The organism is Streptomyces sp. CBMA291, from assembly GCF_014596525.1.
Classification (GTDB): domain Bacteria; phylum Actinomycetota; class Actinomycetes; order Streptomycetales; family Streptomycetaceae; genus Streptomyces.
In genome coordinates, this window is sequence record NZ_MSJP01000110.1 from 115,343 (window position 1) to 173,013 (window position 57,671).

Annotated in this window: 47 protein-coding genes (2 of these 47 running past the window's edge); 26 read left to right on the forward strand and 21 right to left on the reverse strand. The window is 73.0% G+C overall.

Features of this window, described 5'->3' with window-relative positions:
* Window positions 1-2,214, forward strand: the 3' portion of a protein-coding gene (locus BU197_RS27230) for a DUF11 domain-containing protein (protein ID WP_188270961.1). Its footprint begins 5,310 nt before the window's first position; 2,214 of the gene's 7,524 nt are visible here — the last part of the coding sequence; its start codon lies beyond the left edge, outside the window; it ends in the stop codon at window positions 2,212-2,214.
* 151 nt (window positions 2,215-2,365) lie between these two features.
* Here the strand turns inward: BU197_RS27230 and BU197_RS27235 are convergent, their stop codons facing one another.
* From BU197_RS27235 to BU197_RS27245, 3 genes are all read right to left on the reverse strand, one after another.
* The gene (locus BU197_RS27235) at window positions 2,366-3,664 is read right to left on the reverse strand and encodes a metal-dependent hydrolase family protein (protein ID WP_317452061.1); all 1,299 of its coding nucleotides are present in this window, start codon (window positions 3,662-3,664) and stop codon (window positions 2,366-2,368) included.
* 196 nt (window positions 3,665-3,860) lie between these two features.
* Window positions 3,861-4,946: a PP2C family protein-serine/threonine phosphatase gene (locus tag BU197_RS27240; RefSeq protein ID WP_188270962.1), complete on the reverse strand. Its 1,086-nt coding sequence runs from the start codon at window positions 4,944-4,946 to the stop codon at window positions 3,861-3,863.
* A gap of 290 nt (window positions 4,947-5,236) precedes the next feature.
* Window positions 5,237-6,064, reverse strand: coding sequence for an SDR family oxidoreductase (locus BU197_RS27245; protein WP_188270963.1), 828 nt, complete (start codon window positions 6,062-6,064; stop codon window positions 5,237-5,239).
* 138 nt (window positions 6,065-6,202) lie between these two features.
* On the opposite strand from BU197_RS27245, the gene BU197_RS27250 reads away from it, so the two are divergent.
* Window positions 6,203-6,853 carry a TetR/AcrR family transcriptional regulator gene (locus BU197_RS27250; protein WP_188270964.1) on the forward strand — a complete coding sequence of 217 codons (651 nt, stop codon included), beginning with the start codon at window positions 6,203-6,205 and terminating at the stop codon, window positions 6,851-6,853.
* Between the two features lie 347 nt (window positions 6,854-7,200).
* On the opposite strand, the gene BU197_RS27255 is transcribed toward BU197_RS27250, so the two are convergent.
* The gene (locus tag BU197_RS27255) at window positions 7,201-7,797 is read right to left on the reverse strand and encodes a TetR/AcrR family transcriptional regulator (protein WP_223182656.1); all 597 of its coding nucleotides are present in this window, start codon (window positions 7,795-7,797) and stop codon (window positions 7,201-7,203) included.
* Between the two features lie 43 nt (window positions 7,798-7,840).
* On the opposite strand from BU197_RS27255, the gene BU197_RS27260 reads away from it, so the two are divergent.
* The gene (locus BU197_RS27260; RefSeq protein WP_188270965.1) at window positions 7,841-9,091 is read left to right on the forward strand and encodes an oxygenase MpaB family protein; all 1,251 of its coding nucleotides are present in this window, start codon (window positions 7,841-7,843) and stop codon (window positions 9,089-9,091) included.
* Window positions 9,092-9,250: 159 nt separating this feature from the next.
* The gene (ncs1, locus tag BU197_RS27265) at window positions 9,251-10,921 is read left to right on the forward strand and encodes an NCS1 family nucleobase:cation symporter-1 (protein WP_223182655.1); all 1,671 of its coding nucleotides are present in this window, start codon (window positions 9,251-9,253) and stop codon (window positions 10,919-10,921) included.
* A 3-nt stretch (window positions 10,922-10,924) separates the two neighbouring features.
* On the opposite strand, the gene BU197_RS27270 is transcribed toward ncs1, so the two are convergent.
* Window positions 10,925-11,989 (reverse strand): biotin/lipoate A/B protein ligase family protein, encoded by a 1,065-nt coding sequence (locus BU197_RS27270; RefSeq protein WP_188270966.1) that lies wholly within the window; start codon window positions 11,987-11,989, stop codon window positions 10,925-10,927.
* A 329-nt stretch (window positions 11,990-12,318) separates the two neighbouring features.
* Here BU197_RS27270 and BU197_RS27275 point away from each other — a divergent pair, with 329 nt between their 5' ends.
* The 6 genes from BU197_RS27275 to BU197_RS27300 all read left to right on the forward strand — a co-directional run bounded on the left by BU197_RS27275 (window position 12,319) and on the right by BU197_RS27300 (window position 18,511).
* On the forward strand, window positions 12,319-13,155 hold the full coding sequence (locus BU197_RS27275) for an inositol monophosphatase family protein (RefSeq protein WP_188270967.1): 837 nt from the start codon (window positions 12,319-12,321) through the stop codon (window positions 13,153-13,155).
* Window positions 13,156-13,384: 229 nt separating this feature from the next.
* Window positions 13,385-14,803: a phytoene desaturase family protein gene (locus BU197_RS27280; protein ID WP_188271014.1), complete on the forward strand. Its 1,419-nt coding sequence runs from the start codon at window positions 13,385-13,387 to the stop codon at window positions 14,801-14,803.
* A gap of 4 nt (window positions 14,804-14,807) precedes the next feature.
* On the forward strand, window positions 14,808-15,428 hold the full coding sequence (locus BU197_RS27285) for an L-threonylcarbamoyladenylate synthase (RefSeq protein WP_188270968.1): 621 nt from the start codon (window positions 14,808-14,810) through the stop codon (window positions 15,426-15,428).
* Between the two features lie 91 nt (window positions 15,429-15,519).
* Entirely contained in the window at window positions 15,520-16,224 is a 705-nt protein-coding gene (locus tag BU197_RS27290; RefSeq protein WP_188270969.1) for a DUF4232 domain-containing protein, read from the forward strand.
* 178 nt (window positions 16,225-16,402) lie between these two features.
* Window positions 16,403-18,007: a DNA-3-methyladenine glycosylase 2 gene (locus BU197_RS27295; RefSeq protein ID WP_188270970.1), complete on the forward strand. Its 1,605-nt coding sequence runs from the start codon at window positions 16,403-16,405 to the stop codon at window positions 18,005-18,007.
* A 6-nt stretch (window positions 18,008-18,013) separates the two neighbouring features.
* Window positions 18,014-18,511: a methylated-DNA--[protein]-cysteine S-methyltransferase gene (locus tag BU197_RS27300; RefSeq protein WP_188270971.1), complete on the forward strand. Its 498-nt coding sequence runs from the start codon at window positions 18,014-18,016 to the stop codon at window positions 18,509-18,511.
* A gap of 122 nt (window positions 18,512-18,633) precedes the next feature.
* Here the strand turns inward: BU197_RS27300 and BU197_RS27305 are convergent, their stop codons facing one another.
* The gene (locus BU197_RS27305; protein WP_223182654.1) at window positions 18,634-20,334 is read right to left on the reverse strand and encodes a BCCT family transporter; all 1,701 of its coding nucleotides are present in this window, start codon (window positions 20,332-20,334) and stop codon (window positions 18,634-18,636) included.
* A 112-nt stretch (window positions 20,335-20,446) separates the two neighbouring features.
* Here BU197_RS27305 and BU197_RS27310 point away from each other — a divergent pair, with 112 nt between their 5' ends.
* On the forward strand, window positions 20,447-21,604 hold the full coding sequence (locus BU197_RS27310) for a glycerate kinase (RefSeq protein WP_188270972.1): 1,158 nt from the start codon (window positions 20,447-20,449) through the stop codon (window positions 21,602-21,604).
* Between the two features lie 367 nt (window positions 21,605-21,971).
* Window positions 21,972-22,634 carry a GNAT family N-acetyltransferase gene (locus BU197_RS27315; RefSeq protein ID WP_317452060.1) on the forward strand — a complete coding sequence of 221 codons (663 nt, stop codon included), beginning with the start codon at window positions 21,972-21,974 and terminating at the stop codon, window positions 22,632-22,634.
* 136 nt (window positions 22,635-22,770) lie between these two features.
* Here the strand turns inward: BU197_RS27315 and pssA are convergent, their stop codons facing one another.
* The 9 genes from pssA to BU197_RS27360 all read right to left on the reverse strand — a co-directional run bounded on the left by pssA (window position 22,771) and on the right by BU197_RS27360 (window position 33,754).
* Window positions 22,771-23,637 (reverse strand): CDP-diacylglycerol--serine O-phosphatidyltransferase, encoded by an 867-nt coding sequence (gene pssA / locus BU197_RS27320; RefSeq protein ID WP_188271017.1) that lies wholly within the window; start codon window positions 23,635-23,637, stop codon window positions 22,771-22,773.
* Window positions 23,630-24,286 (reverse strand): phosphatidylserine decarboxylase, encoded by a 657-nt coding sequence (locus BU197_RS27325; protein WP_188270973.1) that lies wholly within the window; start codon window positions 24,284-24,286, stop codon window positions 23,630-23,632. The genes pssA and BU197_RS27325 overlap by 8 nt, the downstream gene beginning before the upstream one ends.
* A gap of 169 nt (window positions 24,287-24,455) precedes the next feature.
* Complete coding sequence (locus BU197_RS27330; protein ID WP_188270974.1) at window positions 24,456-25,661, reverse strand: acyl-CoA dehydrogenase family protein; 1,206 nt, start codon at window positions 25,659-25,661, stop codon at window positions 24,456-24,458.
* Between the two features lie 3 nt (window positions 25,662-25,664).
* Entirely contained in the window at window positions 25,665-26,189 is a 525-nt protein-coding gene (locus BU197_RS27335) for a MaoC family dehydratase (RefSeq protein ID WP_188270975.1), read from the reverse strand.
* A 5-nt stretch (window positions 26,190-26,194) separates the two neighbouring features.
* Entirely contained in the window at window positions 26,195-27,169 is a 975-nt protein-coding gene (locus tag BU197_RS27340; protein WP_188270976.1) for an HpcH/HpaI aldolase/citrate lyase family protein, read from the reverse strand.
* Window positions 27,166-29,226 (reverse strand): protein meaA, encoded by a 2,061-nt coding sequence (locus BU197_RS27345; protein ID WP_188270977.1) that lies wholly within the window; start codon window positions 29,224-29,226, stop codon window positions 27,166-27,168. The genes BU197_RS27340 and BU197_RS27345 overlap by 4 nt, the downstream gene beginning before the upstream one ends.
* A 14-nt stretch (window positions 29,227-29,240) precedes the next feature.
* Entirely contained in the window at window positions 29,241-30,578 is a 1,338-nt protein-coding gene (gene ccrA / locus BU197_RS27350) for a crotonyl-CoA carboxylase/reductase (protein WP_188270978.1), read from the reverse strand.
* A 409-nt stretch (window positions 30,579-30,987) separates the two neighbouring features.
* Window positions 30,988-31,857, reverse strand: a complete 870-nt coding sequence (locus tag BU197_RS27355; RefSeq protein WP_188270979.1) for a TetR family transcriptional regulator — start codon at window positions 31,855-31,857, stop codon at window positions 30,988-30,990.
* A 115-nt stretch (window positions 31,858-31,972) separates the two neighbouring features.
* Complete coding sequence (locus BU197_RS27360) at window positions 31,973-33,754, reverse strand: 3-hydroxyacyl-CoA dehydrogenase family protein (RefSeq protein ID WP_188270980.1); 1,782 nt, start codon at window positions 33,752-33,754, stop codon at window positions 31,973-31,975.
* A gap of 486 nt (window positions 33,755-34,240) precedes the next feature.
* On the opposite strand from BU197_RS27360, the gene BU197_RS27365 reads away from it, so the two are divergent.
* The gene (locus BU197_RS27365; RefSeq protein WP_188270981.1) at window positions 34,241-34,852 is read left to right on the forward strand and encodes a HEAT repeat domain-containing protein; all 612 of its coding nucleotides are present in this window, start codon (window positions 34,241-34,243) and stop codon (window positions 34,850-34,852) included.
* Here the strand turns inward: BU197_RS27365 and BU197_RS27370 are convergent.
* Both BU197_RS27370 and BU197_RS27375 read right to left on the reverse strand, forming a co-directional pair.
* Window positions 34,840-36,474 carry an alpha/beta hydrolase gene (locus BU197_RS27370; protein WP_188270982.1) on the reverse strand — a complete coding sequence of 545 codons (1,635 nt, stop codon included), beginning with the start codon at window positions 36,472-36,474 and terminating at the stop codon, window positions 34,840-34,842. The two genes, BU197_RS27365 and BU197_RS27370, sit on opposite strands and share 13 nt — an antisense overlap.
* A 204-nt stretch (window positions 36,475-36,678) precedes the next feature.
* Window positions 36,679-37,710, reverse strand: a complete 1,032-nt coding sequence (locus BU197_RS27375) for an Rv2578c family radical SAM protein (RefSeq protein ID WP_188270983.1) — start codon at window positions 37,708-37,710, stop codon at window positions 36,679-36,681.
* 195 nt (window positions 37,711-37,905) lie between these two features.
* On the opposite strand from BU197_RS27375, the gene BU197_RS27380 reads away from it, so the two are divergent.
* Entirely contained in the window at window positions 37,906-38,349 is a 444-nt protein-coding gene (locus BU197_RS27380) for an SRPBCC family protein (protein ID WP_188270984.1), read from the forward strand.
* A 290-nt stretch (window positions 38,350-38,639) separates the two neighbouring features.
* On the forward strand, window positions 38,640-41,078 hold the full coding sequence (locus BU197_RS27385) for an MFS transporter (RefSeq protein WP_317452040.1): 2,439 nt from the start codon (window positions 38,640-38,642) through the stop codon (window positions 41,076-41,078).
* Between the two features lie 151 nt (window positions 41,079-41,229).
* On the opposite strand, the gene BU197_RS27390 is transcribed toward BU197_RS27385, so the two are convergent.
* On the reverse strand, window positions 41,230-42,471 hold the full coding sequence (locus tag BU197_RS27390; protein WP_188270986.1) for a hypothetical protein: 1,242 nt from the start codon (window positions 42,469-42,471) through the stop codon (window positions 41,230-41,232).
* Window positions 42,472-42,748: 277 nt separating this feature from the next.
* On the opposite strand from BU197_RS27390, the gene BU197_RS27395 reads away from it, so the two are divergent.
* The 7 genes from BU197_RS27395 (at window position 42,749) to BU197_RS27425 (ending at window position 49,680) form a co-directional block, all read left to right on the forward strand.
* On the forward strand, window positions 42,749-43,582 hold the full coding sequence (locus BU197_RS27395) for a M55 family metallopeptidase (protein WP_188270987.1): 834 nt from the start codon (window positions 42,749-42,751) through the stop codon (window positions 43,580-43,582).
* Complete coding sequence (locus tag BU197_RS27400) at window positions 43,575-44,909, forward strand: M20/M25/M40 family metallo-hydrolase (protein ID WP_188270988.1); 1,335 nt, start codon at window positions 43,575-43,577, stop codon at window positions 44,907-44,909. The genes BU197_RS27395 and BU197_RS27400 overlap by 8 nt, the downstream gene beginning before the upstream one ends.
* A 241-nt stretch (window positions 44,910-45,150) precedes the next feature.
* Window positions 45,151-47,160 (forward strand): prolyl oligopeptidase family serine peptidase, encoded by a 2,010-nt coding sequence (locus tag BU197_RS27405; RefSeq protein WP_188270989.1) that lies wholly within the window; start codon window positions 45,151-45,153, stop codon window positions 47,158-47,160.
* Between the two features lie 17 nt (window positions 47,161-47,177).
* Window positions 47,178-48,140: an LD-carboxypeptidase gene (locus BU197_RS27410; protein WP_188270990.1), complete on the forward strand. Its 963-nt coding sequence runs from the start codon at window positions 47,178-47,180 to the stop codon at window positions 48,138-48,140.
* Between the two features lie 166 nt (window positions 48,141-48,306).
* A complete protein-coding gene (locus tag BU197_RS27415) occupies window positions 48,307-48,558 on the forward strand; it encodes a lipopolysaccharide assembly protein LapA domain-containing protein (protein ID WP_188270991.1) in 252 nt (83 codons plus the stop codon).
* Window positions 48,555-48,905 carry a hypothetical protein gene (locus BU197_RS27420; protein ID WP_188270992.1) on the forward strand — a complete coding sequence of 117 codons (351 nt, stop codon included), beginning with the start codon at window positions 48,555-48,557 and terminating at the stop codon, window positions 48,903-48,905. Before BU197_RS27415 ends, BU197_RS27420 begins: the two co-directional genes overlap by 4 nt.
* Window positions 48,906-49,086: 181 nt before the next feature.
* Window positions 49,087-49,680, forward strand: coding sequence for a GNAT family N-acetyltransferase (locus tag BU197_RS27425; protein ID WP_188270993.1), 594 nt, complete (start codon window positions 49,087-49,089; stop codon window positions 49,678-49,680).
* 64 nt (window positions 49,681-49,744) lie between these two features.
* On the opposite strand, the gene BU197_RS27430 is transcribed toward BU197_RS27425, so the two are convergent.
* Window positions 49,745-50,077, reverse strand: coding sequence for a DUF6204 family protein (locus BU197_RS27430; protein ID WP_188270994.1), 333 nt, complete (start codon window positions 50,075-50,077; stop codon window positions 49,745-49,747).
* 177 nt (window positions 50,078-50,254) lie between these two features.
* On the opposite strand from BU197_RS27430, the gene BU197_RS27435 reads away from it, so the two are divergent.
* Window positions 50,255-52,222: a DUF5107 domain-containing protein gene (locus tag BU197_RS27435; RefSeq protein WP_188270995.1), complete on the forward strand. Its 1,968-nt coding sequence runs from the start codon at window positions 50,255-50,257 to the stop codon at window positions 52,220-52,222.
* Window positions 52,223-52,304: 82 nt separating this feature from the next.
* Here BU197_RS27435 and BU197_RS27440 read toward each other — a convergent pair whose 3' ends face one another.
* Entirely contained in the window at window positions 52,305-53,129 is an 825-nt protein-coding gene (locus tag BU197_RS27440) for a methyltransferase domain-containing protein (RefSeq protein ID WP_188270996.1), read from the reverse strand.
* A gap of 99 nt (window positions 53,130-53,228) precedes the next feature.
* Entirely contained in the window at window positions 53,229-53,927 is a 699-nt protein-coding gene (locus BU197_RS27445) for a GNAT family N-acetyltransferase (protein WP_188270997.1), read from the reverse strand.
* Between the two features lie 174 nt (window positions 53,928-54,101).
* Between BU197_RS27445 and BU197_RS27450 the strand changes: the two genes are divergently transcribed.
* The 3 genes from BU197_RS27450 to BU197_RS27460 form a co-directional block, all read left to right on the forward strand.
* The gene (locus tag BU197_RS27450) at window positions 54,102-55,337 is read left to right on the forward strand and encodes a sulfite oxidase (RefSeq protein WP_188270998.1); all 1,236 of its coding nucleotides are present in this window, start codon (window positions 54,102-54,104) and stop codon (window positions 55,335-55,337) included.
* Between the two features lie 210 nt (window positions 55,338-55,547).
* A complete protein-coding gene (locus BU197_RS27455; protein WP_188270999.1) occupies window positions 55,548-56,780 on the forward strand; it encodes an aminotransferase class I/II-fold pyridoxal phosphate-dependent enzyme in 1,233 nt (410 codons plus the stop codon).
* A gap of 344 nt (window positions 56,781-57,124) precedes the next feature.
* Window positions 57,125-57,671: the 5' portion of an MBL fold metallo-hydrolase gene (locus BU197_RS27460; RefSeq protein ID WP_188271000.1), read on the forward strand. Its footprint extends 491 nt past the window's final position; the window shows 547 of its 1,038 coding nt (coding positions 1-547); the start codon lies at window positions 57,125-57,127; its stop codon lies beyond the right edge, outside the window.

Here is a 57,671-nt window from a genome sequence, read left to right on the forward strand (position 1 = left end):
AGGGCGACCGCCGAGAACCCCACGGGCGCGGAGGTCACCTCACCTCCCGCCCACGCCACCCTCACCGTCCACGCGCCCCCCGCCTCCTCCCTCGGCCTGACGAAGTCGGTGTCTCCGGAGTCGGCGACGGTCGGTGATCAGGTCACGTACACGTATGTGGCGACGAACACGGGGGAGACGGCGTTGTCGGCTCTGACGGTCGCGGACACGGCGTTCTCGGGTACGGGGACCGCGCCGGTGATCACCTGCCCTTCGACGACCCTGGCCCCGGGGGCTTCGGTGACGTGTACGGCGACGTACGTGGTCACGGAGGCGGATGTCACGGCGGGCGAGGTCACGAACACGGCGTCGGCGACGGCGCGGAACCCTTCGGGCGCCGAGGTGACCTCGGGGTCCGCGAGCGCGGTGCTCACGACTCACGAGCCTCCGGCTTCCTCGCTGGGCCTGACGAAGTCGGTCGCGCCGAGCACGGCGACCGCCGGTGATCAGGCCACGTACACGTATGTGGCCACGAACACCGGGGAGACGGCGCTGTCCGCTCTCGCGGTCGCGGACACGGCGTTCAGCGGGACCGGGACTCCGCCGGTCGTCGGTTGCCCGTCGACGACGCTCGCTCCCGGTGCTTCGGTGACGTGCACGGCGACGTACACCGTCACCGAGGCGGACGTCACGGCGGGGCAGGTGACCAACACGGCGGCGGCGACGGCTCGGAACCCCTCCGGTGCGGAGGTGACCTCGGGGTCGGCGAGCGCGGTGTTCACCACCCATCAGCCTCCGGCTTCATCGCTCGCGCTGAAGAAGACCGTGTCTCCCGAGACGGCGACGGTCGGTGATCAGGTCACGTACACGTACGTGGTGACGAACACCGGGGATACGGCCCTGTCGGCTCTGGCGGTGAAGGACACGGCGTTCAGCGGGACCGGGACTCCGCCGTCGGTGACGTGTCCGACGACGACGCTCGCCCCGGGTGCTTCGGTGACGTGCACGGCGACGTACGTGGTCACCGAGGCGGACGTCACGGCCGGGCAGGTCACCAACACGGCGACGGCGACGGCTCAGGATCCCTCCGGTGCCGAGGTGACCTCGGGATCGGCGAGCGCGGTGTTCACCACCCACCAGCCTCCGGCTTCCTCGCTCGGTCTGACGAAGTCGGTCGCGCCGAGTACGGCGATCGCCGGTGACCAGGTCACGTACACGTATGTGGCCACGAACACCGGGGAGACGGCGCTGTCCGCTCTCGCGGTCGCGGACACCGCGTTCAGCGGGACCGGGACGCCGCCGGTCGTCGGCTGCCCGTCGACGACGCTCGCTCCCGGAGCTTCGGTGACGTGCACGGCGACCTACACCGTCACCGAGGCGGACGTCACGGCCGGGCAGGTCACCAATACGGCGGCGGCGACGGCTCAGGATCCCTCCGGTGCCGAGGTGACCTCGGGATCGGCGAGCGCGGTGTTCACCACCCACCAGCCTCCGGCTTCATCGCTCGCGCTGAAGAAGACCGTGTCCCCGGCGAAGGCCGAAGCCGGTGACCGGGTCACGTACTCCTACGTGGTGACGAACACCGGGGGTACGGCCCTGTCGGCTCTCGCGGTGAAGGACACGGCGTTCTCGGGTACGGGGGCCCCGCCGGTCGTCGACTGTCCGGCGGCGACGCTCGCCCCGGGCGCCTCGGTGACCTGCACGGCGACCTACACCGTCACCGAGGCGGACGCGCAGGCGGGGACGGTGACCAATACCGCCGTCGCCACCGCCGAGACCGCCACGGGTGACGAGGTCTCCTCGGGTCCCGCGAGTGCCGTTCTCACCGTCGGGCAGCCTCAGCCTCCGGTCGACTCGCTCAAGCTGAAGAAGACCGCCGAGGTCACCGACACCAACCACAACCACCGCAACGATCCGGGCGATGTCGTCCACTGGACCCTGACCGTCACCAACACCGGCGACAGCACCCTCCACGACATCCGGATCGACGACCCCGTCGCGGGGCCGGTCACCTGTCCGCCCGCCCCGCTCGCCCCCGGCCAGTCCATGACCTGCGCCGCCCCGCCGTACACCCTCAGGGAGGAGGACGCCGAGCGCGGCCACCTCACCAACACCGCCACCGCCACCGGCGTCAACCCCGTCGGCCGGACCATCACCTCCCCGAAGGCCCAGGTCACCATCCCCGTCCAGCACTCGCCCGGCCCCACGCCGCCGCCCTACGGGGGTGACTACTGACCGGCGGCCCCCGGCTTTGAGAGCCGATGACCAGCGGGGAGACGAACTCGCTGGTCATCGGCCTGTCCAGGGCAGGGATAGGGGCAGGGCAGGGCAGGGCAGAGGCCGGGGTCGGGGTCGGGTCTCGGGAGGCTTGCGGCGTCGGAACCGTCTACGGAATCAGGTCCGGCAGTCCCGATCCGTCGAACACCCCGGCGCGGTCGACCGCGAGGCGGCCCTCCTTGAGGACGGCGTGGATGTTGGCCGGGTCGCCGAGCGCGTCGAGGTCCGTGAGGGGGTCGATGCCGCAGACCACGAGGTCGGCCGCCTTTCCCGCCGTCAGGCTGCCCGTCACCTCGGCGACGCCGCAGAGTTCGGCGGCATCGGCGGTCCCGGCCCGGATCGCCTGGAGCGGGGTCATGCCGCCGATCCGGGCGAGCAGCCCGAGTTCCCGCAGGTTCCTCCCGTGCGGCGCGGTCAGGCCCGAGTCCGTGCCCATGGCGACGCGTACCCCGGAGGCGACCGAGCGGGCGAACGCCTCCTGGGCGACGCGGTGCCAGCGTACGGCCTTGGCGTGGACGGCCGGTGACACCCGGGCCGGGTCCGGCTCCGCCATGGTCTCCAGAAGGGTGGGCACGAGGAACTGACCGCGCTCGGCCATCTCCGCGCGCAGTTCGTCGGTCAGGGCGTACCCGTGCTCGATGCTGCGGACCCCGGCGCGGACGGCGGCGGCGATCCCCGGCTCCCCGATCGCGTGGACCGCGACCGGCAGCCCTCCGTGGGCCTCGGCCTCCTCGACGGCCGCGCGGACCATCTCGGGGCGCAGACCGAGCCACTCGGGCTGGTCGTGCGGGGAGGTGACGCCTCCGCTCGCGGCGAGCTTGACGCAGTCGGCGCCCAGGGCGATCAGGGTCCGCACCCGGGTGCGGAGGGCGTCGACGGTGTCGACGACTCCCGGCGGGCTGCCGGGGAAGGCGACGGCGGTTTCGAGCGCGTCGATCCCGGAGGGCAGCCGGAAGTCCGCGTGCCCGGCGGTCTGGCTGAGCATGCTCACCGCCACCAGGAGGCGTGGGCCCGCGATGCGCCGCTCCGCCACCGCCTGCCGGAATCCGGCGTCGATCCCCATCAGGTCGCGGGCCGTCGTCACCCCGTTGTGGAGGGTGGTGCGCAGCCGTTCGAGCACCTTCAGGGTCCGGTAGCTGGCGAGTTCCCCCAGGCCGGTCAGCGGGCTTTCCGCCGGTCCCGGCAGGGCGAAGTGCACATGGGCGTCGATGAAGCCGGGGCAGACGGTACGGCCCCCGAGGCCCACCCGGCGCGCGTCGCGCAGATCGGGATCGTCGGGAAGCCGCCGGGCCGGCCCGCACCAGCGGACGAGGGAGCCGTCGACGACCAGGACGGCGTCCGGTACCGGCGGAGCCCCCGTACCGTCGACGAGCCGGAGGTCGTGCAGGACGACGGGGGTCGGGCTCACGGGGTCCTCCGAGGTCGGATCGGGGGAGGGCGGGTCACGGGGAGTGGGTCGTGGGGGATCGTGGCACACGGCCGGGCCGGGCTTCGGGAGCCTCGGCGCCCGCCGTGGCCCGCGTCGCCGTCATGGCCGTACCGCGTCGGGACCGGCTCGGTGCCGTACGGCCGGGATCGCGGACCGTACCGCTTGGGCGACCGGCTCAGTGCCGTACGGCCAGGATCGCCGTGGTGTCGTCGGCCAGCCCCCGGACGGCGAAGCGCGCGAGGTCGGCGTGGAGGAGGGGCAGGACCCGGTCGGCGGGGCGGAACCGCCAGGAGGCGATCCGATTCTCCAGGGGGTAGAAGTTCCCGGTCGCGTCCCGGGTCTCGCTGACCCCGTCGGTGAAGAGGAGCAGCCGGTCGCCGGGGCCGAAGGGGACCTCGACGATCTCGAACACGTCGTTCTCGATCCCGGCCAGATTCACCGGGAAGGCGGGGGAGGGGATCGGTACGGCGGCGACGGTCCCGCCGTGCTGGACGAGCGGAGCCGGATGGCCGCAGCTGAGGATCCGGGCGACCGGCTCGTCCGTGGGGAGTTCGACGAGAAGCACGGTGGCGAACCGGTCGGCGGCCTCGGACTCGGGGCGCAGCTCGGCGTAGCGCCGCATGGTGGTGTCGAGGCGGCGGGCGATCTCGCCGAGGCCGTCGGCCGTGTACGCGGACTCGCGGAAGGAGCTGAGCAGGAGCGACGCGGCTTCCACCGCGCCCAGCCCCTTGCCCTGGACGTCCCCCACGATGAGCCGGACGCCGTCGTGGGCGGGGAGCGCCTTGTAGAAGTCGCCGCCCACTCGGGCTCCTTGTGCGGAGGCCTCGTACAGCAGATGGAGGTCGACATGGGCGAGCCGGGAGGGCATCGGGCGCAGCAGGGCGCGCTGGGTGGCCTCGGCGATGGCGCCGACCTGCTGGAGCTGGTGTTCGCGGCGCCGGCGCAGGCTGCTGGACCAGGCGGACACCAGGGTCACCAGGAGCAGGGAGAGGAGGGTGGTGGGGATGGCGGAGAGCCCGAAGCCCGTCCGGTCGGCGATCAGGGCGTACGCGGCCACCATGGAGAGCAGGCCGATGCCGAGGGTCGCCATCGGGCCCCAGGCGACCGCGGCGAGGGCCGGGGCGGCGAAGAGGAAGCGGTCGAAGCGGGCCTGGTCGGGGGTGGTGACGTCGAGGGCGACGGAGACGACGATGATCAGGAAGGGCAGCGTCCGGCCGATCGCGTTGACCGTCTCCGATCGCGAGAGAGTGCGCCGGGACATCTTCCTCCTGCCCTGTGCCGTTCTTCCCGGGTCGCGCGGGCGGGGCGTCGGAGCCGCCCGTGCGCGGGGAGATCCTCGTTTGTCCCAGGCAAGCGTACTCAAAACGGAATAAAACGGTGCTTGGCTGGGCGGGGGGCAGTTCCTTGTGGGTGGTCGCCCGGACCACGCCCGGGGCCTGTCGGCCGCGCCCCGGGCCTGGCTTGGTCACGCCCCGGGCCTGCGGGCCCGGGGGAGCGGGCTCGCAGGCTGAGGAAACGGGTAGGGCGTGTGGGGCGTGTGGGGCGCGTCGGTCAGTAGGTCATGGCCGTGGGCTGCGCGTCCGGTCGCATGGCCGCGTCGGTGCCGCCGTCCACGAACAGGGTCGCGCCGGTGGTGAAACGCGCCTCGGGGCGGAGGAACTGGTGGACCCAGAAGGCGATGTCGTCCGCCGTGCCGAAGGTGCCCAGCGGCATCGGCGTGGGGAAGTCGTCGGCGTCCAGGTCCTCGGTGCGGCCCGTGGAGCCGAGCATCAGCGGGGTGACCACCGCGCCCGGGGCGATCGCGTTGAGCAGTACGCCCTCCCTGGCCCACTCCGGGGTGACGGCGGTACGGCGCATCCAGCGGGCCAGCGCGAACTTCGAGGTGGCGTACGCCGAGATGGTCGGGGACTGCTCGGCCAGCTGGGCGGGGGTCGCCTTCTGGGCCTCGCGGGCGTGCTCGCGGGCGGCCGCCTCGTCGCCTGCCAGGAGCAGGTCCACCAGGGTCTGGTCGATCATCGGGACGGTGGTGGAGGAGTTGGAGCCGATCACCACCGCACGACCGGCCTCGGCGCGGGCGAGGGCCGGGCGCAGTCCGTCGAGCAGGGCCGCCGGGCCGAAGTAGTTGATCGACACGACCGCTCCGGCGTCCTTCATCGAGGGGCCGACGCCCGCGACGGCGGCCACGCCGTCCAGGACTCCACCGGACGCCTCGGTGACGGCGGCGACCGCCGCCGCGCGCCCTTCGGGGCTGCCCAGGTCGGCGATGACGTCGGCGTCACGGAGATCGACCCCGATGACGGAATGTCCGGCCTCGCGCAGGACGGCGGCGGTGGCCGCGCCCATTCCCGAGGCGGATCCGGTGACTGCGTAGGTACCCATGGTGTGGGCCTCCTGTGGTGGGGTGCGCCGGTCCGGCGCATGGTGCGGAGTAGACGGGACGACGATCCCCCTCGGCGTCCCGACATTATTCAATCACTGATTGAACGCTGAGTTATTCGTTTGTGTTCCAATATGTCCATGCCGGATGGACCTGATCCCACCCCGCCCCCGCCGTCCGACGGGCAGGGCTCGACCCGTGACCGCCTGCTCGACGCCGCCGAGCGTCTCTTCCTCCGGCGGGGCGTCGACCAGGTCTCCGTGCGCGCCGTCAACGCGGAGGCGGGACTGAACCCGGGAGCCGTGCACTATCACTTCGGTTCCAGGGAAGGTCTGGTCGGCGCCCTGCTTGAGCGTGAGCTGTTCCCGCTGTGGGAGGAGCGCCTCAAGCGCGCCACCGGTCGCCCGGACCGTGACGCCACCCCGCTTCAGCAGGTGGACGCGCTGGTCACCGCCGCCGTCGGGCCCTTCGACGAACTCGTACGGACCGACCGGGGGCGCATGCTGTGCAGGCTGCTCGCCCAGACCCTGCTGGGAGCCGACCGCCCGCTGGCCGGCTCCCAGTGGTCCGGCACCGCGCCCTTCGAGGTCGTTCTCGGCCGGGCCCTGCCCGACCTCGGCGTCCAGGAGGTCGCCGACCGCTGGCGCCTCGTCTTCACCACCCTGCTGACGATCTACGGCCGCCCGCTGGCGCCGGACACCCCCGGCGGGAGCGTGCCCGCCTTCCCCGCGACCGCCACGGTGATCGCCTTCCTCACGGCGGGACTCGCCACGGGGACGGTCGAGGGCTGAGCGGCGCGGGCCCGTGGGTGTAGGCGCCGAGGGCCCGTGGTCAGTGCGGTGGAACGGGTCGACCGCGACCATCTCGCCCCGCTCGCCGTCGGCCCCGGACGCCGTCGGCCCCACTCGCCTTCGGCCCCGGACACGTCCGCTGCCCGGCCGTCACGTTGCATGCCGACCCCGGACTCTCCGAGCCCCGATGCCTCGTCGGACGCGTCCGCGCCGCCGCGCCCCGCCACACCTCCGGACGGCGCACCGACGACACGCGGCCCTCGCGGTCCGCCAGGGGTTCGTCGCCTGAGCCGCCAAACCCACCCGGCGGAACCCGCCCGCCGAACCCACCCGGCGGAACCCGCCCGTCACTCCGTCCCCGTACGGAACACATAGGGACTCACCAGCGCCGTCAGCTCCTCGACCAGTTCCTCGCGCCGGATGGCCGGCCGGTCCAGGATCCAGCGGACGCTGAGCGCCTCCATCGCGGCGACCAGTACCCAGGCGCGGGTGGCGCCGTTCCCCGTCTCCGGAACGCGCCCCGCGAGATACGCGGACCCCAGATCGTGGATGCGGCGCCGGAGATGGTGAACATGCCGCTCGTGATAGCTCGGCGGCACTTCCTCGACCACGACGCGAAGGAGTCGCGAGTCCTGCTCAAGGGCGGAAAGCAGCGCCTCGACCGCGTTGTGCACGAGCCGCTCGGGCGGATCGGCCAGCCGGTCGGCGAGCGAGGCGGCCACCCGGTCCCCGGCCTCCGCCCAGAACCGCTCCATGAGCACGGTGAGGAGTTCTTCCTTGTTCCGGAAGTACTGGTAGAGGGAACCCGGGCTGATACCGGCCGCGTCGGCGACCCGAGTGGTCGCGAACCGCGCGTAACCATCACGCGCCAGGACCATGCGCCCCGCGTCGACGATCCTCTCGACCATCTCCCGCGACCGCTCCTGACGGGGCGTCTTACGCATACGCGAATTGTATGCGAATGATTATTCGCATTACAACGGTGCGATGACGCAGAGCAGCGAGATACGTGCCGCGGGCCCCTTCCCGAGCCGCTTCCGCGAAGCCGAGCGGCGCGGCCGCAGGATCGCCCGTCCGATCTTCCTCTTCACCGACATCGGCAAGGAGGTCGACGACACCCTCATGGAACGGCTGGGGGCGAGTCTCCTCCAGCGTGACGAACTCGGCGCGGCCCTCGCCGAGGCGATGAGCCTGCCCGTAGGGGACCCCGCCCGGGTCACCCACGCCGAGATCGGCAGGGCCCTGCACGCCGCCCCCGACCTCTCCCCCCAACTTCCGCCCAGGTTAAGGGCGTTACTCGACCATGCGACCAACGTCCCCGACTGGGTCGACTGGGACCGGATCGAACGCGGCGCCGCGGTGTTCCGCTCCCTGGGCCGCAACAGCGGCGACGTCCTCGGCCTCCTCTCCCTCGTCGGCGGCTACCGCTTCGGCGGACCGGCCGACCTGCTGGTCCGCACCGGAGGCATGGGCGGGGCGCGGACCCTGCGTCGCCTCGCCGAGACGACCAAGTGGTCGCACGCCGTCACCCGTCCCGGCGGTCTGCGGCCGGGCGCCGAGGGCTGGCGGCTCACCGTCCACGTACGGATCATGCACGCCCTGGTGAACACCCGCTTCGCGCCCGGCTGGGACAGCGCCCGCTGGGGCCTCCCCGTCAACCAGGCCGACCAGGCGGCCACGCTCGGCCTCTTCGACGCGACCGTGATCGTCGGCTGTCTGGGACTCGGCGTCCGGCTGACCCGCCGGCAGCGGGACGACTTCATGCATCTGTGGCGGTACGTCGGTCAACTGATGGGCGTCGCCCCGGAGTGGCTCACCGACGACGAGGACGTCCGGCACCGCTGGAACTACCACATCCTGCTGTCCGCCCCCGGGCAGACCCAGGCCGGCCGGGACCTCGCCCGGCTGACCATGGACGCCCAGGGCCGACTGAACCACGGCCACCCGAACCCCACCGTCGAACGCCTCCACCAACGCTACGAGTACGCACGCCAGATGAGCCTCCTCACCGCCTTCCTGGGCCTCACCGGCATGCGCGACCTGGGCCTGCGCCCCCGCGTCCCCTGGGCCCTGGCCCTCTCCCTCACCGGCAACACCCTCCGCTACCGCCTCCTCGGCACCCTCCCCGGCGCCCGCGCCCGCCTCGAAGCCCAGGGCGCCCGCGCCCAGGACCGCCACCTGGCAGCCCTGTTCCCCGACGGCCCGGCGGGGGTGGCGGGGTTGCCGGAAGTGGGGTGAGGGAGCGGGGTGGCGCGGTTGCCGGAGGCGAGGTAGGGGGGCGGGGCGCCGCGCCCCCGCGACCGCCGAGGGTTCCGTCCCCGTCCCCCACGGGTAGGAACCCGCCCCGGACCCGCCAGGGCCTCGTTCCGTCACTCCGTCGAGCGAAGGGTTCCCCGCATGGCCGACACCGTTCCCCCGGAAAGAACCGACGGACCCGCCTTCCCGGACAGACCGCCCGCCTCCTCGGACAGACCGCCCGCCTTCCCCGCCGAGCCCGCCTTCCCTGGCGGCCCCGCCTTCCCCGGCAGACCGCCCGCCTTCCCCGGCAGACCGCCCGCCTTCCCCGACCGCCCCGCCTCCCCCGGCGGGCGCGTCGAGTTCGGGCCCGGTGTGCTTCCCGCCGATTCCCGTTTCGTCAACGACGATCTGCTTCCCGTGCCCGTGGCCGGGCGGCGCTGGACCACGTACAACTTCGCCGCCCTCTGGGTCGGCATGGCCCACAACATCCCCTCCTGGATGCTCGCCTCCGGTCTCGTCGCGCTCGGCATGGACTGGCGGCAGGCGGTGCTCACCATCGCCCTCGCCAATGTCCTCGTCCTGCTGCCGATGCTGCTCACCGGGCACGCCGGGCCCAAGTACGGCATCCCCTTCCCGGTCCTCGCCCGTGCCTCCTTCGGGCTGCGCGGGGCGAACCTGCCCGCGCTCGTCCGCGCGGGTGTCGCCTGCGCCTGGTTCGGCATCCAGACCTGGATCGGCGGCCAGGGCGTCTTCATCCTGCTGGACAAGGCGTTCGGCGGCGGCTGGGCGAACGCGGAGGTGATCGGAGGCGAGCCCTGGACGCTCTGGCTCTGCTTCGTCCTCTTCTGGGGCCTCGAACTCGCCGTCATCCACCAGGGCATGGAGGCCCTGCGCCGCTTCGAGAACTGGGCCGCGCCCTTCGTCATCGTCGGCGCGCTCGTCCTGCTCGCCTGGGTCGCCGTCAAGGCGGGCGGCCTCGGGCCGTTGCTCGGCCAACCGTCCAGGCTGGGCTGGGGCGCCGACTTCTGGCCGGTCTTCTTCCCCGCCCTCATGGGGATGATCGCCTTCTGGGCGACGCTCAGCCTCAACATCCCCGACTTCACCCGCTTCGGCGCGGGCCAGCGCTCCCAGGCCCTCGGTCAGGCCCTCGGACTGCCCACCACCATGACGCTCTTCGCGCTGCTCTCGGTGCTCGTCACCTCAGGGTCGCAGGCCGTGTACGGGGCTCCCGTCTGGGACCCGGTGGCGCTCGCCGCCCGTACGGACAACGTCTTCGGGCTGGTCTTCGCCCTGGTGACCGTACTGGTCGCGACCCTGTCGGTGAACCTCGCCGCCAACGTCGTCTCCCCGGCGTACGACCTCGCCCATCTCGCCCCCCGGCTGATCGGCTTCCGCACCGGCGCGCTGATCACCGGGGTCGTCGGCGTGCTCATCATGCCGTGGAAGCTGACCGCCACCCCCGAGCTGTACATCTTCACCTGGCTCGGGCTCGTCGGCGGACTGCTCGGCACGGTGGCCGGCATCCTCATCGCCGACTACTGGCTCGTCCGCCGGACCGTCCTCGACCTGGAGGGCCTCTACCGGGCCGACGGACCCTACTGGTACCGGGGCGGCTGGAACCCGGTGGCGGTCCTCGCCTTCCTGGCCGGCGGGGTCCTCGCGGTGGGCGGCTCCCACTCGGCACCGGGCACCGGACCCTTCCCCGAGGACGGGCTCATCCCCTTCCTCAAGCCGCTCGCCGACTACGGCTGGGCCGTGGGGATGGCCGCCTCCCTGCTCCTCTACACCCTGCTCATGCGGCGCGCCCCGCACGCCCGAGGGCCCCGGTGACCACTACGGGACCCGGGCGGTCCACTCCTCGGTGGCGAACTTCGTCCGCACCAGCTCCTCGGCGCGGGCCAGTTCCTCCGCCGTGACGTCCCCGGTGGTCAGCCCGTAACGGTCGTGGAAGGAGGCGATCATGTTCTCGATCACCTGCTCCCGGGCGAGTCCGGTCTGCCGACGCAGCGGGTCCACCCGCTTCTTGGCGCTCCTGGTGCCCTTGTCGGACATCTTCTCCCGGCCGATGCGCAGCACTTCCAGCATCTTGTCGGCGTCGATGTCGTACGACATGGTCACGTGGTGCAGGACCGCCCCGGGCCCGCCGTCCGTGCCGACCACCCGCTTCTGCGCCGCGCCCGCGATCTTCCCGGCCTCGGTCGCGATGTCGTTGAGCGGCTGGTACCACGCCTTGATCCCCATGTCGCCGAGCGCGCCCAGGACCCAGTCGTCCAGATAGGCGTAACTGTCGGCGAAGGACAGGCCCGAGACCAGGGACTCCGGTACGGAGAGGGAGTAGGTGATCGTGCTCATGGGCTCCACGAACATGGCCCCGCCGCCGGAGATGCGGCGCACCACGGTCATCCCGTGCCGGGCGGCCCCCTCGGGGTCCACCTCGTTGCGCAGCGACTGGAAGCTGCCGATGACCACGGCGGGGGAGGCCCACTCCCAGACCCGGAGAGTGGGCGCCCGCCGTCCGGCGGCCACCTCGGCGGTGAGGACCTCGTCGAGCGCCATGTGCAGGGCGGGGGCCTGAGGGCCCGCGTGCACCAGCTGCCAGTCGTAGTCGCTCCACTCGGTCGCGTGGGCCAGGGCCCGCCGGACGGCGATGCCGACGCCTTCCGCGGTCAGCCCGAACATGACGGTCGACTCGGGCAGGGCCGCCGTGATCCGGGCCGCGAGACCCGTCGCGTCCGTGGCGGAGGGGGCGCCTTCCAGAGCGCCGTTGATCGCGAGGATCGCCTCGTCGGGCTCCAGGAAGAAGTCCCCGGCGACCCGTACGTTCCGCAGGACGCCGTCCTCCACGTCCAGATCCACGACGACGAGCTTGCCGCCGGGCGCCTTGTACTCACCGTGCACCGTTTCGTTCCCTTCCGGCGTGTGGCCGGGATCCGGGACCTCGCGGCCCTCGGCCCCGGACAGACCTGCGCGTTCTCTGCATCGCACTCTAGTACTCCGGCGCAGGCCGACCCGGAGCCGAGAGGCCCGTCGACGCGGGCGGACGCGGGGAGGCCGTGGACGGTGACGTGGCCCGCGCCGGGAGGCCGTGGACCGTGACGCGGAACACCGGCCCGTACGGAACCGTCCCGCCGGTAAAGGGTGAACTCGTCCCAAAGGTACTGCCCGGGGAAACGGAGGGTGACGAATGCAACGGTCCGGTTGTCAGACCTCCGTGCTTAGCTGGGGGCATGATCGATGAGTTCCCCGAGTACGTCCTGGACGTTCCCGTCGCCGAGGTCGAGGAGGCTGTCCGCGAGGCGGCCGCCGCCGAGATCATGCCGCGTTTCCGGCAGCTCGCCGCGGAGGAGATCGTCGAGAAGAACGGACCGCACGACCTGGTCACCGTCGCCGACCGGGCCGCCGAGGCCCACCTCACCACCGCCCTGACCGCGCTGCTGCCCGGCTCCGTGGTCGTCGGCGAGGAAGCGGTACACGCCGACCCCGCCGTCTACGAGGCGCTGCGCGGCGACGCCCCCGTGTGGATCGTCGACCCCGTCGACGGCACCCGGCAGTTCGTCCACGGCGACCCCGGATTCTGCACCCTCGTGGCCCTCGCCCGGCACGGCGAGCTGATCGCCTCCTGGACCTACGCCCCCGCCCTCGAAGAGTGCGCCGTCGCCGTCCGGGGCCGGGGCGCCACGCTCAACGGACAGCCGCTGCGCTCCGGTTCGCCCGCTCCCGGCGCCACCCTGGAAGTCGCCACCTCCCACCCCGACTACACCACCCCCGAACAGAAGCGGGCCCTGCTCGGCCTGGTCGCCGAGGGAGTGAGCCCCCGCCCCTGCGGCTCGGCGGGACTGGAGTACCTGGCCGTGGCGCGCGGCGCGCTCGACGCCACCGCCTTCTCCTGGGAGTACGCCTGGGACCACGCGGCCGGACTCCTCCTCGTCACCGAGGCGGGCGGCGCGCACACCACGGTCGCGGGCGAGCCGTTCCGCGTCACCGGGGGGAACGCCCTGCCGTTCACGGCCGCCCGGGACACGGCCACCGCCGAGCGGATACGAGCCCTCCTCGGGACGCTCTGAGCCGGGTCGCTCCCGGTCGGGCCCCCGGACCGGGGCGCCCTGAGCCGGGCCTCCGGACCGGGGTGCCCTGAGCCGGGCCTCCGGACCGGGGTGCCCTGAGCCGGGCCTCCGGACCGGGGTGCCCAGAGTCGGGGTGCTCCGGGCCGGGGCGCTCAGGGAAGGACGCGCCCACCGGCCTATCCTGGGAGCCATGGCCATCGGCTGACGAAGGAGCCCGAAGGTGCCGAAGGTGACGTCCATGCTCGATGCCGTCGTCGTGGGAGCGGGGCCGAACGGGCTGACCGCCGCCGTCGAACTCGCCCGCCGAGGCCACTCCGTGGCCGTCTTCGAGGCGAAGTCCACCATCGGCGGCGGTGCCAGGACCGAGGAACTCACCCTCCCCGGCTTCCGGCACGACCCCTGCTCCGCCGTGCACCCGCTCGGCATCGGCTCACCCGTCTTCCGGACGATGCCGCTGGAGCGGTACGGACTCCACTGGCTCCACCCCGAACTGCCCATGGCCCACCCCTGGGACGACGGGACCGCCGCCGTCCTCTCCCGCTCCGTCGCCGAGACCGCCGCCTCCTTCGGGCCGCGCGACGCCGGCGCGTACCGCAGACTCGTCACCCCCTACCTCGGCAAGTGGGACACCCTCGCCCGGGACTTCATGCAGCTGCCGCTCACGGCCCTGCCCCGCGACCCCGTCACCCTCGCCCGCTTCGGGCTCACCGGGCTGCCGCCCGCCACCTGGCTGATGCGCCGCTTCCACGACGAGAAGGCCCGCGCCCTCTTCGCCGGTCTCGTCGGCCATGTCATCGCCCCGCTCGACGGCTTCGCCACGGGCGCCGTCGGCCTGGTCTTCGCCCTCGCCGCCCACGCCGCCGGCTGGCCCCTGCCCCGGGGCGGCTCCCAGTCGATCTCCGACGCCCTCGCCGGATACCTCAAGGACCTCGGCGGCGCCGTGCACACCGACTTCGAGGTCAAACGGCTCGACGACCTGCCCCCGGCCCGCGCCTACGTCTTCGACACCTCGCCGAGGGCCCTCGCCAGGATCGCAGGGTTCGGCGGCCACTACGACCACTACCGCTACGGCGCCGCCGCCTTCAAGATCGATTACGCCCTGGACGGCCCCGTGCCGTGGACCTCGGCGGAAGCCCGCCGCGCCGGAACCGTCCAGATCGGCCCCACCGCCGGAGAGATCGGCACCGCCCTGCGCCAGGCATCCTCCGGCACCGCCCCCGACACCCCCTTCCTCATCACCGCGCAGCCCAGCCTCGTCGACCCCTCCCGCGCCCCCGAGGGCAAGCACGTCTTCTGGGCGTACGGGCATGTCCCCAACGGCTGGACCGGAGACCTCACCGAGGCCATCGAGCGCCAGATCGAGCGCTTCGCCCCCGGCTTCCGCGACCGCGTCCTCGCCCGCGCCACCGCCGGACCGCCCCAGCTCGCCGCCCACAACGCCAACTACATCGGCGGCGACATCGCCTGCGGCGCCGCCCGGGGACTCCAGCTCCTGCTGCGCCCCACCCTCTCCGTCCGCCCCTACGCCACCCCGCACCCGGCGGTCTTCCTCTGCTCCGCCGCCACTCCGCCAGGGCCCGGCGTACACGGCATGTCCGGGCACAACGCGGCCAAGGCGGTCTGGCGCCGCCTGCGGAAAATAGACTGAGGCCATGGCCAAGTACTTCGACGTGCACCCCGAGAACCCCCAGCCGCGCACCATCGGCACGGTGGCAGACAGCATCAGGAACGGAGCGCTCGTCGCGTACCCGACGGACTCCTGCTACGCGCTCGGCAGCCGCCTCGGCAGCCGGGACGGCATCAGCCGCATCCGCACCATCCGGCACCTCGACGACCGGCACCACTTCACGCTGATGTGCCAGAACTTCGCCCAGCTGGGCCAGCTCGTCCAGATCGACAACGACGTCTTCCGCGCGGTCAAGGCGGCCACCCCGGGCCCCTACACCTTCATCCTGCCCGCGACGAAGGAGGTGCCCCGCCAGCTCCTGCACCCCAAGAAGAAGACCGTCGGCGTCCGCATCCCCGACCATGTCGTCACGCAGGCACTCCTCGCCGAACTCGGCGAACCGCTGCTCTCCAGCACCCTGCTCCTGCCCGACGAGGCGGAACCGCTCACCCAGGGCTGGGAGATCAAGGAACGGCTCGACCATCAGGTGGACGCCGTACTCGACTCCGGCGATTGTGGAACCGAACCCACCACCGTCGTCGACTTCTCCAGTGGCGAGCCCGAGATTCTGCGCCGCGGGGCCGGAGACACCACGCGGTTCGAATAGCAGGGAGCGCCGGTACGCCCGACCGCGTACCGCCAGGTGATCGTCTGCCGTCCGAGCGAGGCACGGCACGACAACGGGGGAGTTCCCTTTCATGACCATGCGCCGCCCGCACGTACCCGCCCTGTCCGCCGTCGCACTGGCGTGCGGGCTTGCCTTGACGGGCTGCTCCGGCCCCACGACGACCGGTTCGGCGAGCGGCACCTCGACCGTCTCCGACACGCCTTCGGCCACGGCGCCCTCGGCCACCGGGTCGGCGACCACCGAGCCGTCCGCCGAGGCGCCGTCCGCCACCGCACCGTCCGCCGAGGCGCCGTCCGGCACCCCCACGGCGGGCGGCACCCCGTCCGGTGACCCCGGCCCCGACGCCGCCGTCAGCGGAGCCACCGGGCCCTGCCGCACCGCGGGGCTCGGCTTCGAGATCGCGCCCGGCAGCGGCGCCCAGTCGGTCGGCGAGGAAGGCGCGGTCATCGTCCGGCTCGTCAACAAGGGCAGCGCGCCCTGCACCCTCAAGGGTTATCCGGGCGTCGACCTCGTCGGCGCCACCACCTGGTCCCTGCCCCGCCAGACCTCCCAGAAGCCCGGACTCGTCACCCTCAAGCCCGGCGCCCGCACCACCTTCACCATCACCTACCAGTCGTACGGCGGCGAGGGCGCCGAACTCACCCCCGGGAGCCTCGTCGTCACCCCGCCGGGAGAGACCCACCCCACCAAGCTGACCTGGGACTTCTCCTCGGTTCTGCTCCAGGACGGAGCCACCCACCCCGGCTCGTACGTCGGCCCCGTCGGCGGGAACTGACCCGGCGGCCCCGAGGCCCCCTCGATCACCCCGGCGTCCGCCCCGTCACCCCGGCGTCCGCCCTGGTGGTCCCCGGCCGTCCCCGGTCTCCGCCTCCGGTCGGCCCTCCGCCCCGGAGGCGGACGCCCATGTCGTTTTTCCGCCAGCCCCGGCGCCGCCCGTCGCCGATGCTTGACCCATGCACACCGACACCGAGCGCTGCGTCCGGGCCGTCCAGTCCAAGGACGCCCGGTTCGACGGCGTGTTCTTCACCGCCGTCCGGACCACCCGGATCTACTGCCGCCCCAGCTGCCCGGTCGTCCCGCCCAAGCCCGAGAACATGGAGTTCCACCCCAGCTCCGCCTCCTGCCAGCGGGCCGGATTCCGTGCCTGCAAGCGGTGCCGCCCCGACACCACCCCCGGCTCGCCCGAGTGGAACGTCCGCGCCGACGCCGTCGCCCGCGCCGTCCGGCTCATCCAGGACGGTGTGGTCGACCGGGAGGGCGTCCCCGGACTCGCCCGGCGGCTCGGCTGGTCCACCCGCCAGATCGAACGCCAGCTCCTCGCCGAACTGGGAGCGGGACCCCTCGCCCTGGCCCGCGCCCAGCGCGCCCAGACCGCCCGGACCCTCATCGAGACCACCGCCATGCCCCTGGGCGAGATCGCCTTCGCGGCCGGCTTCGCCTCGATCCGCACCTTCAACGACACCGTCCGCGAGGTCTTCGCCCTCACCCCCGGCGAACTCCGCGCCCGCGCGCCCCGCCCGACCGCGCCCACGGGAGCCCGTGGAACCACCACGGCCACCGGGGCCACCGGAACCACAGGCCCCTCCGGAACCACAGGCCCCTCCGGAACCACAGGCCCCTCCGGAACCACAGGCCCCTCCGGGATCTCCCGGGCCGGTGTCCAAGGCGCGATCTCCCTCCGGCTGCCCTTCCGCGCCCCGCTCGAACCCTCCAACCTCTTCGGCCACCTCGCCGCGACCGCCGTCCCCGGCGTCGAGGAGTGGCGCGACGGCGCCTACCGCCGGACGCTGAGCCTCCCGTACGGGCACGGCATCGTCGCCCTCGCCCCGCGCCCCGACCACATCGCCTGCCGCCTCTCCCTCACCGACCCCCGCGACCTCACCCACGCCGTCAGCCGCTGCCGCAGACTCCTCGACCTCGACGCCGACCCCGTGGCCGTCGACGAACGGCTGCGCGCCGATCCGCTGCTCGCCCCCGTCGTCGACACCGCGCCGGGGCGCCGGGTGCCCGGCACCGTCGACCCCGCCGAGTTCGCCGTACGGGCCGTCCTCGGCCAGCAGGTCTCCACCGCCGCCGCCCGCACCCACGCCGCCCGGCTCGTCACCGCGTACGGAACCCCCGTCGACGACCCCGAGGGCGGCCTCACCCACCTCTTCCCCGGGCCCGAGGCCCTCGCCGCGCTCGACCCCGAGGCCCTCGCCCTGCCCCGCAGCCGCCGCACCACCCTGCTGACCCTGGTCAGGGCCCTCGCGGACGGCTCCCTCGGCCTCGGTCCCGCGGAGGACCGCGAGGAGACCCGGGCCCGGCTGCGCGCCCTGCCCGGCTTCGGTCCCTGGACCACCGAGATCATCGCCATGCGGGCCCTCGGCGACCCCGACGCCTTTCTCCCCGGGGACCTCGGCATCCGCCGCGCCGCCCAAGGCCTCGGCCTCCCCGACACCCCGGCCGCCCTCACCGCCCGCGCGGCCCACTGGCGCCCCTGGCGCGCCTACGCCGTCCAGTACCTGTGGGCGACCGACGACCATCCGATCAACCTCCTGCCCACCGAAGGAGCCTGAACCGCCATGGCCCCCACCGTCCGGCACACCGTCATCGACAGCCCGTACGAGCCGCTGACCCTCGTCGCCGTCGACGGCGTCCTCAGCCGCCTCCACATGACCGGCCAGCGCCACCGCCCGCCCGAGGAGACCTTCGGCGAGCCCGACCCGCGCCCCTTCACCGAGGCCATCCGTCAACTGGACGCCTACTTCGCGGGCGACCTCACCGAGTTCGACCTGCCCCTGCACCTGGTCGGCACCGAGTTCCAGCTCCGCGTCTGGGCCGAGCTGTGCCGCATCCCGTACGGGGAGACCCGTACCTACGGGGAACTCGCCGCGCTCCTGGGCAACCCCGCCGCCTCCCGGGCCGTCGGCCTCGCCAACGGCAAGAACCCGGTCGGGGTGATCGTCCCCTGCCATCGGGTGATCGGCGCGGGCGGGGGACTCACCGGCTACGGCGGCGGGCTCGACCGCAAGCAGCGACTGCTGGCCTTCGAGACGGGCCGCGACGACACGCTCTTCTGATCCGGCATCAGGGCCGACCCGGTACCAGAGCCGACCCGGCCGACCCGGTATCAGGGCCGACCCGGGTACCAGGGCCGACCCTGATACCCGGGCGCTGCCCGTGCCGGGCTCCGTACCGCCCCTCACTCCTCGCTCTTCGGCGGTCCGTCCTCCGGCGTACGGCCCGGCCCCGCCCGCCCGGGACCCGGCCGCCCCGGGCCCGTCCCGCGGCCCGGGGTCTGTTCGGTCAACGCCTCCCCGACCAGCGTCCGCACCGCGTCCCGCAGCCCGTGCAGGGCGTGGTGCCGTGCCGGGCCCGCTCCCGGGTCCTCCCGCAGTTCCTTGACGAGGGCGAAGCACAGCACCAGCATCACCACCACGAACGGCAGCGCCACCAGGATCGTCGCCGTCTGGAGCGAGTTCAGACCGCCCGCCACCAGGAGCACCGCCGCCACCGCCGCCATCAGGACGCCCCAGGTCACCACCAGCCAGGTCGGCGGGTTCAGCGAGCCCCGGCTCGTCAGCGACCCCATCACCAGGGAGGCCGAGTCCGCGCTGGTGATGAAGTACGTCATGACCAGGATGATCGCGATGACCGAGGTGACCGTGCCGATCGGCAGCGCCTTCAGCATCGCGAACAGCGAGGCTTCCGCCCCGTCCTTCACCGCCGACGCCAGATCGGCCGCGCCCGTGGACTCCAGCCGGATCGCCGTTCCGCCCATCACGCAGAACCACACCATCGTCGCGCCCGACGGCACGAGCAGCACGCCCACCAGGAACTCCCGGATCGTCCGGCCGCGCGAGATCCGGGCGATGAAGGTGCCGACGAAGGGCGCCCAGGACAGCCACCACGCCCAGTAGAAGATCGTCCACGCGCCCAGCCAGCCCTGGTCGGAGAAGGCCCCGGTACGGCTCGCCATCGGCAGCAGCTGGTCGAGATAGCCGCCCACCGAGGCGGGGATGGTGTCCAGGATGTAGACGGTCGGCCCGAGCAGGAAGACGAACAGCATCAGACAGGCGGCCAGGGCGACGTTCATGGTGGAGAGCCACTTGACGCCCTTGTGCAGCCCGGAGAACGCCGACAGGACGAAAGCCGCCGAGAGCGCCACGATCACGACCAGCTGGGTGGCCGTGGAGTTGGCCACGTTCATCGTCAGGTTCAGCCCCTCGGCGACCTGGAGGGCACCGAGCCCCAGACTCGTCGCCGTCCCGAACACCGTCGCGAAGACCGCGAGCAGGTCGATGGCCTTGCCCGGCCAGGACAGCGCCCGGCGCTCGCCCATCAGCGGAACGAACGCGGAACTCAGCCGGTTGCCCCGGCCCTTGCGGAAGCCCGCGTACGCGAGCGCCAGACCGGCCACGCCGTAGATCGCCCACGGGGTCAGCGTCCAGTGGAAGAACGAGTACTCCAACGCCGTCCGGGCCGCGTCGCCGGTGCCCGCCGTGACCCCGCTGGCCGGGGGAGGGCTCAGGAAGTGGGTGAGCGGCTCCCCGACGCCGTAGAACATCAGACCGATGCCCATGCCCGCGCTGAACATCATCGCGATCCAGGCCAACGTGGTGAACTCGGGCTCCGAGTCGTCCGCGCCCAGTCTGATCCGGCCGAAGCGGCTCAGCGCGATCACCACGCACAACACCAGGAAGGTGTCGGCGGCCACCACGAACAGCCAGGCGAAGTTGGCGAGGACCCAGCGCAGGGCCGCGGACGAGGCGCTGTCGAAGGAATCACCGCCCAGGGCCGCCCAGGCGACGGCCGCGACGACGGCCCCCACCCCGATGGCGATGACCTTGCCGTCGGGCGCGTATCGCTCCCTTGGCTCCTGTTCGATCGGTTCCGTACTCATGCGACCCCACTATGGTCTGAAATATCGTTACATCTGGGGGTGGCACGCCGTCCGACGCTGCGGATAGGGTCGGCCACGGCGCGACTGCACGTTCGAAAGCAAGGGATTCAAGGTGACGGACGGAGCAGTATCTCGGGATGCCCACGTGCTCGTGGCGGCCGACAAGTTCAAGGGTTCGCTCACGGCCGTGCAGGTCGCGGAGCGGGTCACGGCGGGACTCCGACGGGTCGTCCCCGGGCTCTCCGTGGAAGCCCTGCCCGTCGCCGACGGCGGCGACGGCACCGTCGCGGCGGCCGTGGCGGCCGGGTTCGAGCGCCGGGAACTCCAGGTGACGGGACCCGTCGGAGAGCCGGTCACCGCGGCCTTCGCGCTGCGCGGCACCACCGCCGTCGTCGAGATGGCGGAGGCCTCGGGCCTCCAGCGCCTCCCGGACGGCGTCCTCGCCCCGCTCACCGCCACCACCCACGGCTCCGGTGAACTGCTCGCGGCGGCGCTCGACGCGGGCGCCACCACCCTCGTCTTCGGCGTCGGCGGCAGCGCCACCACCGACGGCGGCGCGGGCATGCTCACCGCCCTCGGCGCCCGCCTCCTCGACGCGGACGGCGCGCCCGTCGGCCCCGGCGGCGCGGCCCTCGCCCGGCTGGCCTCCGCCGACCTCTCCGGACTCGACCCCCGGCTCACGACGGTCGATCTGATCCTCGCCGGCGACGTCGACAACCCGCTGACCGGGCCCAAGGGCGCCGCCGCCGTCTACGGGCCGCAGAAGGGCGCCACCCCGGACGACGTCCGCACCCTGGACGCGGCCCTCGCCCACTACGCCACCGTCCTGGAGACGGCCATCGGCCCCCGGGCCGCCGAGGCGGCCCTGGCCCCCGGCGCGGGCGGCGCGGGCGGCATCGGCTACGGCGCCCTCATCCTCGGCGCGAGCTTCCGCCCCGGCATCGAGCTGATGCTGGACGTCCTCGGCTTCGCCCCCGCCCTGGAGCGCGCGACCCTGGTCGTCACCGGGGAGGGCTCCCTCGACGAGCAGACCCTGCACGGCAAGGCCCCGGCGGGCGTCGCGGCGGCGGCGCGCGCGGCGGGCAAGGAGGTCGTCGCGGTCTGCGGCCGTCTGGCCCTCCCGCCGGAGGCCCTGGGCGCGGCGGGCATCCGCCGGGCCTACCCCCTCGCGGCCCTGGAACCGGACCCGGCCGCCTCCATGGCGAACGCGGGCCCGCTCCTGGAGGAGACGGCGGCGGCCATCGCACGCGACTTCCTGGTGGCGGGGTAGGGGCGCGGGCGGGACACCGGGGGCGGGCGGGCCCTCAGAGGGAGGCTCCCCAGAGGGCAGGCACCTCGCCCGGCCCGGCTGCCCGGCCCACCCGCCTGGCCCGGCTGCCCGGCCCACCCGCCCGGCCCGGCCGCCCGGGTGGGGGCACCTCGCCCCTGGGTGGGGCCCTGCCCTTTCCGTACGCCCACCGCTCCCGTACGCGTACACCTGCCCCACCCGTCACACGCCACGCGCCTTTGCGGGCGCCCCGGGCGCCCGCCGCCCGCGCACACGCCTCCCGGGCGCTCCCCCCCCGTACGTCCGCCACCGGCCGCACACGCGTCACGGTCGTCACACCCGCGAAACATCCCGGTGCCAAGCTCGTCGGATGAACGTACCGACCGACTCTCCCTCCGCCCCGGCCACCGGCCCGGCCATCGCCCCGGCCCCGGCCCCGGTCACCGGCACGGACGCGGCCACAGACCCCGGCACCGGCACCGGTATCGCCATCACCACCGCCACCGGCCCCACCCCCGTCCTGCGTCTCACCCCCGACGAGATCCGTCGGCACTCCGGTGGCGGGCTCGCCGCTCTCCTCGTCGACGCGGTGGACGACGGGGCCTCCGTGGGCTTCCTCGCGCCCCTGGACACCGCCACGGCCGCGTCCTGGTGGCGCGGGGCCGCCGACGAGGCCGCGGAGGGGAGCAGGGAGGTCTGGGTGGCGCCGGGCCCGGACGGGAGCCTCGCCGGTGTCGTCACCCTGGTGCGCGGCGGGACGGCCAACGGGCGGCACCGGGGCGAGGTCTCCCGGCTGCTCGTCCACCGGTCCGCGCGCGGCCGTGGCCTGGCCAGGACCCTGCTCGCCGCCGCCGAGGCGCACGCCACCGCCACCGGGCTCACCCTCCTGGTCCTGGACACGCGGACGGACAGCCCGGCCGAGCGCCTCTACCAGGGCACGGGCTGGACCGCCGCAGGGACGATCCCGGACTTCGCCGCCGACCCGACGGGCGTCCTGCGCGCCACCACGCTGTACTACAAGCGCCTCGGCTGACCTCGGGCACCGGGCAAGCGGGCAGCGGGAAACCGGGAGCGGGAAACCGGGCAGCGGGAACCAGGCATACGAAAAGGCCCCGGAGGCGATGTCCGCCTCCGGGGCCTTCTCGTATGTCCCTACATCCGTACGTCCGCTACGGGAGCTGTGCCGCCCGCGCCTCCCGGCTCTCGCGCCGGTTGCCGCGGAAGGTGTTCACCCGCCGGGCGGTCGCGAAGAGCGGGATCACCGCGCCCATCACGACCTGGAGCGCACAGCCGGTCTGGAGCAGGAACGCGCCCGCCGGAGCGTCGAACGCCCAGGCGGCCAGCATGCCCATCGCGCCGACGATCCAGCTGAGCATCGCCACCGCGAGGATTCCCCGCGGCTTGGGGTACTCGACCCGGCTCACCATCAGCCACGCCACACCGATGATCGCGAGGAGCGTCGGGATGAACGGCAGCTCCAGGAGGACGATCGACACCACGGTCAGCGCGCCGAAGGGGCTCGGCATGCCCTGGAACATGCCGTCCTTCATCGTCACGCAGGAGAACCTCGCGAGCCGCAGCACCACCGCGAGGAGCACCACGATCGCGGCGAGGGCCGAGACCTTCTGCTGCGCGTCGTCCGCGACCATTCCGTACACGAGGACGAAATAGGCCGGGGCCAGTCCGAAGCTGATCAGGTCCGACAGGTTGTCCAGCTCGGCGCCCATCGGCGACGAACGCAGCTTACGGGCCACGATGCCGTCGAAGAGGTCGAAGATCGCCGCGCACAGCATCAGGATGACGGCGGTGGCGGCGCTGTTGCGCGCCATGCCGGTCTCGGCGCTGCCCGTCAGATGCGGGATGAGGATTCCGGTGGTGGTGAAGTACACCGCCATGAATCCACACGTGGCGTTACCGAGCGTGAGGGCGTCCGCTATGGACAACCTCAGCGACAACGGCATCTCCTCGGCCTCGTCGGCCGCTTCCTCATCGGTGCCGGCGACCCAGTCGGCGGCCCGTGTGTCGGGATCAATCACGGTCAATGCGAGTCACCCCCGCTGTGGTGGCCTGGCCGACCTCGACGGCGACCTCGACACCCTCCGGGAGGTAGATGTCGACGCGCGAGCCGAAGCGGATCAGACCGATGCGATCACCCTGTTCGACCTTCGTCCCCTGCGGGATGTACGGCACGATGCGGCGGGCGACGGCGCCCGCGATCTGCACCATCTCGATGTCGCCGAGTTCGGTGTCGAAGTGCCAGACAACGCGCTCGTTGTTCTCGCTCTCCTTGTTGAACGCCGGCACGAACCCGCCGGGAACGTGTTCCACGGACGTCACCGTGCCGGCCAGCGGCGCGCGGTTGACGTGGACGTTCAGCGGGCTCATGAAGATGGCGACCCGGGTGCGCCCGTCCTTCCACGGCATGATGCTCTGCACCACGCCGTCGGCGGGGGAGATGACCCGGCCCTGAGCGATCTCGCGCTCGGGGTCGCGGAAGAACCACAGCATGCCGGCCGCGAGCGCGGTGGCCGGCACGGCGATGGCCGCGGCGCGCTTCGACTTGCGGGCGCGCACGAGGCTGAGCGCCGCGGTGGCGACGGTCGGCAGAAGCCACGGCGATGCTCCGCGCGCGAGGCGTACGCCGTTGAGGCTGTCGCGGTGTGCAGAGGTTTGGCTGTGGGGCATGGATGACCTTCGTAGCGGATGATGCCGCGCTGGCAACGGGGGACGGCGGCTTTCCCGCGATGCTATCGGTTGCGGGGCGCAACTGGGTAAGGCAGGAACCGAGTCGACGGCCGGAAGACGAACACAGGGTGTGATCTTCTTCGCGGCCGTAACGACCTAAAACCGACATTCAGCCCTGGATTCGGTACTCCTCAAGGAGTCGGCGGCCAATGATCATTTTCTGGATCTCGGCGGTACCTTCACCGATGAGCAGCATCGGTGCCTCGCGGTAGAGGCGCTCGATCTCGTACTCCTTCGAGAACCCGTAGCCCCCATGGATACGGAAGGCATCCTCGACGACCTCCTTGCAGTACTCGGCGGCGAGGTACTTCGCCATGCCCGCTTCGAGGTCGTTTCGTTCCCCGGAGTCCTTTTTGCGTGCTGCATTCACCATCATGGCATGCGCCGCCTCGACCTTGGTAGCCATCTCGGCGAGCTTGAACTGAATGGCCTGGTGCTGGGCGATCGCCTTGCCGAAAGTGTGACGTTGCTGGGCATAGGAGACACCGAGTTCGAAAGCACGTTGTGCGACCCCGCAGCCACGGGCCGCCACATTCACGCGGCCCACCTCCACGCCGTCCATCATTTGGTAAAACCCTCGGCCGGTGACCCCGCCGAGGACCCGATTGGCCGGAATGCGAAGTCCGTCCATGACCAGCTCGGTCGTGTCGACGCCCTTGTAACCCATCTTGTCGATCTTTCCCGGGATGGTGAGACCGGGGCGGACCTCCCCGAAGCCGGGTTCCTTCTCGACGAGGAAGGTCGTCATCGACTTGTGCGGGGCGGTGCCCTCCGGGTGGCCTTCGTCACTTCGTACGAGCACGGCCACGAGCGAGGAGGTGCCGCCGTTGGTCAGCCACATCTTCTGGCCGTCGAGGACGTACTCCTCGCCGTCCCGCACCGCCTTCGAGGTGATGGCCGACACGTCCGAGCCGAGCCCCGGCTCCGACATCGAGAACGCGCCACGCGTCTCGCCCGCCGCCATCCGGGGCAGGAAGTACTCCTTCTGCTCCGGCGTGCCGTGCTGCTTCAGCATGTACGCCACGATGAAGTGCGTGTTGATGATGCCGGAGACCGACATCCACCCCCGCGCGATCTCCTCCACGCAGAGCGCGTAGGTGAGCAGCGACTCGCCCAGACCCCCGTACTCCTCGGGAATCATCAGACCGAAGACGCCCAGCTCCTTGAGCCCGTCGACGATCTGCTGCGGGTACTCGTCACGGTGTTCGAGGTCCGTCGCGACCGGCAGGATCTCCTTGTCGACGAAGTCCCGGACGGTGGCGAGGATCTCCTGCTGGACATCGGTCAGACCGTGGGTCTGGGCGAGACGCGCCATGGCTTACTTCTCCGGCTTCTTGGAGGGCTCGACGAGTTCGGGACGGCCGGGCTGCTCCCCGCCGCGTTCCTTGATGTACGTCTCGGTGGGGACCATCACCTTGCGGCGGAAGACGCACACCAGGGTGCCGTCCTGCTTGTAGCCCTTGGTCTCGACGTGGACGATGCCGCGGTCGTTCCTCGACTTCGACGGGGTCTTGCCGAGGACCGTGGTCTCGCCGTAGACGGTGTCGCCGTGGAAGGTCGGCGCCACGTGCCGCAGCGACTCGATCTCCAGGTTGGCGATGGCCTTGCCGGAGACGTCCGGCACGGACATGCCGAGCAGCAGCGAGTAGACGTAGTTGCCGACGACGACGTTCCTGCCGAAGTCCGTCGTGTTCTCGGCGTAGTTCGCGTCCAGGTGCAGCGGGTGGTGGTTCATCGTCAGCAGGCAGAAAAGGTGGTCGTCGTACTCCGTGACCGTCTTTCCCGGCCAGTGCTTGTAGACGGCACCGACTTCGAACTCCTCATAGGTACGGCCGAACTGCATCGGGATCAGGCCTCCGGGATCTGGAAGGTGCCGGTGCGCCGCAGACCGGCGGCGCGACCCTTGCCGGAGACGACCAGGGCCATCTTGCGGGAGGCCTCGTCGATCATCTCGTCTCCGAGCATCGCGGAGCCCTTCTTCCCGCCGGCCTCGGAGGTGTGGTAGTCGTACGCGTCCAGGATCAGCTCGGCGCGGTCGTAGTCCTCCTGTGAGGGCGAGAAGATCTCGTTCGCGGCGGCGACCTGGTCCGGGTGGAGCACCCACTTGCCGTCGAAGCCCAGGGCCGCGGCGCGCCCCGCGACCGCCCGGTATCCCTCCTGGTTGCGGATCTGGAGGTAGGGGCCGTCGATCGCCTGGAGGTTGTTGGCGCGGGCGGCCATCAGGATGCTCATCAGGATGTGGTGGTACGCGTCCGCCGGGTAGCCGGGCGGCTGCTCGCCCACGACCAGCGACTTCATGTTGATGGAGGCCATGAAGTCGGCCGGGCCGAAGATGATGGTCTCGACGCGCGGGGAGGCCTGCGCGATCGCGTTGACGTGGGTGAGGCCCTGCGCGTTCTCGATCTGCGCCTCGATGCCGATCCGGCCGACCTCGAAGCCCATCGTCTTCTCGATCTGGGTCAGCAGGAGGTCGAGCGCCACGATCTGCTGGGCGTCCTGCACCTTCGGCAGCATGATGCAGTCGAGGTTCTGGCCGGCGCCCTCGACGACCGTGACGACGTCCCGGTACGTCCAGTGGGTCGTCCAGTCGTTCACCCGGACCACCCGGGTCTTGCCGGTCCAGTCGCCCTCGTTGAGGAACTTCACGATGGTGTGCCGGGCCTCCGGCTTGGCCAGCGGGGCGCAGGCGTCCTCCAGGTCGAGGAAGACCTGGTCGGCCGCGAGGCCCTGGGCCTTCTCCAGGAACCGGGGGTTGGAGCCGGGGACCGCCAGGCAGGACCGGCGGGGGCGAAGCCGGTTCACGGGGGAAGCGGCGCTGGTCATACGAGGACCTCCGTACTTTCAAGGGGGCTGAGCTTGTTCGCTTTCCGGATCTCGTCGACGATACGACCGATGATCTCCGTGATGCCGAAGTCCTTCGGGGTGAAGACGGCGGCCACACCCGCCCGCCGCAGCTCCGCGGCGTCGGCGCCGGGGATGATCCCGCCGACGATGACCGGCACGTCCGCCGCGCCCGCCGCGCGGAGGCGGCCGAGGACGTCGGGGACCAGCGCGGTGTGCGAGCCGGAGAGGATCGACAGGCCCACGCAGTGCACGTCCTCGGCGAGGGCGGCGGCCACGATCTCCTCGGGGGTCAGCCGGATGCCCTGGTAGACCACCTCGAAACCGGCGTCCCGGGCGCGGACCGCGATCTGTTCGGCGCCGTTGGAGTGCCCGTCGAGACCCGGCTTGCCCACGAGCAGCCGCAGCCGTCCGCAGCCCAGCTCCTCTGCGGTCCCGGCCACCTTCCGGCGGACCTCGGCCAGCGGGGTGCCCGGCTCCGCGGTCACCGCGACCGGGGCGGAGGAGACGCCGGTGGGCGCCCGGTACTCGCCGAACACCTCGCGCAGGGCCCCGGCCCACTCGCCGGTCGTGACACCGGCGCGGGCGCACTCCAGGGTGGCCTCCATGAGGTTGTCCGTGCCCCGGGCGGCCTCCTTGAGCATGTCCAGGGCCTGCTGGGTGGTGGGGTAGACGAACGGGTCGCCGTTGCCCTGCCGGTCGGTGGACTCCTGCCGTTCGGCGCGCCAGCGGCCGACGGCGGCGACGACCTGGGCCTCGACCGCCGGGTCGACGGTCATGATGGCGGTGTCCAGGTCGGCGGTGAGGGGGTTCTCCTCCGTCGACTCGAAGATGTTGACGCCGATGATCTTCTCTTCGCCCGTCTCGATCCGGGCGCGCCGCTCGGCGTGCGAGGAGACGAGCCGGGACTTGAGGTAGCCGGACTCGACGGCGGCCATCGCGCCGCCCATCTCCTGGATGCGGTCGATCTCGGCCAGGCACTCCTCGACGAGGGCGTCGACCTTGGCCTCGACGACGTGCGAACCGGCGAAGATGTCCTCGTATTCGAGCAGGTCGGACTCGTGGGCCAGGACCTGCTGGATGCGCAGCGACCACTGCTGGTCCCAGGGCCGGGGCAGGCCCAGCGCCTCGTTCCAGGCGGGCAGCTGCACGGCCCGCGCGCGGGCGTCCTTGGAGAGGGTGACGGCCAGCATCTCCAGGACGATCCGCTGGACGTTGTTCTCCGGCTGCGCCTCGGTCAGGCCGAGCGAGTTGACCTGGACGCCGTAGCGGAAGCGGCGCTGCCGGGCGTCCTCGATGCCGTACCGCTCCCGGGTGATCTCGTCCCAGATGCGGCCGAAGGCGCGCATCTTGCACATCTCCTCGATGAAGCGGACGCCCGCGTTCACGAAGAAGGAGATACGGGCGACGACCTCGCCGAAGCGTTCCTCGGGGACCTGGCCGGAGTCGCGGACCGCGTCGAGCACGGCGATCGCGGTGGACATCGCGTACGAGATCTCCTGGACGGGGGTGGCCCCGGCCTCCTGGAGGTGGTAGCTACAGATGTTGATCGGGTTCCACTTCGGCATGTGGTTCACCGTGTAGGCGATCATGTCGGTGGTGAGGCGGAGCGAGGGGCCGGGCGGGAAGACGTGCGTCCCGCGCGACAGGTACTCCTTCACGATGTCGTTCTGGGTGGTGCCCTGGAGCAGGGTGGTGTCCGCGCCCTGCTCCTCGGCGACCACCTGGTAGAGCGCCAGGAGCCACATCGCCGTGGCGTTGATGGTCATCGAGGTGTTCATCCGCTCCAGGGGGATGTCCTGGAACAGGCGTCGCATGTCGCCGAGGTGCGAGACGGGGACGCCGACCCGGCCGACCTCGCCGCGGGCGAGGACGTGGTCGGGGTCGTAGCCGGTCTGGGTCGGCAGGTCGAAGGCGACCGAGAGTCCGGTCTGGCCCTTGGCGAGATTGCGCCGGTACAGCTCGTTGGACGCCTCGGCGGTCGAGTGGCCGGCGTAGGTCCGCATGAGCCACGGCCGGTCCTTCTGGCGCTCAGTCATCTGTGCTCCCGGGCTCAGATGGTGCGGAAACGGTTGATGGCGTCGAGGTGCCGGGCGCGCGTCTCGGGGTCGCGGACGCCGAGGCCCTCCTCGGGGGCGAGCGCGAGGACGCCGACCTTGCCCTGGTGCAGGTTGCGGTGCACGTCGTAGGCGGCCTGGCCGGTCTCCGCGAGGGGGTAGACCTTCGACAGGGTGGGGTGGATCCTGCCCTTGGCGACCAGGCGGTTGGCCTCCCACGCCTCGCGGTAGTTGGCGAAGTGCGAGCCGACGATCTTCTTGAGCGACATCCACAGGTACCGGTTGTCGTACTCGTGGTGGTAGCCGGAGGTGGAGGCGCAGGTGACGATGGTGCCGCCCTTGCGGGTGACGTACACGGAGGCGCCGAAGGTCTCCCTGCCCGGGTGCTCGAAGACGATGTCGACGTCCTCGCCGCCGGTCAGTTCGCGGATGTCCTTGCCGAAGCGCTTCCACTCGCGCGGGTCCTGCTCGTGCTCGTTCTTCCAGAAGGCGTAGCCCTCGGCGTTGCGGTCGATGACCGCCTCGGCGCCCATCGCGCGGCAGAGGTCGGCCTTCTCGGGGGAGGAGACGACGCAGATCGGGTTGGCCCCGCCGGCGAGGGCGAACTGGGTGGCGTACGAGCCGAGTCCGCCGCTCGCGCCCCAGATGAGGACGTTGTCGCCCTGCTTCATCCCGGCGCCGTTGCGGGAGACCAGCTGACGGTAGGCGGTGGAGTTGACGAGGCCGGGGGCGGCCGCCTCCTCCCAGCTCAGATGGTCCGGCTTGGGCATCAGCTGGTTCGACTTGACCAGCGCGATCTCGGCGAGCCCGCCGAAGTTGGTCTCGAAGCCCCAGATGCGCTGCTCGGGGTCGAGCATCGTGTCGTTGTGCCCGTCGGAGGACTCCAGCTCGACGGAGAGGCAGTGCGCGACGACCTCGTCGCCGGGCTGCCAGGCGTTGACGCCGGGACCGGTACGCAGGACGACGCCCGCGAGGTCGGAGCCGATGACGTGGTAGGGCAGGTCGTGGCGCTTGGCGAGGTCGGAGAGCCTGCCGTACCGCTCAAGGAAGCCGAAGGTGGACATCGGCTCGAAGATCGAGGTCCACACCGAGTTGTAGTTGACCGAGCTGGCCATGACGGCGACGAGCGCCTCGCCGGGACCGAGTTCCGGCAGCGGGACCTGGTCCAGGTGGAGGGAGTCGCGCGGGTCCTTGTCGCGGGTGGCGAGCCCGTCGAACATCTCCGTCTCGTCCTTGTGGACCGTGACGGCGCGGTACGAGTCGGGGAGCGGGATGTTCGCGAAGTCGGCGGACGTCGAGTCCGGCGACTGGATCGCGGCCAGGATTTCCTTCACGGGTTGCCTCCGGCGGTGAGCGTCCGGGGGAGGACGCCTGAGGGGTACGGCGGGGGAGTCTGCTGCTGTGGAGGTGTGCCGTCGGTTCGGCTCGGCGGTGCGGATGGCGCGGCGCCTGGTGGGCGCGGGGTGCCTGTGACGCAGGCGTCCGGGCGCGCGGGCGTTCTCGCTCGCGGGGACAGCCGTCGCACGAGGTGGTCTCTGTGCTCCGGCCGCCCGGACGACTTCAACGTATGGCACGCCGTGTCACCTGACAAGGCACTGCGTGCCAAGAATTCCTCTCAGATGAAAAATAGTGCCGACAGATGAGCGATGATCGATCGAATGGCTCCCCGAACCCCCTCCGACCTGCACAAATGTAAAAAGGGCCGCACCCGGATCCGGGTGCGGCCCACAGTGTGGAGAGGGGTCAGGCGGTGCCGAGCGCCTGCTGAATGGTGCGCATGACCTCGTCGAGCGGCGCGTCCGTACGCGCCACGGCGACCACCACGTCACCGCTCGCGGAGGCCCGGACCGAAGGCGGGGCCTCGCCCGGGGAGGCCGGGGAGAGGAACGGGGCCGGGACGGCGGACCCGCCGGCCGAGGGTGTGGCAGGGGCCGTACGCCCCGCGCCTATGCCCGTGCCGAAGGCGACCCGGACGATCGCGAAGGCATGGTCGAGCTGGGCCTCCACGTCGCCTTCGCCGCCCGCCCGCAGCCACCGCCGCAGCACATGGTTGTGGGCCGTGACCACCGCCGACGCGGCCACCTCCGCGAGCAGCGGATCGTCATTGCCGTCGTGGTGGTCCCGCTCGTCGAAATGCCCGAGGAGATAGCGGGTGAACAGCCGCTCGTAGCGGGCCACCGAGGCGATCTCCCGCTCCCGCAGCGTCGGCACCTCGCGGGTGAGCCGGTAGCGCGCCACCGAGACCGAGGGCGAACCCGCGTACATCTTCATGACTTCCTTGATGCCCCGGCACACCGTGTCGAGCGGGTGCTCGTGCGGCGGCGCCGCGTTCAGCACCGCCTCCGCCCGCACCAGCGTGTCGTCGTGATCGGGGAAGATCGCCTCTTCCTTGGAGCGGAAGTGGCGGAAGAAGGTCCGCCGGGCGACCCCGGCCGTGGCCGCGATCTCGTCGACCGTCGTGGCCTCGTACCCCTTGGTGGCGAACAGCTCCATCGCGGCGGCGGCCAGCTCCCGGCGCATCTTGAGCCGCTGCGCGGCGGCACGGGTCCCCGCGGCGCTCTCCGGAGCGTCGGACGAAGAGGTGGCACGGGGTGTCTTCACGGCCTTGGGCATGGTCCGAACGTACTGCATCACAGGGGGAGTGTGCCCAGGTGGGGGCGGCCGGACCCCTGGGGCGCCAAGGGGCCCCCGGAGGCCCGGCAGAGCGCCCCAGCCGACCGCTCCCGGCTCAGCGCCGGGCATACTCGCGGAAGCCGCGCCCCGTCTTGCGGCCCAGGCAGCCCGCCGCCACCAGATGTTCGAGCAGCGGGGCGGGCGCGAGACCCGGATCGCGGAACTCGCGGTGCAGCACCTGCTCGATCGCGAGCGACACGTCCAGACCCACCACGTCGAGCAGTTCGAACGGCCCCATCGGGTAGCCGCCGCCCAGCTTCATCGCCGCGTCGATGTCGTCCAGGGTCGCGTAGTGGTCCTGGACCATCTTGACCGCGTTGTTCAGATACGGGAACAGCAGCGCGTTCACGATGAAACCGGCCCGGTCGCCGCAGTCCACCGGGTGCTTGCGGACGGCCGCCGTCACCTCGCGGACCGTGGCGTGCGCCTCGTCGCAGGTCAGCACCGTACGGACGATCTCGACCAGCTTCATCGCCGGCGCCGGGTTGAAGAAGTGCATGCCGACGACGTCCTGCGGGCGCGTGGTGGCGCGGGCGCAGGCCACGACCGGAAGCGAGGAGGTGGTGGTGGCGAGCACCGCGCCCGGCTTGCAGACCCGGTCGAGCCGCGAGAACAGCTCCTGCTTCACCGCCAGGTCCTCGGCGACCGCCTCGACCGCGAGGTCGACCTCCGCGAAGGCGTCCAGGGTGTCCGCCGGGGTGATCAGGGCCAGCGCCGCGTCCCGCGCCTCGCCCGTCATCCTGCCCTTGTCGACCGAGCGGGCCAGCGACTTCGCGATCCGCGCCTTGGCCGTGTCCGCCTTCTCCCGCGAGCGGGCGGCGAGGACCACCGCGTATCCCGCCTTGGCGAAGACCTCCGCGATCCCGGAGGCCATGGTGCCGGAACCGGCCACGCCCACCGAGCGGACCTCGCGGCCCGTGACGGCCTCCGTCGCGCCGAGCGGGGTCAGCGCGTCCCGCACGACCTCGCCGGAGCCGGGCGCCGCGTACGTGTAGAAGCCGCGACCGGACTTGCGGCCGGTCAGCCCCGCCTCGCTGAGCTGGCGGAGGATCGGGGCGGGGGCGTGCAGCCGGTCGCGCGAGTCGGCGTACATGGCTTCGAGGACGGTACGGGCGGTGTCGACGCCGATCAGGTCGAGCAGCGCGAGCGGGCCCATCGGAAGCCCGCAGCCCAGCCGCATCGCCGCGTCGATGTCCTCGCGTGAGGCGTACTTCGCCTCGTACATGGCGGCGGCCTGGTTCAGATAGCCGAAGAGCAGCCCGTCCGCGATGAAACCGGCCCGGTCGCCCACCGCCACCGGCTCCTTGCCGAGGTCGAGGGCGAGCCGGGTGACGGAGTCCACCGCCTTCGGGTCGGTCAGCACCGAGGACACCACCTCGACCAGCCTCATCGCCTGGACCGGGGTGAAGAAGTGCAGACCGAGGACGCGCTCGGGGTGCGCCGAGTCGGCGGCCAGCCGGGTGACGGAGAGCGCGTTGGTGCCGGTGGCCAGGACGGTGTCGGGCCGCACGATGCCGTCGAGCGCCCGCAGGACCTGCTGCTTCGCCTCGTACGACTCGGGGACGACCTCGATCACGAGATCGGCCCCGGCCGCCGCCTGGAGGTCGGAGAAGGTACGGAACCGGGCGAGGGCGTCCCGCCGCTCCTCCTCGGTGATCCGCCCGCGCGCCACGGAACGGGCGGTGGAGGTCTCCAGGGCGGCGGTGGCACGGGCGGCGGCGGTCTCGCTGATGTCGATGCCGACGACCTCGCGACCGGACCGGACGAGGACGTCGGCGATACCGGTGCCCATGGTGCCGAGGCCGACGACGGCGATGGTGGAGAGAGGGGTGTCCATCAGGGGACTCCTGGGAGGAAGAGTGACGACTGAGGGCAGTGCGCTGAGGGCGGCGCTCGAAGAGCCGGTGCGCCGAGGGCGGTGCGCCGGGATCGGTGCGCCGACGTCGGTGCGTCGACGTCGGTGCGCTGAACGGCCGTGCGCGTGAAGTAGGGAACGCGCGAAGCAGGGAACGCGCGGGAGAGGGAAAGAGCGGGCCCGCCTCGGAATGCGAGGTCACTCCGTTCCGCATACGAGGTCGCCCTTCGAAAACGAAGGCGATCACGGAGAGCGGGGGAGAGGGCCGGGGAAAAGGAGCGACGGACTCTGTCCCGGAGCCGCGTCGAGAACTGCCGAACCGACGAACGCCCACGACGGCTGCGTCACCAGGCCGTTGTGAGAAGCGCGGGGGTGCCCCGCTCACCTGAGATTAACCGGCGGGTAACGAGCGCGCCAGTCCCGGAAGTCGGGGAAAATGTGATCTGGATCGCGGATAGGCTCCCGCGCATGGAGAACGCCGAGGATCCCGAATTCCGCTCGATGATCGATCGATTGCGGGACGAGATCGAGAATGCCGAAGGCGCGGTTCCCGAGACGTTCACGGAACTCGCCGCGACCGCCGATCCCGAGGAACTCCACCGGGTGCTCACCGCCCCCGGACAGCCGCTCTGGGCCCGCGAGATCGCCGCCTTCCGGCTCGGACTCCTCGGCGACGCCCGCGCCTTCGAGGCGCTCGTCCTCCTCCTCAACCACCGCGACCCCGAGCGCTGTGTCTCCGCCGCCCACGCCCTGACCCGGCTCGGCGACCCGCGCACCGCACGCGCCGCGGCCGCCCTCGCCACCAACGAACTCCGCGCCGCCTACGCCCTGCTGCCGGTCCGGCTCCTCGCGGAACTCCGCGCCCCCGAAGCCGTACCGGCCCTCCTCGCCGTCCTGGAACGGCGGCTGGCCCCCGGGGACCCGCACGGGCGGGTGGCCCTGGCCTGCGTCGAGGGCCTCGGCACGCTCGGCGACCCCCGGGCCAGGACCGCCCTCGAAGCGGCCCTCCCGCACCCGGGGCTCGGCGCCGCCGCCGCGCGCTCCCTCGCCCTGCTCGACGCCACGGCTCAGCGCGGCTGACCGAGGAAACCGTGCAAGGCGGCCCCGACGGCACCGGGCTCCCGGGTGCCGGGCCGCCCCGCCGCCTTCCCCGGCTCCTTCGCCGCGCCCGACGCCGGCAGCGGCTCCGGCTCCGGCAGGGCCGGACAGACCGCGTCGGCCTCGCCGCCGTCCCCCGCGCGCGGGACCTCCCCGGTGGCGAGGTAGGCGGCCAGATACGCGTCGAGGCAGTCGTTCCCGCCGAGGGTCACCCCGTGGTTCTCGCCGCCCTCCTCGACGACCAGGGCGGAGTCGCGCAGCAGCCGGTGCATCAGGGCCCCGCCCTCGTAGGGCGTCGCCGCGTCCTCCGTGGCCTGGAAGACGAGGACCGGCGGCACCCGGTCGTTGGCGACGTCGCGCGGGGTCAGCGACTCCACCGGCCAGAACGCGCACGGAGCGTTGTACCAGGCGTTGTTCCAGGTGGAGAAGGGGGCCTTGGCGTACGCCTCCCAGTTGTCCCTGCGCCAGACGTTCCAGTCCCGGGGCCAGGGCGCGTCCCGGCACTGCACCGCCGTGTAGACCGAGTAGCCGTTGTCGGCGGCAGGTCCGGACGCCCCGTACCGCTCGTACGCCTCCGTCAGCGCGGCCGTGTCCTCCTCGCGGACGTACGCGGCGAACGCCCGCGCGAGGCGGGGCCAGTAGCCGTTGTAGTACCCGCCGGGCAGGAAGGTGTCCTCCAGTTCCGCCGGGCCGACCTTGCCGCCCGCCGGGTTCTCGCGCAGGGCGTCGCGCATCCGGTACCAGGCCGCCTCCACCGCCGCCGGGTCCGTGCCGAGCCGGTACACGGAGTCGTGCCGGGCGATCCAGGCCATGAAGGCCTTGTGGTGGGCGTCGAAGGCGTAGTCCTGCGCGAGGTTGTCGTCGTACCAGACCCCGTGCGGGTTCACCACGGAGTCCAGGACCATCCGCCGCACCCGCTCGGGGAAGAGCCGGGCGTAGACGGCGCCCAGATAGGTGCCGTACGAGTAGCCCAGATAGGTGAGCTTCGGCGCGCCGACCGCCCGCCGGATGACGTCCATGTCCCGAGCGGCGCTCACGGTGTCGATGTACGGCAGCACATCCCGGTACTTCTCGCCGCAGGCGCGCGCGAAGGACCGGGCCCGTTCGATCTGGACCCGCTCCGCCTCGGCCCCGCGCGGCACCGAGTCCGGGCGGACCGGTGCGAAGTGGCCGGGCTCGCAGTCGAGCGCGGGCTCGCTCCTGCCCACCCCGCGTGGGTCGAAACCGATCACGTCGTACTGGGCGGCCACCTCCGGCGGCAGCGCGGACGCCACGTGCCCCGCGAGACCGCGCCCGCTGCCGCCGGGCCCGCCGGGGTTCACCAGCAGCGGGCCCTGGAAGGCCGTCGCCGTGTGCGGGACCCGGGTGAGGGCGAGCGTGACGGTCCGCCCGGCCGGTGCGGCGTGGTCGAGCGGCACCTTCAGGGAGCCGCACTGGAGTCTCGGGTACGCCGTGGTGCCGCAGGCGGTCCAGGAGAGGGAGACGAGGGAGGAGGGCGGGCGGGGGGCCGGCCCGGCGGCGCCCACGGGGGCGGCGGGCAGCACCGTGACCGTCCCGGCGACCAGCGCTCCGGCGGCGATCAGCATTCCTGCGCGTGGGGTCATAGGGCGTCCGTGCCCCGAACGGGCCGCGACAGGACCCGCCGGGGCCAGAGTTGACCCGAAAGGAGGGAGCCCGCCGGGTGGCCCCGCCGTGGAACCGCGTCCCGCGCAGGGGGCCGCCGAGACCTCCTGGACGGGGAGCAGCCGAGGCCTCCCACTCGGACGCCGCCGGTGCCTTCCGCTCGGACGCCCGCCGGGGCCTTCCGCTCAGAGAAGCGTGAGCTGCTCGGGGATCGCCGCCCTTTCCGGCTCCTCCGGTACGGGGATCCGCCGGGCCCCTCCGTGGCGCGTGGGCCCGATGCCGAACTCGGCCGCCAACTCGTGCACCTGACGGGTGATCCGGCGCTGGTACCAGGTCGGCGCGTAGGCCCCGGCCGCGTACATCCGCTCGTACCGGCTCACCAGACCCGGGTGGTGCTCCCGCAGCCACCGCATGAACCACTCGCGTGCGCCGGGCCGCAGATGCAGGACCAGCGGGGTGACCGAACTCGCCCCGGCTTCGGCGATCGCGCGGACGGTGGCGCGCAGCTGCTCGGGCCGGTCGCCGAGGAAGGGCACGACGGGCGCCATCAGGACCGCGCAGTCGATGCCGTGCGCGCCGAGCGTCCGGACGACGTCGAGCCTGCGCTGCGGGGAGGGCGTGCCCGGTTCGACCGTGCGCCACAGCTCCCGGTCGGTGAAGCCGACGGAGACGGAGATGCCGACCTCGGTGACCCGGGCCGCCTGGGTGAGCAGCTCCAGGTCGCGCAGGATCAGCGTGCCCTTGGTGAGGATCGAGAAGGGGTTGGCGTGGTCGCGCAGCGCGGTGAGGATGCCGGGCATCAAACCGTACCGGCCCTCGGCCCTCTGGTAGCAGTCGACATTGGTGCCCATGGCGATGTGCGCGCCCTGCCAGCGGGCGGAGGCGAGCTGGCGGGCGAGCACCTCGGGCGCGTTCACCTTGACGACGATCTGGGAGTCGAAGCCGATCCCGGTGTCGAGGTCCAGATAGGAGTGGCTCTTGCGGGCGAAGCAGTAGACGCACGCGTGCGTGCAGCCCCGGTACGGATTGACCGTCCATTCGAACGGCATCCGGGAGGCGCCGGGCACCCGGTTGAGGACCGAGCGGGCCCGTACCTCGTGGAAGGTGATGCCTCGGAATTCGGGTGTGTCGAAGGTTCTGGTGGTGACCGCCTCCGTGCCGAACAGGGCGGTGTCGGCGGGAGCGGCGGGGCTGTCGCCCAGATGGTCCCAGCGCATGGGCGCCTCCTCGGTGGTCCTCGGTTCGGGGTCGACCGTCCGGCCGGAGGCTCCGGGGCGACCGTTCGGCCAGAATAGAACATCTGTTCCCATGATCGCCGCAACCCGGATTTCGCGCGTCGGAGCCCGCGTGGTTCGCTTGGCCTCTGCGCCCGGGGAACCCGCGGGCGAGGAACCACGAGCTGGAGGAAGTCAATGGCGCAGGTCGAGGCCACCACCGAACGGATCGTCGCGGCGGACGCGGAGACGGTGTTCGACGCGCTGGCCGACTACAGCGGCACCCGCGCGAAGCTGCTCCCCGAGCACTTCAGCGAGTACGAGGTGCGCGAGGGCGGCGACGGCGCGGGCACCCTCGTCCACTGGAAGCTCCAGGCCACCAGCAAGCGCGTCCGCGACTGCCTCCTGGAGGTCACCGAGCCCACCGAAGGGCAGCTGGCCGAGAAGGACCGCAACTCCTCCATGGTCACCACCTGGACCGTGACCCCCGCGGGCGAGGGCAGGTCCCGGGTCGTCGTCACCACCGTCTGGAACGGTGCCGGAGGCATCGGCGGCTTCTTCGAGCGCACCTTCGCGCCCAAGGGCCTCGGCCGTATCTACGACGCCGTCCTCGACAAGCTGGCGGCCGAGGTCGAGAAGTAGGACCCGGAGAGTTCGTCGAGACGCGACGCCCGGAGCGTTCACCGAGAAGTAACGCCCGGAGCGTTCACCGATTCGAGTGGATCGCCCGCACCCCCGTTACCGGCGCCCCCGCGCGCCAGGGGGCGCGGGCTCTCCCGTAAACGCGCTGATGAGCGCCCCAAGTGCGCTCCGGCATAAGGACGTTCACCCACCCGGACCTCCCCGAGCCCCTCCCGTCACCCGCGCTCCCCGCCGCTCGCCCTCGGCGAAGAATGACGCGGCGCAGACGCCGTGACGAGGGGAGCAGACACGTGGGTGTGATCACCACGGTGAAGGACGTCCAGGGCACACCGCCGCCCGTCGGCCCCGCCCCGCCACCCGGCTCGGGCCCCGGGCCCGGCCTCGGCCCCGGCGCGCTCGAACCCCGCCGCGTCCGGCTGGTCTTCTGCGGCCTCATGCTCGCGATGCTCCTCGCCGCGCTTGAGCAGATGATCGTCGCCACCGCCCTGCCGAAGATCGTCGGCGAACTCCAGGGCCTGGACCGGATGTCCTGGGCGATCACCGCCTACCTGCTGACCTCCACCATCGGCCTGCCCGTCTACGGCAAGCTCGGCGACCTCCTCGGCCGCAAGGGCGTCTTCCTCTTCGCCATCGTCGTCTTCGTCATCGGCTCCGCCCTGGCCGGCTGGTCCCGCACCATGGACCAGCTCATCGCCTTCCGGGCGATCCAGGGCGTCGGCGCGGGCGGCCTCATGATCGGCGTCCAGGCGATCATCGCCGACATCGTCCCCGCCCGGGACCGAGGCCGCTACATGGGCCTCATCGGCGCCGCCTTCGGTCTCGCCTCCGTCGCCGGACCCCTGCTCGGCGGCTTCTTCACCGACCATGTCTCCTGGCGCTGGTGCTTCTACTTCAACGTGCCCTTCGGGCTGGTGACCCTCGCCGTCGTCGCCGCCGTCCTCAAACTCCCCAGACCCGCCGCCCGCGCCCGCTTCGACGTGCTCGGCGCCCTCCTCCTCGCCGCCGCCTCCACCTGCCTGGTCCTGCTCACCAGCTGGGGCGGCACCGAGTACGCCTGGGGCTCCCGGGTCGTCATCGGCCTCGCCTGCGGCGCCGTCGGAGCCGCCCTGCTCTTCCTCGCCGTCGAACGCCACGCCCCCGAGCCGCTCATCCCGCTCCGCTTCTTCCGCGACTCCGTCTTCACCGTCACCGCGCTCGTCGGCGCCGTCATCGGTGTCGCGCTCTTCGGCGCCGCCAGCTACCTCCCCAGCTTCCTCCAGATGGTGGAGGGCGCCAGCGCGACCGAATCCGGACTCCTGATGCTGCCGTTCATGGGCGGCATCGTGGTCTCCTCCGTCCTCTCCGGCCAGCTCATCAGCCGCACCGGCTGCTACAAGGCCCACCCGGTGATCGGCGCGGCCACCGCCGCCCTCGGCATGTGGCTGCTCTCCCGCATGGACGCCGACACCCCACGCCTCCAGTACAGCCTGTGGCAGGCGATCCTCGGCACCGGCATCGGCCTCGTCATGCCGGTCCTGGTCCTCGCCGTGCAGAACTCCGTACGCCCCGCCGACCTCGGCACCGCCACCAGCGCCCACAACTACTTCCGGCAGATCGGCGGCAGCGTCGGCGCCGCCGTCTTCGGCACCCTCTTCGCCTCCCGGCTCGACGCGGCCCTCGGCGACCGCCTCGCCGCCCTCGCCCCCACCGGTGCCACCCTGCCGCCCGCCGCCTCGATCACCCCGCAGACCGTGCGCACCCTGCCGCCCGCGCTGCGCGAGGCGTACGTCCAGGCGTACGCGGACGCGATGCCGCGCATCTTCCTCTACCTCGTGCCGGTCCTCGTGCTCGGCCTCGTCCTGACCTTCCTGCTCAAGGAGAAACCGCTGGTGTCCCACCACAGCCCCGCCACCGAGGCCCCCGGAGCCGACCTCGGCGGCGCCCCGACCGTGCCGCACGCCCGGCCCGCCGCCCCCGTGCCCCCGCCGTCCGCCGGGTTCCCCGTCTGCGGCACCGTCCGGCACCACGACGGCAGCCGCGTCCCCCGGGCCGCCCTGACCCTCGTCGACGTCCAGGGCCGCCAGGTGGGGCGCGGGGCCAGCGGCGAGGACGGGCGATACGCGCTGAGCGCCCCCGGCGGCGGCGCGTACGTCCTCATCGCGGCGGCCGGAGGCCACCAGCCCCAGGCCGTCTCGGTCACCGTCGGCGACCGGCCCGTCGAACTCGACGTCGTCCTCGGCGGCGCCGGACGGCTCGCGGGCAGCGTCCTCACCGCCGACGGCATGCCCGTACCGGACGCCTCCGTCACCCTCACCGACGTACGCGGCGAGGTCGTCGCCGCCACCCGCAGCGGACGCGAGGGCGGCTACGTCATCAGCGAGCTGGTCGCGGGCGAGTACACGCTCGCCGCCAGCGCCCCCGCCTTCCGGCCCGCCGCGCTGCCGGTGAGCGTCCAGTCCTCCCGCGAGACCCGCCAGGACATCGAGCTGGCGGGCGGCGCCGTCCTGCGCGGCACCGTCAGGGCCGGTGGCGGGCGGCCCGTCGAGGACGCCCGTGTCACCCTGCTCGACGCGGCGGGGAACGTCGTCGACACCCTCACCACCGGCGCCGACGGCACGTTCCGCTTCGTGGACCTGTCCTCGGGCGAGTACACCGTCATCGCCGCCGGTTACCCGCCCGTCGCCACCGTCCTGCGGATGGCCGGCGGAGGCCGCACCGAACGCGACCTCCAGCTCGGCCACCACGACTGAGCGGCCCCGGACGGGGCTGCCGGGGCCCGGTCCGGCTCGCGAACCGGCGCTCGGGCCCCCGGGGCGGGGTGCGAACCGGTCCGCGAACCGGCGCCCCTGCGAGCCGCGAGCCGGGCCGTGAACCGGGCTTCGGGCCGGGCTTCGGGCCGGGTCAGGAGGTGGTCGACGCCTTGCGCAGGGTGTTGATGCAGGAGCCGATCGCCTCCTGGAGGGCTTCGAGGCGCTGGAGCATGTCGTCCTCGAAGATCTCCTCTTCGAGGACCTCGTCGAGCGTCAGCTCCTCGAAGACCTTCGTCGCCTTCTGCAAGCTGTTGTAGAACTTCGTCCTGCGCTCCTGGACCCGCAGCTCAGGGTCCTCCTCCACCGCCTTGGCGACCAGGCCCTTCACCGTGTCGTACGCCTCACCGGCCCACTCGCCCGCCTCCTCCGAGTCGTCGAGTTCGTCGATGAGCGACAGATGCCGCTCGGCCTCGGCCCGCAGCTCGGCCGGCGCCGCCACGGTCTGCCCGGCCGGCGTCTTGATCTGGCCGTTCTCGACGATCTGGCGCACGTAGCCGATCCGGTCGGCGGCCTTCGCCTCGCTCGCGACCGCCTTCTTCAGATCGTCGGTGCGCGCGATGGCACGGGCCATCTCGGTCTGGAGCGCCGGGTCCTCCTTCATCCGGTCGAGCAGCGCACCGCGCGCCGCCTCGGCCGTCCCCGGGTCCGCCAGGATCGCCGCCCGCAGCGCCGTCGGGTTCTCGGCGACCTCCAGGGCCTTCGTCGGCCGGATGCCCTCCGCCTCGGCCGCAGCGCTGATCGCCTGGCCGCGCACCGATGTGGCGCTGTTGCGGGAGACGTAGTACGACAGCCAGACGTCCGCGTCCGGCAGCTCGACGTCCTCGCCCGGGACCAGCACCTCGAACTGCGGGACCAGACCGTCGTCCGCCGCCATGTCCCAGGCCTTGTAGTAGCGCATCACCCGCTCCGGCGAGCACCCCGCGAGCCCCGCGAACGCCTTCGCGGAGACCTTCGTCCGGGCCGTGCCCTCGGCGGGCTGGCCGCCGGGCCGGACGCTGCGCGCCACCTTGAGGGCGAAGGTCCAGCCGCCGGTGCGCGCGTACACGCCGAAATCGTGGGCGTCACGGACGACGACGGGGTCGAGATCGTCCGCCGAGGGGGTCTCCTCGGCGTCCTCGTCCTCGCCCTCGGGCTCGTTCTCGGCCGTGGTGGGCTCGGTCTCGGGCTCGGTCTCGGACGTGGCGGTCTCGGGGGCCGGGGTCGCCTGCGGCTCGGGCTGCTGCACCCAGAAGTCGCCCGGCTCCTCCGTCACGGGAGGCGCGGCGTCGGCGGACACGGGGACGGCGGGGACGGCGGCGGGGGAGAGGTCGGACGGGTCGAGGGCGATGGTCACCGAGAGCGCTCCGGAAGGTCGGTTGCGAGAAACTGCGGCCGACAGCCTATACGCACCCCTTGACGGCGATTCGTCCGATTGTGGACAACCGAACGTCGGAAAATCGTCTTGGCAAGGCCTCGCAGGCCCCTCACCACCCGGGAGAGACGGACTTCACGGACATCCGGAACCGCGGGGGCGGCCCGTACCCGCGTTCCGGCGGGCGTCGGCGGCCCGCTTCAACGAGGGTTATCCACAGGGGTGGTGGGGTCGCCGGGCGGCGCGTACGGTGCCAGACATGAAGATCCTCATCAGCGCCGACATGGAGGGCGCGACCGGTGTGACCTGGCCCGCCGACGTGCTGCCCGGCACGCCCCAGTGGGAGCGGTGCCGCGCCCTGTTCACCTCCGATGTGAACGCCGCCGTGCTCGGCTTCATCGACGGCGGCGCCGACGAGGTCCTCATCAACGAAGCGCACTGGTCCATGCGGAACCTGCTCCTGGAGCGGCTCGACGAGCGCGCCGAGATGCTCACCGGACGGCACAAGTCCCTCTCCATGGTCGAGGGCGTGCAGCACGGGGACGTCGACGGCATCGCCTTCGTCGGCTACCACACCGGAGCCGGTACCGAGGGCGTCCTCGCCCACACCTACCTGGCCAACTCCATCACCGGCGTCTGGCTGAACGGCGAGCGAGCGAGCGAGGGCCTGCTCAACGCCCATGTGGTCGCCGAGTACGGGGTCCCCGTCGTCCTCGTCACCGGAGACGACCTCACCTGCGAGGACGCCCTGGGATACGCGCCGGAGGCCCCCAAGGTCGCCGTCAAGGACTACGTCTCGCGGTATGCGGCGGTCTGCCGGACCCCGGCCAGAACCGCCGCCGACATCCGGGCGGCCGCCCGGACCGGCGCCGCGCTCGCCGTCCGCCACGAGCCGGTCAGGGGCGGGCCCTTCACCGTGGAGCTGGAATTCGACGCCGAGCACCTGGGAGCGGCCGCCACGGTGGTTCCCGGCACGGTGCGGAGCGGCGAGCGCCGCGTCTCCTACACCAGCGAGACGATGTACGAGGCAATCAGGACGTTCAAGGCGGTCACGACCATCGTCTCGGCCGCGGTGGAGGAGCAGTATGGCTGAGGAGGTCCGCGGACCGGACACGACAGCGCTCGACGAGGTGGTCGCCTTCACCTCCGAGCTGATCCGCATCGACACCACCAACCGGGGCGGCGGCGACTGCCGGGAGCGGCCCGCCGCCGAGTACGTCGCCGAGCGGCTCGCCGCCGCCGGAATCGAACCCACCCTCCTGGAGCGGACCCCCGGCCGTGCCAACGTGGTGGCGCGCATCCCCGGCACCGACCCCTCGGCCGACGCGCTCCTCGTCCACGGACACCTCGACGTGGTCCCCGCCGACCCCGCCGAGTGGACCGTCCACCCCTTCTCCGGCGAGGTCCGCGACGGGGTCGTCTGGGGACGCGGCGCCGTCGACATGAAGAACATGGACGCGATGGTCCTCGCCGTCGTCCGGGGCTGGGCCCGGCAGGGCGTCCGGCCGCGCCGGGACATCGTCCTCGCCTACACCGCCGACGAGGAGGCCAGCGCCGAGGACGGCTCGGGCTTCCTCGCCGACCGCCACGCCGACCTCTTCGAGGGCTGTACGGAGGGCATCAGCGAGTCCGGGGCGTTCAGCTTCCACCCGGAGCCCGGCACCACCCTGTACCCGATCGGGGCGGGGGAGCGGGGCACCGCCTGGCTCAAGCTGACCGCCCACGGCAGAGCGGGACACGGCTCCAAGGTGAACACGGCCAACGCCGTCACCCGCCTCGCCGAGGCCATCGCCCGGATCGGCGCGCACACCTGGCCGGTCCGCCTCACCGCCACCGTCCGCGCCGCCCTCACCGAACTCGCCTCGGTGTACGGCATCGACACCGACCCCCGGGCGCCCGACTTCGACGTGGACCTGTTCCTCGACAAGCTCGGTCCCGCAGCCGCCCTCGTCGAGCCGACCGTCCGCAACAGCACCAACCCGACGATGCTCGACGCGGGCTACAAGGTGAACGTCATCCCGGGCCAGGCCGTCGCCTACGTCGACGGACGGACGCTGCCCGGCACCGACGAGGAGTTCGCCGCGACCATGGACCTGCTCACCGGGCCGCATGTGGAGTGGGAGTTCCACCACCGGGAGGCGGCCCTCGAAGCCCCCGTCGACTCGCCGACCTTCGCCAGGCTGCGCGCCGCCGTCGAGCGCTTCGACCCCGACGGACGCGTGCTGCCCTTCACGATGTCCGGCGGCACCGACGCCAAGCAGTTCTCCCGGCTCGGCATCACCGGCTACGGCTTCTCGCCGCTCCGGCTGCCCCCGGGGCTCGACTACGGAGCCCTGTTCCACGGCGTCGACGAACGGGTCCCCGTGGACGCCCTGCACTTCGGCGTCCGCGTCCTCGACCACTACCTGAGATCGGCTTAGGCCGTCTCTTCCGGATCTCGCCGGGCGGCGCGGGCCAGTCAGGATCCGGAAGAGACGGCCCAGGACCCTCACCCGACTTCCCGGGACCACGGCGGCCGCACCCCGGCCCGCACGGCTCCGGGGCGGGACCGTGCCGGCCAGACCCTGGCCGGCACGGAGAACCACCGGGCGAACCACCCGGAAACCGGCCCGGGAACCCACCGGGCGAACCCACGAGAGAACCGACAAGGGGGAGGACCGCATGGCCACGACCAGGGTCACGGCCGCCTACGGCAGCTGGCCGTCACCGGTCGACGCGGCACTCGCGGCGGCGCACGACGGACGGCCCGATCACCTCGGCGCCGTCGGCGACGAGCTGTGGTGGACCGCACCGCGCCCCGCAGAGGGCGGCCGCCGCGCCCTCGTGCGACGGCGCGCCGACGGCACGGAGGAGAGCGCACTGCCCGCCCCGTGGAACGTACGCAGCCGCGTGATCGAGTACGGCGGGCAGCCCTGGGCGGCGGCGGAGCGGCCCGACGGGGGACCGCTCGTCGTCTTCTGCCACTTCCCCGACCAGCGGCTGTACGTCCACGAGCCCGACGCCGCACCCGGCACCGGGCCCCGGCCCCTGACCCCCGTCTCGGCGACCGGCGGCGGACTGCGCTGGGCCGACCCGGTGGTCCACCTCGACCGGGGCGAGGTGTGGTGCGTCCTGGAGGAGTTCACCGGCCCGGCGCCGACCGATGTGCGCCGGGTCCTCGCCGCCGTCCCGCTCGACGGCTCGGCCGCCGAGGACCGCACCGCCGTACGGGAGCTGTCCGACGGACGGCACCGCTTCGTCACCGGGCCCCGGCTCTCCCCGGACGGCCGCCGGGCCGCGTGGATCGCCTGGGACCACCCCCGGATGCCCTGGGACGGCACCGAGGTCCTCCTCTCCGAGGTCGGCCCCGACGGCACCTTCCGGGACGCCAGGACCGTCGCGGGCGGGCCCGCCGAGTCGATCCCGCAGGTCGACTGGGACGCGGCCGGACGACTGCTGTTCGTCAGCGACCGCACCGGCTGGTGGAACCTCTACCGGGCCGCCGTCGAAGCGGACGGCGGCCTCGGCGCACCGGCCGCGCTCTGCCCCAGGAGCGAGGAGTTCGGCGGCCCGCTGTGGACGGTCGGCTCCCGCTGGTTCACCCCCCTGGAGAGCGGCCTGATCGCCGTCGTCCACGGCGGGGGCACCACCGCGCTCGGCATCCTCGACCCCGGGCGCGGCACCCTCGCCGACGCCGCCGGACCCTGGACCGCCTGGTCGCCGACGCTCGCCGCGCACGGCACCCGGGTGGCCGGGATCGCCGCCGGACCGCGCGGCTCCGCCGAACTCGTCGAGCTGGACACCCGTACCGGCCGCGCCCGGGTGATCGGCGCCGGGCACACCGACGCCGTCGACCCCGCCCTGTACGCCGAGCCCCGGCTCCGTACCTTCACCGGCCCCGGCGGGCGGGAGATCCACGCCAAGATCCACCCGCCCCACCACCCCGGGTTCACCGCACCCGAGGGGGAGCTGCCGCCCTATGTGATCTGGGCGCACGGCGGCCCCACCGGCCGCTCCCCGCTCGCCCTCGACCTGGAGATCACCTACTTCACCTCCCGGGGCATCGGCGTCGCCGACGTCGACTACGGCGGCTCCACCGGCTACGGCCGGGAGTACCGGGAGCGGCTCCGTGAGCAGTGGGGCGTCGTCGACGTCGAGGACTGCGCGGCCGTCGCCGCCGCCCTCGCCGCCGAGGGCACCGCCGATCCGGCCCGGCTCGCCGTGCGCGGCGGCAGCGCGGGCGGCTGGACGACCGCCGCCTCGCTCGTCGCCACCGATGTCTACGCCTGCGGCACGATCATCTACCCCGTCCTCGACCTGCGGGGCTGGGCGACCGACGAGACCCACGACTTCGAGTCCCGGTATCTCGACGGCCTCATCGGACCGATCGACGAGGTGCCCGCGCGCTACAAGGAGCGCTCCCCGATCGAGCACATCGACCGGATCACCGCGCCGTTCCTCCTGCTCCAGGGCCTCGACGACGTCATCTGCCCGCCCGCGCAGGCCGAGCGCTTCCTGGCCCGGATGGCGGGCCGGGGCATCCCGCACGCCTATGTCGCCTTCGAGGGGGAGGGCCACGGCTTCCGCCGGGCGGACACGATGGTCCGCGCCCTGGAGGCCGAACTCTCCCTCTACACCCGCGTCTTCGGCCTCGCGAGAACGGACGTGCCGGAGCTGGAGTACCGGACGTGACGGGGCCGGTACCAGGGATGGGGCCGGGGTCGGGGCCGGGGCCTGGCCTGCCCGGCGGCGGGCTCGTCCGGCCGCCGAGGCTGCGGCCCGGGGCGCGGGTCGCGATCGTCGCCCCGAGCGGACCGGTCCCCGAGGAGCGGTTGAAGGCGGGCCTCGACATCCTGCGGGGCTGGGACCTGGACGCGGTACCCGCCCCGCACGTCCTGGACGTCCACCCCGACCTCGGCTATCTGGCGGGCACCGACCGGGACCGGGCCCGCGATCTGACGGAGGCCTGGTGCGATCCCTCGGTGGACGCCGTGATCTGCGCGCGCGGCGGATACGGGGTCCAGCGCATGGCGGACCTCGTCGACTGGCGGGCGGTGCGGGCGGCGGGACCCAAGGTGTTCGTCGGCTACAGCGACGTGACCGCCCTGCACGAGGCCTTCGCGGTCCGCGCCGGACTGGTCACCCTGCACGGCCCGATGATCGCCGCCGGGACCTTCCTCTCGGATCCGGGCACCCGGGAATCGCTGCGGGCCACCCTGTTCGCGCCCGAGACGGTACGGACGCTCGGTCTGGACACCGCGCGGGCCCTGGCACCGGGCCGGGCCCGGGGGGTGACCCTCGGCGGCTGCGTCAGCATCCTCGCCGCCGACCTCGGCACCCCATGGGCCCGGCCCTCGGCGCGTGGCGGACTGCTGCTCCTGGAGGACGTGGGGGAGGAGCCCTACCGCCTGGACCGGATCCTCACCCAACTGCTGCGCTCGGGGTGGCTCGACGGGGTCGCGGGCATCGGCCTCGGTTCCTGGGCCGAGTGCGGCCCCTACGAGGAGGTGCGGGCGGTGCTCGCCGACCGGCTCGGGGGGCTCGGGGTGCCGGTCGTGGAGGAGATGGGCTTCGGGCACGGCGAGACGGCGCTGACCATGCCGCTCGGGGTGCCCGGAGTGCTCGACGCGGAGGAGGGGACGCTCACCCTCGACGTACCGGCGCTGATCTGAGCCCTTGGGCGCTGGTGACGGGCTGTGCCGCAGAGGGTGTGAGATGTCTGACAAGTCACTCTTTCGGCCCTGCTTATCCTCACGGTGAGGTGTCGTTCGGCTCATTCTGGTCCCACGATGTCGGCCGAGGCGAGGCCGGCGGTAGGGACAGAGGAGAGGGCCGGGAATGAGTCGCAAGGAGAGATCGGGGACATCGGGCGGGGGCAGGTCCGGATGGGCCGAGTACTTCACTCCGGGCCGGATCGTGGTGATCGCGGTCGCGGTCCTCACCCTCGTCTTCATCTTCGAGAACACCCGTGAGGTCAGGATCCGGCTCCTCATCCCCGAGGTGACGATGCCGATCTACATGGCGCTGCTCGCGACGGCGCTGCTCGGCGCGGCCTGTGGCTACTACTTCGGGGCGCGGAGGCGGAAGTGAGACGCCGGGCGGTCGTGGGCGCGGGCGCGGTCCTCGCGCTCGCGGCCGTGGCCGTCAGCTCGGCGGAGGAATCCGCCGCGTCCGACGAGGAGGCGGGAGCCCGCCCGATGCCGGACTTCCTCGACCGGGGCCTGTGGCAGGTCTTCACCGGTCTCGGCCGCCGCACCCGGCTCGACGTGCACGACGTGGGCGGCCGGGACCGGCGGGTGCTCTGGCCGTTGAGTTGGCGGGTCTGCACGCAGTACCCGTCGGCGGGCACGGGCCTTGACCGGCGGACCACGGTGATGATCGGAGTCGTACGCAAGGGCGAGACCTGCCCGCCCCGCGTCCGGACGGCCCGCCGCTGAAACCGGCAGCCCCCGCACCGCCAGGCCGGCACCCCGAGCGCCCCGAATGCCCCGACGGGTCGCTGTGCCGACAGGCCGACACCCCGAGTACCCCGACGGGTCGCCGTGTCGACAGGCCGACACCTTGACGGGCCCCGAAAACCCCCGCCGTTCCCGCCGGCCCCGGGCCTACGCTTGCCCCATGTCCGATGACCAAGGCCGGTTCCTCGTTGCCGGGCCCCGGGTGGGGCTGCGGCCCTTCGCCCCGGAGGACGCGGCGGAGTTCACCGCCCGCGCCCGGGAGAGCCGGGAGCTGCACCGGCCGTGGCTGTTCCCGCCGCGCACGGCGGAGGCGTACGTGCCGTACGCGACGATCCTCGTCGAGGATCCGGCGCGGGCGGGCTTCCTGGTGTGCGAGCGGGGCGCGGACGACGCCATCGCCGGGTTCCTCAACGTGAACAACATCGTCAGGGGCGCCTTCCGCAGCGGAGCCCTCGGGTACGGCGCCTTCGCGCACGCCGCAGGGCGCGGGCTGTTCACCGAGGCCCTGGGGCTGCTCCTGGGCTATGCCTTCGGCCCCATGGACCTGCACCGCCTTGAGGCGAACATCCAGCCGGGCAACGCGGCCTCCCGCGCCCTCGTCCGCCGCGCGGGCTTCCGCCTTGAGGGCTTCTCCCCGTCGATGCTGTTCATCGAGGGGGCCTGGCGCGACCACGAACGCTGGGCGATCACGGCCCCGGACCCGGCTCAGGACCCGGCTCCGTCGCTGGCTCCGGGCCCGGCTTCGGCCCCGTAAGGCGGCCCAGGACTCGGCTCCAGACCCGGCCCGGCCCCGTAAGGCGGCGCCCGAAGTCTGCCCCTCAGCGCTTGTAGTTGATCTTCATCGTGTCGAGGTCGGTCACCGTCGAGCGCAGCCCCTTGTACGAGTGCCCCAGCTCCGCGAGCGCCGTCTCCACCCGTTCCTCCGCGAGCGCGCCCGCCATCTCGTCGCCGTCCTCGGAGTCGGAGACGACGACCAGCCGGAACGAGAAGTGCTTCAGGGTCCGGTCGTAGGCGAGCGAGCCCTCCTCCGTGAACTGCATCGCGGTCAGCCCGTGCTCGTCCACCTCGGCGAGCAGCCTGCCCCGGCTCTCCTCCGAAAGGCCGTCGAAGGTGCCGCGCACGATGACCCGGTAGGTGTGCTGCGTGCCCATTCCTCGTACTCCCTGTGCCCTGGTTCCCGGCCGCCGGGTGGCGGGCCGACCGTTCACAGTACGGCGGCCCCGCCCGTGCCGCCCGGAATTTCGAGATCGCCCCGCGTCCCCGCCTTTACCGAAGTCTGACGGGGAGAACCCCTGGTCGGGACGGGCCCTGGCGTGTTCCATGGGTCAATGACGACCGTACGACGTGCCGTACTGACGCTGCCCGGAGCCCCGTTGGGCCCGGACAACCCCCTTCCCGCACTGCGGGCACCCGCCGGAGCCGGGGCCCACGCGGTCGACGCGGGCACCCTCGCGCTGCTCCCGCGCGACATGGCCCGGGGCATAGGGAGGGCGCCCCTGCGCACCCTGCTGCCCACCCCCGTGCGCGACGGCTACGGCCGCGACCGCGCCCCGCTGGACCTCGACACGATCGTGATCGAGAACGACCGCCTCCGGGTGACCGTCCTGCCCGGTCTCGGCGGCCGGGTGCACTCCCTCCACCACAAGCCCACGGGCCGCGAACTCCTCTACCGCAACCCGGTGCTCCAGCCCGCCGCCTTCGCGCTCAACGGGGCCTGGTTCTCCGGCGGCATCGAGTGGAACACGGGCGCCACCGGCCACACCACCCTCTCCTGTTCACCCCTCCACGCGGCGACCGTCCGGGCGCCCGACGGCGGGCCGATGCTCAGGCTCTGGGAGTGGGAACGCCTGCGCGACCTGCCGTTCCAAGTCGACCTCTGGCTCCCCGAGGGCTCCGACTTCCTCTATGCCGGGGTCCGCGTCCGCAACCCCCACGAGCACACCGCCCCCGTCTACTGGTGGTCGAACACCGCCGTACCCGAGGAATGCCGTGTCCTCGCCCCCGCCGACGCGGCCTGGCGGCACGGCTACGAGCGCGGGCTGCGTCGCGTCCCCGTGCCGGTCGCCGAGGACGGCGTCGACCGCTCGCGGCCACGGCACAGCCGCCACGCCGCCGACTGGTTCTACGACCTGCCGGACGGGCGGCGGCGCTGGATCGCCGCGCTCGACCCGGACGGCACCGGACTCGTCCAGACCTCCACCGACGTCCTGCGCGGCCGGAAGCTCTTCGTCTGGGGCACCGGGCCCGGCGGCCGACGCTGGCAGGAGTGGCTGACCGAACCCGGCACACCCGGCTACGCGGAGATCCAGGCCGGACTCGCCCGCACCCAGCTGGAACACCTGGAACTGCCGGGCGGCGGGGAGTTCAGCTGGCTGGAGGCGTACGGACCGCTCGCGGCCGACCCCGCCACCGCGCTCGGCGACGACTGGGCTGCCGCCCGCACCGCCGTGGCGGAGCGGCTCGCCGAGGCACTGCCGAGAGCGACCGTCGACGCCGCGTACACGGCCTGGCGCGAAGCCTCGGCCGACGCCGAACCGGAGGAGGTCCTCGCGTCCGGCTCGGGCTGGGGAGCGCTCGAAGTCCTGCGCGAGGCATACGAGTTGCCCGGTACGCCCTTCCCCGAGTCGACCCTGGGTGCGGAGCAGGCCCCCTGGCGCGAACTGCTCCGCACCGGCGTCCTGCCGCCCCCGGCCCCGGGCGCAGCCCCGTTCGTTCCGCTCGTGGCCCCGCCCTGGCGGGACATGCTGGAGACCGCCCCCGCCGATCCCTCCACCGAGTACCACCTGGGGATCGCCCAGTGGCACGCCGGTGACCGGGCCCAGGCGGTACGGAGCTGGGAACGGGGTCTGAAGGAGGCCGTGGCGCACTGGCCGCTGCTCCGCTGTCTGGCCGTCGCCGACGCGGAGGACGGGCACCCCGGGCGGGCCGCCGAGCGCTTCGCCGAGGCCTTCGGGGATCTGACGGCCGTACCCGTGGACGGGGCGGCGGGGGAGCGGCTCGCCGCAGCGCTCGGCAGGGAGGCGGTCGAGGCGCTGCTGACGGCGGGCCGGACCGACCGGGCCCGTGAGCTGTGGACCCGTATCCCGGAGCGGTCCCGGCGGGTCGGGTCCCTGAGGTTCCTCGAAGCGCGCCTCCTGCTCGCCGAGGGCAGGAAGGAGGAGGCGCGCGCCGTCTTCGACGCGGGATTCGAGGTCGCGGACCTGCGGGAGGGTGCGGAAATCCTCGGTGAGGTCTGGTCCCGGCTCACCGAGGAACCCCTGCCGTACGCCTACGAGTTCCGCATGCGGCCGAGCTGAGCCGAGCCGCCGCATCGCGACGGCCCGCCGGGTGGACGACCCGCCGGGCGGGCGTGAGGCGAGCCGGTCGGCCTGGGACGGCTCAGGGCACCCGGCACAGGATCTCGCCGTGCGGGACCATGAACCAGGCGTCCTCCCGGGTGCCCCACTCCCGCCAGGCCTCCGAGATCGACGCCAGTTCGGCCGCCGTCGCGTGGCCGCCGGAGACCGCCAGGTCCGCGTAGCCGGAGGCGGTCGTCCGGTCCGCCCACAGGCCGCTCCACCAGGCACGCTCGTCGGGTGTGGCGAAGCACCAGGTGCCTGCCGTCGTCGTCACTTCGGTGAAGCCGGCTTCCCTGGCCCAGGCGAACAGGCGCCGCCCGGCGTCCGGTTCGCCGCCGTTGTCCCGGGCGACCCGGTGGTAGAGGTCCCGCCAGTCGTCCAGGGCGGGCGGTTCGGGGTACCAGGCGAAGGCCCCGTAGTCGCTGTCGCGGGCGGCGACGACACCGCCGGGACGGCAGACCCGCCGCATCTCGCGCAGCGCCCGCACCGGGTCGCCGACGTGCTGGAGCACCTGATGGGCGTGGACGACGTCGAAGGAGTCGTCGGGGAAGTCGAGCGCGTGGACGTCGGCTACCGCGAACTCGACGTTACCGAGGCCCCGTTCGTCCGCCACCGCTCGGGCCTTCGCCAGGACGCTCTCGGCCGCGTCGACCCCCGTCACCCGGCCGGGTGCGACGAGCGCCGCCAGATCGGCGGTGATGGTGCCGGGCCCGCAGCCCACGTCCAGGACGTCAAGGCCCGCGCGCAGTTCGGGCAGCAGATAGGCGGCGGAGTTCGCGGCGGTCCGCCAACTGTGCGAGCGCAGGACCGACTCGTGATGGCCATGGGTGTAGACGGCGGTCTCGTGTGCGGAGGCATGCGTCATGGAATCGACTCCCTTGGTGTGGGTGCGTGCCCTCACCGTACGCATCCATGCCGAATAATGAGATACACGTCTTGGAATATGGACCATGTGTGGAGCGGATCAGCCGAACAGCAGCTTCCTGTAACGGAGTTCGTCGAGCAGAACACCGCCCGTCTCCTCCGTGGCGACCGTCCCGTCCGGCCGCCACCCGGCCGCCTCGTAGAACCGTCGGGCCCGCGCGTTCCCGGCCGGCACCCATAGCGCCGCCGTGCGGAATCCGTCCTGGGCGAGTGCCCGCGCGGACTCCGCGAGCAGAGCGCGGCCCACGCCCCGGCCCCACACCTCCGGCAGGGCGTACAGGGCCGCGACCTCGGCCGTCGTCCCGGGGGCGAACTCCTCGCCGGGCCAGGCCCGGAAGCAGACGAAGCCGACCACCCGGCCGCCTCCGTCCGTCGCGAGCAGGACCCGGGGCCGGTCCGGAGCCCCGAGGCGCGTCCGCCACCGGGCGGCGCGTTCCGCCACGTCCAGGGAGGCCAGATACGGGCCGGGGAGCAGCTCGCGGTAGGCGGCGCGCCAGGACAGGACGTGCACGGCGGCGATCCCGGCCGCGTCCTCCGGAAACGCCTCACGGATCACGACGGGGGCGGCGGCGGGGGCGGCGCCCGGGGTGGCTGTCGGAGAGGGAACCGGGTCGGCTGCCGGGGTGGGAGTCGGGTCGGCTGCCGGGGTGCTCGCCCCTTCCGGGCCGGGCCGGGGCGCCGGTCCGGGCCCCAGGGCGGGTGCGGGGTCCGGGGCCGGTACGTGCGCGGGTCTCGTCATGCGCCATTGTCGGCCCGGCGGGGCCCCGGCGCCTCCGTGTTTCCCGGGTTCCCGCACGACCTGACGAACCCGCGTATGACGGCACCGTGAACAAGCCACCCCCGGCGGCCCGCCGCCCCTAGGATCGGCCGCGCCGCCGTCCGGCGGAGTGTCGCTTCCCGTCCGAGGAGTCCCGTGCCGCACTCGCCCGCGCCAGCCCGTCGTGCCCTGCTCAAACTGCTCGCGGCCGGTCCCGCGGCCACCGCTCTCGGCGGGCTCGCCACCGCCTCGCCCGCCCTCGCCTCACCCGCACGCACCACCACCGCGCCCACCCTCGCCGGGCCCGCCGCGCCCGGGATAGTCAAGGCGCTGCCGACCGAGTACTTCACCGTACGGGGCACCAACGCCGAGGCCCGGTTCGACGCCTTCGGCGACACCGGCTTCCTCACCCCCGGCGACCGTTTCTTCGTCCGCAACCACACCTCCACCCCCGTCCTCGACGCCGCCGACTGGCGGCTGACCCTCTGGGGCGACGGGCTCCACGGGCGCGCTCCCGTGCACTTCACCTACGGGCAGCTCCGCGACCTGCCGTCCGTCACCCGTACGGCCCTGATCGAGTGCGCCGGGAACGGCCGCAGCCTCTACGCGACCCAGCAGGGCGAGGCGGTCGCGGGCACCGCCTGGACCCTCGGTGCCGTCGGAGCCGCCCGCTGGCGCGGTGTCCGCCTCTCCGACGTGCTCCGCCGCGCCGGGATCGCCCGCGACGCCGTCGCCCTCCAGCCGCGCGGTCTCGACGACCCGTACGTCTCCGGCGGCGTCGACTACGGCCGGGTCCGCCGCCCGCTGCCGGTCGCCAAGGCCTTCGACGACGTGATCCTCGCGTACGAGATGAACGGCGAGCCCCTGCCGTACGACCACGGCCACCCCGTCCGGCTCGTCGTGCCCTCCTGGGTCGGCATCGCCTCGATCAAGTGGCTCGGCGACATCGAGGTCTCCACCCGTCCATTGGTCTCGCCCTGGTCCACCGACTGGTACCGGCTGTTCGGCGCCGCCCACCCGGAGGGCGGCAGCGAACCGATCACCCGTCAAACCCTCAAGTCCGCCTACCAGTTGCCCTTCGGCGCCACCCTGGAGGCCGGGCGCGCCCACCGGCTCACCGGCCGCGCCTGGTCCGCCCTGGCCCCCGTCCGCTCCGTAGAGGTCTCCACCGACGGAGGCGCCCACTGGCGCCACGCCCGGCTCCACGACACCCCTCGCGGGGGCGGCTGGGTCCGCTGGTCCGTCCCCTGGCACCCGCGCCGGACCGGCCCCGTCACCCTGCTCTCCCGTACCACCGACACCGCGGGCAACACCCAGCCCGAGCGGGCCGTCCACAACACACAGGGGTACCTCTTCAACGCGGTCGTACGGCACCCGGTCACCGTCGTCTGACCGCCTCGCGGTCCGCGCCGTGAACCGCCCCACGACCTGCCTCGTGAGCCGTGCAGCGAAGCCGCCCCGCATCCGCCCCGCATCCGCCCCGAACCCGTCCCGCGTGTCGCCCGAAGCGACGCCTCGAACGGCGGAATCCGGTGAACCTTCGTATAAAGGGCACGGGAGGTGCCGTCCCGGCGCCCCCCGTGCGCTCAGGAGGTACGGGACATGCGGCAGACGGCTCCGGACGGGCGTGGTCCGGTGTACCACGGCCCTCCCGGCCCCGACCCGAGTCTGCCCGTCCTGCCGGGGCTCGCCGCCCTCCTCGCCGACTCGGCGCGGCGGACGGACCCCGAGCCGCCCGGCGGCGGGCCCGTCCTGCGCGAGGCCGCCGCCGGCTACTGGTGGCGCCGGGGCCTGCGTACCCACCCCGAGGACGTGGCCGCCGCCCCCGGCGCCCCCGTCCTGCTGCTCGCCCTGCTCGCCGCGCACGGCGGCGACCTCCTGCTGCCCCGACCCTGTCCCGTCTGGTGGACCCCGCAGGCCCGGCTCCTCGGCCACCCCGCCTACCACGTGCCCACCCCCGCCGAATGCGGCGGCGTCCCCGACCCGTACGCCCTCCTGGAGACCGTCCGCCGGGTCCGGGCCGAGGGCGGCACCCCACGCGTCCTGCTGCTCTCCGCCGTCGACGACCCCACCGGCACCGTCGCCCCGCCCGAGAGCGTCCGCGAGGCCTGCGAGGCGGCCGTCGCCGAAGGGCTCCACGTCATCAGCGACGAGACCTGGCGCGACACCCTCCACCACCCCGAGGAGGACGTCTTCCTCGGCCCCGCCGAGATGTGCCCGGACGACGTCACCGTCCTCGTCGACCTCGGCGGCTCCCTCACCCCCGCCGCCTGGCCCTGTGCCGTCGCCCGCTTCCCGCCCACCGACCCCTCCCGCGCCGACCGCTGGGCCGACCGCAGGGCCCGGGTCCTCGACGTGCTCACGCTCCTCGGCGCCGTGGTCCCCGGGCCCGTGGCCCCCGCCGCCGCGCACGCCCTCGACGAGCCCGGGGACGTCGCCCGCCGGGCCCGCCGGGCCGCCGCCCTCCACGGAGCCCTCGCCGCCGCCGCCCACCGCGCCGTCCTCGCCTCGGGCGCCTTCGCCAGGCCCCCGAGGGCCGGACGCCACCTCTACGCCGACCTCGGCCCACTCCGTGCCGGTCTCGCCGCCCGTGGCGTCACCGACTCCCTGGAACTGGAGGACCACCTCACCGGCAGGCTCGGCGCCCCGGCCACCGGCGGTCACCGGCTCGGCGACGAACTCGGCGCGCTGCGCGTCCGGTTCGGCACCGGCATGTTCCTGGGCGCCACGGAGGAGGAGCGGGCCGGGACGCTCGCGGCGGACGACCCGACGGCCCTCCCGCACGTCGCCCGGAACCTCGCGGAGTTCGGAGCGGCCCTGGAGGAACTCGGGTGACACCGCCCAAGACCCGCCGGCCCTCCGGAGGAACTCGGGCGATACGACCAAGGGGCCCGTCGGCTTCCCGGAGGGGCCCGGGTGAAACCGACCGGGGTCCGCCACCGCCCCATGAGGGACCCGGGCGACACCGCCCAAGATCCGCCACCACCCCCGGAGGAACTCGGGCGGTACCGCAGAGCACCCGCCGACTGCCCAAGGGGCCCAGGTGACACCGACCAAGGCCCACCCCGACCTCCACCCCCGCCCCGCGCGGGACCCGGGCGGCCCCGCCGAGGGCCCGCCACCACCCCCGCCGAGGGCCCGCCACCACCCCCGCAGGCCGCGCAGAACGGAGTCCGCAGATGACCGAACGCACGGCAGACCCCGCGCGGGCCCCCCAACCCCCGCACCGGAACGGCCCGGTGGCCCCGGCGCCCGCCCTCAAACCCCTCGGGCGGCTGCGTACGGACTGGCCCCGGACCTTCGCCGACCGGCTCACCGCCCCGCTCCCCGGCGTCCGGGCCCTCGCCCGGCTCGCCAGGGAAGGCGCCGTACGCCCCCGCCCCGAAGGGCTCAGCGACATCCCCCTGCTCCCCTTCGAACCCGGGCCGCTGCCCCTCGCCGGACCCGGCACCCTCGCCTTCACCTGGGCCGGGCACGCGAGTTGGCTGCTGCGCATCGGCGGTCTCGCCGTCCTCACCGACCCCGTCTGGTCCCGCCGCATCCTCGGCACTCCCGCCCGGCTCACCCCCGTCGGCGTCCGCTGGGAGGACCTGCCGCCCGTCGACGCCGTGGTCATCAGCCACAACCACTTCGACCACCTCGACGCACCGACCCTGAAACGGCTGCCCCGGCACACCCCGGTCTTCGTCCCGGCCGGACTCGGCCGCTGGTTCACCCGCCGCCGCT

Excerpts from the sequence above, each read along its gene's own strand:
- BU197_RS27240 (WP_188270962.1), bottom strand. The coding sequence starts at position 4,946 with ATGTCCCGGCGCACTCTCTCGCGATCGGAGACGGTCAACGCGATCGGC.
- BU197_RS27245 (WP_188270963.1), bottom strand. The coding sequence starts at position 6,064 with ATGGGTACCTACGCAGTCACCGGATCCGCCTCGGGAATGGGCGCGGCC.
- BU197_RS27250 (WP_188270964.1), top strand. The coding sequence starts at position 6,203 with ATGCCGGATGGACCTGATCCCACCCCGCCCCCGCCGTCCGACGGGCAG.
- BU197_RS27255 (WP_223182656.1), bottom strand. The coding sequence starts at position 7,797 with ATGCGTAAGACGCCCCGTCAGGAGCGGTCGCGGGAGATGGTCGAGAGG.
- BU197_RS27260 (WP_188270965.1), top strand. The coding sequence starts at position 7,841 with ATGACGCAGAGCAGCGAGATACGTGCCGCGGGCCCCTTCCCGAGCCGC.
- ncs1 (WP_223182655.1), top strand. The coding sequence starts at position 9,251 with ATGGCCGACACCGTTCCCCCGGAAAGAACCGACGGACCCGCCTTCCCG.
- BU197_RS27275 (WP_188270967.1), top strand. The coding sequence starts at position 12,319 with ATGATCGATGAGTTCCCCGAGTACGTCCTGGACGTTCCCGTCGCCGAG.
- BU197_RS27285 (WP_188270968.1), top strand. The coding sequence starts at position 14,808 with ATGGCCAAGTACTTCGACGTGCACCCCGAGAACCCCCAGCCGCGCACC.
- BU197_RS27290 (WP_188270969.1), top strand. The coding sequence starts at position 15,520 with ATGACCATGCGCCGCCCGCACGTACCCGCCCTGTCCGCCGTCGCACTG.
- BU197_RS27295 (WP_188270970.1), top strand. The coding sequence starts at position 16,403 with ATGCACACCGACACCGAGCGCTGCGTCCGGGCCGTCCAGTCCAAGGAC.
- BU197_RS27300 (WP_188270971.1), top strand. The coding sequence starts at position 18,014 with ATGGCCCCCACCGTCCGGCACACCGTCATCGACAGCCCGTACGAGCCG.
- BU197_RS27305 (WP_223182654.1), bottom strand. The coding sequence starts at position 20,334 with ATGAGTACGGAACCGATCGAACAGGAGCCAAGGGAGCGATACGCGCCC.
- BU197_RS27315 (WP_317452060.1), top strand. The coding sequence starts at position 21,972 with ATGAACGTACCGACCGACTCTCCCTCCGCCCCGGCCACCGGCCCGGCC.
- BU197_RS27325 (WP_188270973.1), bottom strand. The coding sequence starts at position 24,286 with ATGCCCCACAGCCAAACCTCTGCACACCGCGACAGCCTCAACGGCGTA.
- BU197_RS27330 (WP_188270974.1), bottom strand. The coding sequence starts at position 25,661 with ATGGCGCGTCTCGCCCAGACCCACGGTCTGACCGATGTCCAGCAGGAG.
- BU197_RS27335 (WP_188270975.1), bottom strand. The coding sequence starts at position 26,189 with ATGCAGTTCGGCCGTACCTATGAGGAGTTCGAAGTCGGTGCCGTCTAC.
- BU197_RS27340 (WP_188270976.1), bottom strand. The coding sequence starts at position 27,169 with ATGACCAGCGCCGCTTCCCCCGTGAACCGGCTTCGCCCCCGCCGGTCC.
- BU197_RS27345 (WP_188270977.1), bottom strand. The coding sequence starts at position 29,226 with ATGACTGAGCGCCAGAAGGACCGGCCGTGGCTCATGCGGACCTACGCC.
- BU197_RS27355 (WP_188270979.1), bottom strand. The coding sequence starts at position 31,857 with ATGCCCAAGGCCGTGAAGACACCCCGTGCCACCTCTTCGTCCGACGCT.
- BU197_RS27360 (WP_188270980.1), bottom strand. The coding sequence starts at position 33,754 with ATGGACACCCCTCTCTCCACCATCGCCGTCGTCGGCCTCGGCACCATG.
- BU197_RS27365 (WP_188270981.1), top strand. The coding sequence starts at position 34,241 with ATGGAGAACGCCGAGGATCCCGAATTCCGCTCGATGATCGATCGATTG.
- BU197_RS27370 (WP_188270982.1), bottom strand. The coding sequence starts at position 36,474 with ATGACCCCACGCGCAGGAATGCTGATCGCCGCCGGAGCGCTGGTCGCC.
- BU197_RS27375 (WP_188270983.1), bottom strand. The coding sequence starts at position 37,710 with ATGCGCTGGGACCATCTGGGCGACAGCCCCGCCGCTCCCGCCGACACC.
- BU197_RS27380 (WP_188270984.1), top strand. The coding sequence starts at position 37,906 with ATGGCGCAGGTCGAGGCCACCACCGAACGGATCGTCGCGGCGGACGCG.
- BU197_RS27395 (WP_188270987.1), top strand. The coding sequence starts at position 42,749 with ATGAAGATCCTCATCAGCGCCGACATGGAGGGCGCGACCGGTGTGACC.
- BU197_RS27400 (WP_188270988.1), top strand. The coding sequence starts at position 43,575 with ATGGCTGAGGAGGTCCGCGGACCGGACACGACAGCGCTCGACGAGGTG.
- BU197_RS27405 (WP_188270989.1), top strand. The coding sequence starts at position 45,151 with ATGGCCACGACCAGGGTCACGGCCGCCTACGGCAGCTGGCCGTCACCG.
- BU197_RS27410 (WP_188270990.1), top strand. The coding sequence starts at position 47,178 with ATGGGGCCGGGGTCGGGGCCGGGGCCTGGCCTGCCCGGCGGCGGGCTC.
- BU197_RS27415 (WP_188270991.1), top strand. The coding sequence starts at position 48,307 with ATGAGTCGCAAGGAGAGATCGGGGACATCGGGCGGGGGCAGGTCCGGA.
- BU197_RS27425 (WP_188270993.1), top strand. The coding sequence starts at position 49,087 with ATGTCCGATGACCAAGGCCGGTTCCTCGTTGCCGGGCCCCGGGTGGGG.
- BU197_RS27430 (WP_188270994.1), bottom strand. The coding sequence starts at position 50,077 with ATGGGCACGCAGCACACCTACCGGGTCATCGTGCGCGGCACCTTCGAC.
- BU197_RS27435 (WP_188270995.1), top strand. The coding sequence starts at position 50,255 with ATGACGACCGTACGACGTGCCGTACTGACGCTGCCCGGAGCCCCGTTG.
- BU197_RS27440 (WP_188270996.1), bottom strand. The coding sequence starts at position 53,129 with ATGACGCATGCCTCCGCACACGAGACCGCCGTCTACACCCATGGCCAT.
- BU197_RS27445 (WP_188270997.1), bottom strand. The coding sequence starts at position 53,927 with ATGACGAGACCCGCGCACGTACCGGCCCCGGACCCCGCACCCGCCCTG.
- BU197_RS27455 (WP_188270999.1), top strand. The coding sequence starts at position 55,548 with ATGCGGCAGACGGCTCCGGACGGGCGTGGTCCGGTGTACCACGGCCCT.